52 protein-coding genes (1 of these 52 running past the window's edge) are annotated in these 55,511 nt (G+C 72.3%); 12 read left to right on the top strand and 40 right to left on the bottom strand.

Annotated features, from left to right (window positions below; all coding sequences use genetic code 11):
- Positions 1–986, top strand: the 3' portion of a protein-coding gene (locus tag ACZ470_RS24300; RefSeq protein ID WP_468430337.1) for an FG-GAP repeat domain-containing protein. Its footprint begins 304 nt before the window's first position; the window shows 986 of its 1,290 coding nt (coding positions 305–1,290); its start codon lies beyond the left edge, outside the window; the stop codon is at positions 984–986.
- Between the two features lie 60 nt (positions 987–1,046).
- On the opposite strand, the gene ACZ470_RS24295 is transcribed toward ACZ470_RS24300, so the two are convergent.
- The 8 genes from ACZ470_RS24295 to ACZ470_RS24260 all read right to left on the bottom strand — a co-directional run bounded on the left by ACZ470_RS24295 (position 1,047) and on the right by ACZ470_RS24260 (position 9,427).
- Positions 1,047–1,256: a DUF6052 family protein gene (locus ACZ470_RS24295; RefSeq protein WP_468430335.1), complete on the bottom strand. Its 210-nt coding sequence runs from the start codon at positions 1,254–1,256 to the stop codon at positions 1,047–1,049.
- Complete coding sequence (locus ACZ470_RS24290; RefSeq protein WP_468430333.1) at positions 1,225–2,550, bottom strand: phenylacetate--CoA ligase family protein; 1,326 nt, start codon at positions 2,548–2,550, stop codon at positions 1,225–1,227. The genes ACZ470_RS24295 and ACZ470_RS24290 overlap by 32 nt, the downstream gene beginning before the upstream one ends.
- A 103-nt stretch (positions 2,551–2,653) precedes the next feature.
- Positions 2,654–3,295, bottom strand: coding sequence for an anthranilate synthase component II (locus ACZ470_RS24285; protein WP_468430725.1), 642 nt, complete (start codon positions 3,293–3,295; stop codon positions 2,654–2,656).
- Positions 3,296–3,300: 5 nt separating this feature from the next.
- Positions 3,301–4,803, bottom strand: a complete 1,503-nt coding sequence (locus ACZ470_RS24280; protein WP_468430332.1) for an anthranilate synthase component I family protein — start codon at positions 4,801–4,803, stop codon at positions 3,301–3,303.
- Between the two features lie 16 nt (positions 4,804–4,819).
- Entirely contained in the window at positions 4,820–6,229 is a 1,410-nt protein-coding gene (locus tag ACZ470_RS24275; protein WP_468430330.1) for a phenylacetate--CoA ligase family protein, read from the bottom strand.
- Positions 6,226–6,933: a flavodoxin family protein gene (locus ACZ470_RS24270; RefSeq protein WP_468430328.1), complete on the bottom strand. Its 708-nt coding sequence runs from the start codon at positions 6,931–6,933 to the stop codon at positions 6,226–6,228. Before ACZ470_RS24270 ends, ACZ470_RS24275 begins: the two co-directional genes overlap by 4 nt.
- 222 nt (positions 6,934–7,155) lie before the next feature.
- On the bottom strand, positions 7,156–8,394 hold the full coding sequence (locus tag ACZ470_RS24265) for a cytochrome P450 (RefSeq protein WP_468430327.1): 1,239 nt from the start codon (positions 8,392–8,394) through the stop codon (positions 7,156–7,158).
- Between the two features lie 31 nt (positions 8,395–8,425).
- On the bottom strand, positions 8,426–9,427 hold the full coding sequence (locus tag ACZ470_RS24260; protein WP_468430724.1) for a methyltransferase: 1,002 nt from the start codon (positions 9,425–9,427) through the stop codon (positions 8,426–8,428).
- 232 nt (positions 9,428–9,659) lie between these two features.
- On the opposite strand from ACZ470_RS24260, the gene ACZ470_RS24255 reads away from it, so the two are divergent.
- Positions 9,660–10,220, top strand: a complete 561-nt coding sequence (locus ACZ470_RS24255; RefSeq protein ID WP_468430326.1) for a dihydrofolate reductase family protein — start codon at positions 9,660–9,662, stop codon at positions 10,218–10,220.
- A gap of 135 nt (positions 10,221–10,355) precedes the next feature.
- Here the strand turns inward: ACZ470_RS24255 and ACZ470_RS24250 are convergent, their stop codons facing one another.
- The 13 genes from ACZ470_RS24250 to ribB all read right to left on the bottom strand — a co-directional run bounded on the left by ACZ470_RS24250 (position 10,356) and on the right by ribB (position 21,317).
- Entirely contained in the window at positions 10,356–10,625 is a 270-nt protein-coding gene (locus ACZ470_RS24250; RefSeq protein WP_468430325.1) for a type II toxin-antitoxin system Phd/YefM family antitoxin, read from the bottom strand.
- A gap of 33 nt (positions 10,626–10,658) precedes the next feature.
- Entirely contained in the window at positions 10,659–11,207 is a 549-nt protein-coding gene (locus ACZ470_RS24245) for a DUF6197 family protein (RefSeq protein WP_468430323.1), read from the bottom strand.
- Between the two features lie 121 nt (positions 11,208–11,328).
- Positions 11,329–13,596 carry an MMPL family transporter gene (locus ACZ470_RS24240; RefSeq protein WP_468430322.1) on the bottom strand — a complete coding sequence of 756 codons (2,268 nt, stop codon included), beginning with the start codon at positions 13,594–13,596 and terminating at the stop codon, positions 11,329–11,331.
- Between the two features lie 227 nt (positions 13,597–13,823).
- Positions 13,824–14,291: a hypothetical protein gene (locus ACZ470_RS24235; RefSeq protein ID WP_468430320.1), complete on the bottom strand. Its 468-nt coding sequence runs from the start codon at positions 14,289–14,291 to the stop codon at positions 13,824–13,826.
- Between the two features lie 403 nt (positions 14,292–14,694).
- Entirely contained in the window at positions 14,695–15,957 is a 1,263-nt protein-coding gene (gene fabF, locus ACZ470_RS24230) for a beta-ketoacyl-ACP synthase II (protein ID WP_468430318.1), read from the bottom strand.
- A 46-nt stretch (positions 15,958–16,003) separates the two neighbouring features.
- Positions 16,004–16,150 (bottom strand): hypothetical protein, encoded by a 147-nt coding sequence (locus ACZ470_RS24225; RefSeq protein ID WP_468430316.1) that lies wholly within the window; start codon positions 16,148–16,150, stop codon positions 16,004–16,006.
- Between the two features lie 69 nt (positions 16,151–16,219).
- Complete coding sequence (locus ACZ470_RS24220; RefSeq protein ID WP_468430314.1) at positions 16,220–17,230, bottom strand: beta-ketoacyl-ACP synthase III; 1,011 nt, start codon at positions 17,228–17,230, stop codon at positions 16,220–16,222.
- Positions 17,231–17,339: 109 nt separating this feature from the next.
- Positions 17,340–17,513, bottom strand: coding sequence for a hypothetical protein (locus tag ACZ470_RS24215; protein WP_468430312.1), 174 nt, complete (start codon positions 17,511–17,513; stop codon positions 17,340–17,342).
- Positions 17,514–17,515: 2 nt separating this feature from the next.
- A complete protein-coding gene (locus ACZ470_RS24210; protein ID WP_468430310.1) occupies positions 17,516–17,935 on the bottom strand; it encodes an SRPBCC family protein in 420 nt (139 codons plus the stop codon).
- Positions 17,935–18,699 carry an SDR family oxidoreductase gene (locus ACZ470_RS24205; protein ID WP_468430309.1) on the bottom strand — a complete coding sequence of 255 codons (765 nt, stop codon included), beginning with the start codon at positions 18,697–18,699 and terminating at the stop codon, positions 17,935–17,937. The genes ACZ470_RS24210 and ACZ470_RS24205 overlap by 1 nt, the downstream gene beginning before the upstream one ends.
- Positions 18,696–19,376, bottom strand: a complete 681-nt coding sequence (locus tag ACZ470_RS24200; RefSeq protein ID WP_468430307.1) for a hypothetical protein — start codon at positions 19,374–19,376, stop codon at positions 18,696–18,698. The genes ACZ470_RS24205 and ACZ470_RS24200 overlap by 4 nt, the downstream gene beginning before the upstream one ends.
- Positions 19,377–19,383: 7 nt before the next feature.
- The gene (locus ACZ470_RS24195; RefSeq protein ID WP_468430305.1) at positions 19,384–20,628 is read right to left on the bottom strand and encodes a 1-acyl-sn-glycerol-3-phosphate acyltransferase; all 1,245 of its coding nucleotides are present in this window, start codon (positions 20,626–20,628) and stop codon (positions 19,384–19,386) included.
- Positions 20,629–20,645: 17 nt separating this feature from the next.
- Positions 20,646–21,317 carry a 3,4-dihydroxy-2-butanone-4-phosphate synthase gene (gene ribB / locus ACZ470_RS24190; RefSeq protein WP_468430303.1) on the bottom strand — a complete coding sequence of 224 codons (672 nt, stop codon included), beginning with the start codon at positions 21,315–21,317 and terminating at the stop codon, positions 20,646–20,648.
- Positions 21,318–21,630: 313 nt separating this feature from the next.
- Here ribB and ACZ470_RS24185 point away from each other — a divergent pair, with 313 nt between their 5' ends.
- Positions 21,631–22,143 (top strand): MarR family winged helix-turn-helix transcriptional regulator, encoded by a 513-nt coding sequence (locus ACZ470_RS24185; protein WP_468430301.1) that lies wholly within the window; start codon positions 21,631–21,633, stop codon positions 22,141–22,143.
- A gap of 379 nt (positions 22,144–22,522) precedes the next feature.
- Here the strand turns inward: ACZ470_RS24185 and ACZ470_RS24180 are convergent, their stop codons facing one another.
- The 13 genes from ACZ470_RS24180 to ACZ470_RS24120 form a co-directional block, all read right to left on the bottom strand.
- Positions 22,523–23,059 (bottom strand): hypothetical protein, encoded by a 537-nt coding sequence (locus tag ACZ470_RS24180; protein ID WP_468430722.1) that lies wholly within the window; start codon positions 23,057–23,059, stop codon positions 22,523–22,525.
- Positions 23,060–23,213: 154 nt separating this feature from the next.
- Positions 23,214–25,325 carry an MMPL family transporter gene (locus tag ACZ470_RS24175; RefSeq protein WP_468430300.1) on the bottom strand — a complete coding sequence of 704 codons (2,112 nt, stop codon included), beginning with the start codon at positions 25,323–25,325 and terminating at the stop codon, positions 23,214–23,216.
- 124 nt (positions 25,326–25,449) lie between these two features.
- A complete protein-coding gene (locus tag ACZ470_RS24170; RefSeq protein WP_468430298.1) occupies positions 25,450–26,238 on the bottom strand; it encodes an alpha/beta fold hydrolase in 789 nt (262 codons plus the stop codon).
- A gap of 178 nt (positions 26,239–26,416) precedes the next feature.
- Positions 26,417–27,718 (bottom strand): acyltransferase family protein, encoded by a 1,302-nt coding sequence (locus ACZ470_RS24165; protein ID WP_468430296.1) that lies wholly within the window; start codon positions 27,716–27,718, stop codon positions 26,417–26,419.
- Between the two features lie 106 nt (positions 27,719–27,824).
- On the bottom strand, positions 27,825–28,148 hold the full coding sequence (locus ACZ470_RS24160; protein ID WP_468430294.1) for a hypothetical protein: 324 nt from the start codon (positions 28,146–28,148) through the stop codon (positions 27,825–27,827).
- A 471-nt stretch (positions 28,149–28,619) separates the two neighbouring features.
- Positions 28,620–30,431, bottom strand: coding sequence for an NAD(P)H-dependent oxidoreductase (locus ACZ470_RS24155; RefSeq protein WP_468430292.1), 1,812 nt, complete (start codon positions 30,429–30,431; stop codon positions 28,620–28,622).
- Positions 30,428–31,873, bottom strand: coding sequence for a dihydroorotase (locus tag ACZ470_RS24150; protein WP_468430290.1), 1,446 nt, complete (start codon positions 31,871–31,873; stop codon positions 30,428–30,430). The genes ACZ470_RS24155 and ACZ470_RS24150 overlap by 4 nt, the downstream gene beginning before the upstream one ends.
- Complete coding sequence (locus tag ACZ470_RS24145; protein ID WP_468430288.1) at positions 31,837–32,940, bottom strand: acyl-CoA dehydrogenase family protein; 1,104 nt, start codon at positions 32,938–32,940, stop codon at positions 31,837–31,839. Before ACZ470_RS24145 ends, ACZ470_RS24150 begins: the two co-directional genes overlap by 37 nt.
- Positions 32,937–33,998 (bottom strand): PrpF domain-containing protein, encoded by a 1,062-nt coding sequence (locus tag ACZ470_RS24140; RefSeq protein ID WP_468430286.1) that lies wholly within the window; start codon positions 33,996–33,998, stop codon positions 32,937–32,939. Before ACZ470_RS24140 ends, ACZ470_RS24145 begins: the two co-directional genes overlap by 4 nt.
- Entirely contained in the window at positions 33,995–35,809 is a 1,815-nt protein-coding gene (gene asnB, locus ACZ470_RS24135; RefSeq protein WP_468430284.1) for an asparagine synthase (glutamine-hydrolyzing), read from the bottom strand. Before asnB ends, ACZ470_RS24140 begins: the two co-directional genes overlap by 4 nt.
- 32 nt (positions 35,810–35,841) lie before the next feature.
- Positions 35,842–36,795, bottom strand: a complete 954-nt coding sequence (locus ACZ470_RS24130; protein WP_468430283.1) for a PLP-dependent cysteine synthase family protein — start codon at positions 36,793–36,795, stop codon at positions 35,842–35,844.
- A 34-nt stretch (positions 36,796–36,829) separates the two neighbouring features.
- On the bottom strand, positions 36,830–37,624 hold the full coding sequence (locus ACZ470_RS24125; RefSeq protein ID WP_468430281.1) for an HpcH/HpaI aldolase family protein: 795 nt from the start codon (positions 37,622–37,624) through the stop codon (positions 36,830–36,832).
- Positions 37,621–38,481 carry a TauD/TfdA dioxygenase family protein gene (locus tag ACZ470_RS24120; RefSeq protein ID WP_468430279.1) on the bottom strand — a complete coding sequence of 287 codons (861 nt, stop codon included), beginning with the start codon at positions 38,479–38,481 and terminating at the stop codon, positions 37,621–37,623. Before ACZ470_RS24120 ends, ACZ470_RS24125 begins: the two co-directional genes overlap by 4 nt.
- Before the next feature lie 388 nt (positions 38,482–38,869).
- Here ACZ470_RS24120 and ACZ470_RS24115 point away from each other — a divergent pair, with 388 nt between their 5' ends.
- From ACZ470_RS24115 to ACZ470_RS24105, 3 genes are all read left to right on the top strand, one after another.
- Positions 38,870–40,141: an MFS transporter gene (locus ACZ470_RS24115; RefSeq protein WP_468430278.1), complete on the top strand. Its 1,272-nt coding sequence runs from the start codon at positions 38,870–38,872 to the stop codon at positions 40,139–40,141.
- A 248-nt stretch (positions 40,142–40,389) separates the two neighbouring features.
- Positions 40,390–41,397: a methyltransferase domain-containing protein gene (locus tag ACZ470_RS24110; protein ID WP_468430276.1), complete on the top strand. Its 1,008-nt coding sequence runs from the start codon at positions 40,390–40,392 to the stop codon at positions 41,395–41,397.
- Positions 41,398–41,408: 11 nt separating this feature from the next.
- Positions 41,409–43,064: a thiamine pyrophosphate-binding protein gene (locus ACZ470_RS24105; protein ID WP_468430274.1), complete on the top strand. Its 1,656-nt coding sequence runs from the start codon at positions 41,409–41,411 to the stop codon at positions 43,062–43,064.
- A gap of 73 nt (positions 43,065–43,137) precedes the next feature.
- Here ACZ470_RS24105 and ACZ470_RS24100 read toward each other — a convergent pair whose 3' ends face one another.
- Positions 43,138–44,715 carry a 4-hydroxyphenylacetate 3-hydroxylase family protein gene (locus ACZ470_RS24100; RefSeq protein WP_468430272.1) on the bottom strand — a complete coding sequence of 526 codons (1,578 nt, stop codon included), beginning with the start codon at positions 44,713–44,715 and terminating at the stop codon, positions 43,138–43,140.
- Positions 44,716–44,914: 199 nt separating this feature from the next.
- Between ACZ470_RS24100 and ACZ470_RS24095 the strand changes: the two genes are divergently transcribed.
- Genes ACZ470_RS24095 through ACZ470_RS24085 form a run of 3 tightly spaced genes read left to right on the top strand, consistent with a single transcriptional unit; the run spans position 44,915 to position 47,966 of the window.
- Positions 44,915–46,096, top strand: a complete 1,182-nt coding sequence (locus tag ACZ470_RS24095) for an acyl-CoA dehydrogenase family protein (RefSeq protein ID WP_468430270.1) — start codon at positions 44,915–44,917, stop codon at positions 46,094–46,096.
- Positions 46,097–46,144: 48 nt separating this feature from the next.
- Entirely contained in the window at positions 46,145–46,573 is a 429-nt protein-coding gene (locus tag ACZ470_RS24090) for an SgcJ/EcaC family oxidoreductase (protein WP_468430268.1), read from the top strand.
- 49 nt (positions 46,574–46,622) lie between these two features.
- The gene (locus ACZ470_RS24085; RefSeq protein WP_468430266.1) at positions 46,623–47,966 is read left to right on the top strand and encodes an FAD-dependent oxidoreductase; all 1,344 of its coding nucleotides are present in this window, start codon (positions 46,623–46,625) and stop codon (positions 47,964–47,966) included.
- 154 nt (positions 47,967–48,120) lie between these two features.
- Here the strand turns inward: ACZ470_RS24085 and ACZ470_RS24080 are convergent, their stop codons facing one another.
- From ACZ470_RS24080 to ACZ470_RS24065, 4 genes are all read right to left on the bottom strand, one after another.
- A complete protein-coding gene (locus ACZ470_RS24080) occupies positions 48,121–49,050 on the bottom strand; it encodes a hypothetical protein (protein ID WP_468430264.1) in 930 nt (309 codons plus the stop codon).
- Complete coding sequence (locus ACZ470_RS24075; RefSeq protein ID WP_468430262.1) at positions 49,047–49,796, bottom strand: hypothetical protein; 750 nt, start codon at positions 49,794–49,796, stop codon at positions 49,047–49,049. Before ACZ470_RS24075 ends, ACZ470_RS24080 begins: the two co-directional genes overlap by 4 nt.
- A gap of 309 nt (positions 49,797–50,105) precedes the next feature.
- Positions 50,106–50,591, bottom strand: coding sequence for a hypothetical protein (locus ACZ470_RS24070; protein ID WP_468430260.1), 486 nt, complete (start codon positions 50,589–50,591; stop codon positions 50,106–50,108).
- Positions 50,588–51,241, bottom strand: a complete 654-nt coding sequence (locus ACZ470_RS24065; RefSeq protein ID WP_468430258.1) for a helix-turn-helix domain-containing protein — start codon at positions 51,239–51,241, stop codon at positions 50,588–50,590. Before ACZ470_RS24065 ends, ACZ470_RS24070 begins: the two co-directional genes overlap by 4 nt.
- A 920-nt stretch (positions 51,242–52,161) precedes the next feature.
- Between ACZ470_RS24065 and ACZ470_RS24060 the strand changes: the two genes are divergently transcribed.
- Together ACZ470_RS24060 and ACZ470_RS24055 are read left to right on the top strand one after the other, a co-directional pair.
- Positions 52,162–52,698 (top strand): GNAT family N-acetyltransferase, encoded by a 537-nt coding sequence (locus ACZ470_RS24060; protein WP_468430256.1) that lies wholly within the window; start codon positions 52,162–52,164, stop codon positions 52,696–52,698.
- A gap of 159 nt (positions 52,699–52,857) precedes the next feature.
- Positions 52,858–53,241 carry a MarR family transcriptional regulator gene (locus ACZ470_RS24055; RefSeq protein WP_468430254.1) on the top strand — a complete coding sequence of 128 codons (384 nt, stop codon included), beginning with the start codon at positions 52,858–52,860 and terminating at the stop codon, positions 53,239–53,241.
- Positions 53,242–53,277: 36 nt separating this feature from the next.
- Here ACZ470_RS24055 and ACZ470_RS24050 read toward each other — a convergent pair whose 3' ends face one another.
- Positions 53,278–54,618: a tetratricopeptide repeat protein gene (locus ACZ470_RS24050; RefSeq protein ID WP_468430252.1), complete on the bottom strand. Its 1,341-nt coding sequence runs from the start codon at positions 54,616–54,618 to the stop codon at positions 53,278–53,280.
- A 150-nt stretch (positions 54,619–54,768) separates the two neighbouring features.
- On the opposite strand from ACZ470_RS24050, the gene ACZ470_RS24045 reads away from it, so the two are divergent.
- On the top strand, positions 54,769–54,996 hold the full coding sequence (locus ACZ470_RS24045) for a hypothetical protein (protein WP_468430251.1): 228 nt from the start codon (positions 54,769–54,771) through the stop codon (positions 54,994–54,996).
- Positions 54,997–55,511 lie beyond the last annotated feature (515 nt).

Raw genomic sequence — 55,511 nt, 5'->3', positions numbered from 1 at the left:
GCAAGATCTCCTGGTTGCAGAACCCCGGCCCGGGCAGGCCCGACGCGCCGTGGACCCGCAGGCACGTCGCCGACCTCGTGTCGACCCACCGTGTCCGCCTCGGCCACTTCACCACGGACCGGCGCGTCCAGCTCGCCGCCTTCCCGGTGGTCGGGCCGCAGGGAGGGGAGACGGGCGTCAACTCCCCCGTGCACGTGATGGTCTACGACCTTCCGGACGATGTGACGAGCGCGGAGGAGTGGCAGGGCCGCGCCGTGGACACCAGCCACTTCACCGTCGTCCACGGCGTGGTGGCGGACCGCTTCCCGGGCACCCCGCGACCGGACCGGGAGTCGTTCCTGCTCGCCTCCGGCGAGGGGATCAGCTGGCTGGGCCCCGGCCCGGGGCCGGCCGAAAGCCCCTGGCAGCACCACACGATCGGCACGGGCGTGCCACCCCAGAAGTCCGAGGAGCTGGGCCGCTGGTTCCGCGGCAGCGGAAACCTCGCGGTCGGGAGGATCGGCGGCCGCCCCTGTGCGGTGATCGTCACCCTGGAGCCCTTCCACGGGAACACCGTCGCCGCCTACGTACGGCCGAACGGCACGGCCTCACCCTTCGCCAAGCCGTGGCGCCGCACCAGGCTGAAGGTGTTCCCGCGGCCCAGCGCCCAGTACGACGCCGTCGGACACCACGTGGTCGTGGCGGACTTCGACAACGACGGGGACGACGAGTTCCTGATCGGCATGCGGGGCCCCGCCCCGGCACAGGGCGTCTTCTACTACAAGCTGGACGCCCAGGGGAACGTGCTCGTCGAGCAGCAGGTCAGTACCGAGTCCACGGCCCGTATCGCCGTGGCCGACTTCAACGGGGACGGCCGGCTGGACTTCGCCACCACCTCGTACGACACGGTCGGCTACTACACGATCAAGGACCCGAAGGTGCGGCTCTACACCAACACCTTCGCCTGGCCGGGCCCGGTCACGCCCCCACCCGGCGGCGACGGCTGACCCACCCACCGACCCGTGCTCCCGCGCCACGCCCACGCTGTGCGGGAGCACGGCTCCACGTCAGGCCGCCAGGGCGCGGGTGGGTTGGCGGTAGTAGTCGAGGTCGAGGGCCTGGCCGTCGAGGGTCAGGCGGAGTTCGGCCAGGCAGACGCGGATCGAGGCGAGGACCGCGGGCACCTGGACGGTGTCCGCGAGGTGGGTCAGGGTGCGGTAGCTCTCGAGGAGGTGGAGCTCCTGCTCAGCGGTGAGAGGTGAGGACTCGTTCGTCATGGAGTCGTGCCGCCTTCCATTGCGATCGGGGCAGGCTGCCGGCGGGGGCGAGCTCCACCACGGGACGGATGCCGATCTCGCGCTTGAACTCCTCCGCGATACGGCCGCACAGCGCGTCGGCGGCCGGGCCGGCGAGCTCGCCCGCGTCGACCCTGACGTGGACGGTGTCGAGCCCGCGTACGGTGCGGATGGACGACTGGAACTCGTTGACCTCGTCGAAGGAGCGGACGACGTCCTCGATCATCACCGGGGTGACGGACACCCCGCGGATCTTGCGCATGTCGTCGACGCGCCGCAGGATGCCGCCGTCGTAGAAGTCCCAGGTGCGGCCGCAGCCGCACTCGGTGTACGGACGCCGGACGACGATGTCCTCGGTCCAGTGGCGGAAGAGCTGGATGCCCTCGCGGGAGAGTCCCGTGGTGACGCGGACGCCCTCCTCGCCGTAGCCGACGGGCTGCTTGGTCTCGGGGTGGAGCACCTCGTCGAAGCAGGACTGCTCGTTGATGTGGCAGGCGTTGCGCCGCGAGGGGCACTCGAACATGAAGACGCCGCCGAACTCGGTGGTGCCGGCCGCGTTGAAGACGCGGGCGCCGAAGGCCTCCTCGATGGTGCGGGTGGTGAAGTCGGAGCGCGGCTCCGCCCCGGCGAGGATGATCCGCACGTTCGCCTCGCGGGCGAGGTCGACACCCATCTCGCGGGCCGTCTCGATCAGCCGCATGGCGTAGCTGGGGGTCAGGCCGAGGACCTCGATGCCGTGGTCCACCAGCAGGCGGACGCGGGTGCGGGAGTCGAGGCCGCCGGAGGGGAAGACGGTGCAGCCCATGCGCTCCAGCGCGTAGTGCATGCCCCAGAAGCCGGCGAGCAGACCGTAGCCGAAGCACACCATGCCCTTGTGGTGCGGGCGCACCCCGTTGGCGTACAGCGCGGTGCAGAAGGTGTCCACGCACCACACCCAGTCCCGCTCGGTGTCGAAGGTGCGCACCGGCGGGTTGCCGCTGGTGCCGCTCGTCTGGTGGTGGCGCACGCCCAGCGACGGGTCGAGCGAGGGCCAGGTGCCGTACGGCGGCGCCTGCTCCTCGGCGGCGAGCAGGTCCGCCTTGTACAGCAGCGGCATCCGGGCGGTGTAGTCGGCGAGCGAGGTGATGTTCTCGGGGATGCGGGCGTTCCAGAACGGTGAGGAGTGCCGGGCGTGTTCGAGGGCGCGGCTGAGGCGCTGCCACCGCCAGGACTCCAGCCGTTCGCGCGGCATGGTCTCCGCTGTGCTGTTCCAGTAGTCCACGTGTGTCTCCCCCATGTACCCATGTACGCATGTACGCCCGGCAGCTGGTGACACCGGAATCCTGGCGCGCGTCGGCCCGGTGGCGCATCTTTGCGCGTGCGGTCCGTGGCCGGCGGTCTCAGGCGGCCGTGACGGTGGCCCTCCGGGCGGCGAAGTCCCGTACGGTGCGCAGGTAGTTGGTGACGACGTCCATGCCGTGGTCGGTGCGGAAGCTCTCGGGGTGGAACTGGACCGACTCCACGGGCAGGGTGCGGTGGCGCAGCCCCATCACATAGCCGTCGTCCGCCGAGCGGGCGGTGACCTCCAGACAGTCCGGGACGGTCTCCTCGGGCACGACGAGGGAGTGGTAGCGGGTCGCCTCGAACCGGTCGGGCAGCCCGGCGAACAGACCGCGTCCGTCGTGCCGGATCCGGCTGGTCTTGCCGTGCATGAGGTGTTCGGCGGGCACCACGCTCGCGCCGTAGGCGCGGCCGATGGCCTGGTGGCCCAGACACACCCCGAGCAGCGGCAGGTGCCCGGCGAAGGCCCGTACGAGCTCCACGTGTCCCGAGTCGTCCGGGTGGCCGGGACCGGGGCCGAGGAGGATGCCGTCCAGGTTCATGGCGGGCACGTCGTCGGGGGTGAGCGCGTTGGAGCGGACCATGAGGGGGACGGCGCCCGCCGACATCAGGTACTGGCGCAGGATGTCGACGAAGCTGTCGAACGCGTCGACCACCAGGATCCGCGGGGGCGGACCGGAGGCGGGCCGGACGGTGAACATCCGGGTCACAGCAGTTCCTTTCCGGTGACCGCCCAGTGGGCGGCGCTCATCTTGGCCAGCGTCTCGCGCCATTCGGCGCGGGGGTCGGAGTCCGCGACGATGCCCGCGGAGGCGCGGGTGCGGTACTCGCCGTCGCGGTGGAACAGGGTGCGGATGCACAGGGCGAGGTTGGTGTAGCCGCCGACGTCGAGGACGCCGAGGGCGCCCGCGTACAGGCCGCGGCGGCTGCGTTCGACGGACTCGATGATCTCCATGGCGCGGATCCGGGGGGTGCCGGTCATGGTGCCGGCGGGGAACAGGGCGGCGATCGTGTCGAAGGCGTCCTTGTCCCGCTCGGCCTGCCCCCGCACGGTGGACACCAGGTGCAGCACGTGCGAGTAGCGCTCGACGGTGAGCCGGTCGGGCACCTCCAGGGTGTCGGCGCGGCAGATCCGGCCGATGTCGTTGCGGCACAGGTCGACGAGCATGGTGTGCTCGGCGATCTCCTTGGGGTCGGAGGACAGCCGCCGGGCGCCGGCCTCGTCGTCCCCGGTGCGCGGCAGCGTGCCGGCGATGGGCCGCATGGTGACGGTGCCGTCCTCGATCCGTACGAACAGTTCGGGGCTCGCGCCGATGACGCACTGGCCCGCCAGGCTCGCCAGGTACATGTACGGGGAGGCGTTGCGCCGGCGCAGCCGCTGGTAGACGTCGGCCGGGCGGGCCGGGGACCGGATGGTCAGCTCGTGCCCGATCTGCACCTGGTAGATGTCGCCGACCGCGATGTGCTTCAGGCAGCGTTCGACGTCGGCGGCGAACCGGTCGGGGTCGCTGTCGTCGGTGACGACGGCCTCGGGGAAGGTGTCGGCGGCCGGTTCGGGATGGGTGTCCTCGGCCCGGTCGAGCAGGCGCAGGACGCCGTCCTGGTCGAGGGGCTCCCAGTGCGCTGACTCGTGCAGCAGCAGCTCGGCGTCGCCGCCCTCGAGGTCGGCGACGACACAGCCCTGGTGCAGGACGAGGTGGACGTCGGGCAGGTCGGGGCGGTCCTCGATGAGGTGGGGGAGGTCCTCGACGTAGCGGACCGTGTCGTAGCCGAAGTAGGCGAGGAAGCCGAAGCGGAAGCGGGTGGCCGAGCCCTCGGCGTCGAACATCCGCTGGGCGGTGCGCAGCAGGGTCCACAGGTCCTTGAAGGAGCGCAGCCGCACGGTGGCGTGCCCCGCGCCGCCGTCCTCCTCGGCCGCGTCCTGCGCGAACAGCGGCCGGGCGCGTTCCAGGAGCAGCCGGACCAGGCCGGGGCGGCCCCCGACGCGTACCGTCCCGTCGGTGACGGACAGCGACAGCAGCGTGCCGAAGCCGGCGAACTGGTAGCGGCGGTCGCGCAGCGGGCCGGCGGCGGACTCCAGGAGGTACACCTGGTCGGGCCCGAAGCGCTCGGCGAGGGCGCGGTAGGCGGGGAGCATCGCCGGCTGGGGCAGGCCGCGGGCGCGTGTCGTCACGCGGACCGGGGCGGGCGCCGAGAGCGGATGGGTCATGGCAGGTCCTTGGGGTCTACGTGGTGATCGCGTAGCGGTGCGCGACCTGTCGGGCGGTGCGCGCCGGGCCGTCGGGCCCGGACCGGCGGTCGAGGACCCGGGCCGCCTTCCAGCTGACGAACGAACCGGTGTGGGTCACGGGGTCGATGTCGGTGTCGACCACGACGGTGCTGTGCGCGCCGGTGCGTTCCCGCAGCCGGGCGGTGACGGCCGCGGCGACCCGGTCGGGCCGTGCGGTGCCGGGCAGGAGGTCCATGCGGACGGTGACCCGGTCGCCGCCGTCCGGTGCGCTGTCGACGACGACCTGGTAGCCCAGGCAGCCGCGGACGTCGGTCAGCACGGCCGCCTCCAGTTCGGCCGGCCACAGCAGGCCGTCGCCGAGCGGGATGCGGTCACCGGCGCGTCCGACGACCTCGACGACGGGGCCGGGCAGGGCGGAGCCGGGCGGGGCGGGGGTGAGCCGGACCAGGTCCCCGGTGCGGTAGCGGATCAGCGGCTTGATGCCGTCGATCAGCATGGTCAGCACCAGTTCGCCGGTGCCGTACGGGCCGAGGGGGGCGCCGGTGTCCGGATCGACCAGTTCGGCCAGGTAGTTGGGGGAGGACAGGTGCAGGGCGCCGCTGTCGGCGCCGGAGGCGATGCACAGGGCCTCCTGCGAGCCGTACAGGGCGGGCCGTACGACGGCGTGCGGCCAGACGGTGGAGACGTTCGCCGCGAACTGCGGGGTGCAGATCTCGCCGAGGACGAGGAACAGTTTCACCGGCAGCGCGGCCAGGTCGTAGCCGTGGTGCAGGGCGGCCTTGGCGAGGCTCAGGCACAGCGCGGGCGCGCAGACGATGATCTCGACGCCCAGCTCCTCGATGAGGCGCAGCGCCTTCTTGAAGCCGACGCGCGGGGACTCGGGCCAGATCTTGACGTGGCAGAGGTCGAGGGTGGCGGCCACATCGGTGAACACGTCGCCGAACGCGTAGAGCTCGGACGGTCCCATGAGGCCGACGACCGGTTTGCGGTCGCCGAAGCGGGTGCGCAGCAGATGCCGCCAGGACTGCTCCACGGCGGTGTTGGAGGCGGCGATGTCGCGGGCGCCGCGCGGGCAGGGGGTGGCGGCGCCGGTGGTGCCGTTGGTCTCGTAGTAGATCCGCGCGTCGGAGAGCGGGCCGGACAGGACGTCGTACATCTCGCGGCGCAGATCGTCCTTGGTGGTGAAGGGCAGCGTGCCGAGCGTGTCGGGGGTGACGGCCTCGATGTCCACGCCGGCCAGGTGGCGGCGGTAGAACGGGGAGCGTGCGGTGACGTGCCGCAGTACGGCGGTCAGCCGCTCGGCGTGCCAGTCGGCGAGCGCCCGCTCGGAGAGGGTGCCGTCGTGGAAGGCGTCACTGATCCGGCGGTGGGCGGCGAGGAAGGCGTCGGTGCCGGCGGCGGTCACGGCCGGCCCTGGAGCGAGAGGGCGGGTTCGGGGGTGTCCTCGAACTCGGCGGCGTTCAGGGCGAGTCCGACGCGCTCGTTGGCCTCGCCGGTGTGAATCGGGCCGTCCTGCCCGGTGAGCCTCTTGTGCTCGGCGAGCAGCTCCATCATGTCCGTCATCCGGTCCACGAGCCGGGAGACGTTGGTCAGTCCCTCGTCGTCGTTCAGGGCGTCGCCGCGGTGCAGGGCGTGCACGGTGGCGGGGAAGCCGCTGCCCACCACGATCATCCGGTTGAGGAGGGCGTTGACGGTCAGCTGCGCCCACACCTCGCCGCCGCTGTAGCGCCGGGCGACGGAGATGACTCCGGCGACCTTGTTGGTCAGCGGGCGGTCGAAGCGCAGGTGGCCGACCCCGGCCCGCTCGATGAAGGTCTGCATGAGGCTGGCGGTGCCGAAGCCGTGGACGGGCGCGGCGAAGACGATGCCGTCCGCCGCGATCATCCTGGCCACCACGCCGGCGACGTCGTCCTCCACCGCGCAGGGGATCGTACGGGTGTTGCAGTCGCCGCACGGGCCGCAGCGGTCCATGCGGACGGAGCGCAGATCGACCGTCTCGAACTCGACCCCGCGCCGCTCCGCGACCCCGGCGGCGTACCGCAGGACGTCGGCGGTGTTGCCGTCACGCTCCGATCCGTTGATCGCCAGGATCCTGAGTGGTGCGTTCACGAGATGACTCCTTCGCATGCGAGGATTCGGCGGTTCCGGCGCAGTCGGCGGGGGGCGCCGGAGAGCAGGGCACGGACGGCGGGGTGCTCGACTTCGCCAAGTCGTCGTGGGGGCCTGCCGACTTACCTGAATCGTCACGTCTGCGGGCGTGAGGACGCATCTCTCTAAATGCTGTGCGAAAATCCCGGTCCCCCGGGCGCGCGGGAGTGGCGGCGACGCAGGTCAGGCGCCGAGCGCGAGGGGGTAGGTGTCGAGTCCGCGGACGACCCACCGGTCGCGGTAGACGGGAGTGGCGGCGGCCGTCAGGCGCGGGAAGCGGCGCAGCAGCCGGGGCAGGGCGATACGGGCCTCGAGGCGCGCGAGGGGGGCGCCGAGGCAGTAGTGGGGGCCCGCGCCGAAGCTCAGGGGCCCCGGGGCGCCGCCGCGTGCGGGGTCGAAGCGGTCCGGCGCGGTGAAGCGGCGCGGGTCGCGGTTGGCGGCGGCCAGGATCAGGGTGAGCCGGGTGCCGCGCGGCACGGCGGTGCCGAGCAGTTCGGTGTCCTCGGCGGCCCAGCGGCTGGTGACGTGGACGGGCGGCTCGTAGCGCAGGATCTCCTCGACGTAGGCGTCGGCGAAGTCCGGGTCGTCGCGCAGCCGCCGCGCGTACGGGGCGTGGTCCAGGGCGATCATCAGGCCGTGGCCGATGAGGAAGCTGGTGGTCTCGAAGCCGGCGGTGAGCAGCACCATGAGGTTGCCCATCAGCTCCTCGTGGCCGAGGCGTTCCGGTTCGTTGTCGTGGGTCGTGGTGAGGAGGGTGAGGAGGTCGTCGGCGGGCCTGCGGCGGCGCTGTTCGACGAGCCCGGCGAAGTAGCCGGCGAGGTCGTCCATCGCGGCGTCGGCCCGGCTCAGGGCCGTGGGGTCGGAGGTGCCGTCGGTGGACACGGCGATGGTGGAGGCCATCTCCCGGAACCAGACCTGGTCCTCCTCGGGGAAGCCGAGCACGGCGCCGATGACGGCGATGGGCAGCCGGGAGGCGAACTCGGCGATGACGTCGACGGGGCTGCCGCCGGCGCCGAGGCGGGCCATGCGGTCCAGGAGACGGTCGGCCATGTCCTCGACGACCGAGGCGAGTTCGCGCACCCGGGGCGGGGTGAAGGCGAACGCGGCCAGGGACCTCAGCCGGGTGTGGTCGGGCCCGTTGCTGTAGAGCATCGAGCTGGTGAAGGCGCGCAGGGAGGAGTGGGAGCGCCAGGCCGGGTAGGCGGTGTCGTAGGCCGTGCGGTCCTGGACGTGCAGGCGGGTGTCGCGCAGGGCGCGGGCGCACTCGTCGTAGCCGGTGACGACCAGCCGTCCGGGGCCGCGCCGGGCGAGGCCGCCGTGGGCGCGGATCGCCTCGTACAGCGGGTAGGGGTCCTGGCGGCCCTGCACGGTGCCCAGGGCGGCGAACGCCTCCGTCAGGGACAGGGCGGCGGGCTCGGCCATCCGGGGTCTCCTCCTGCGGCGGGTGGGCCGGTCACGCGGCGGTCAGTTCGATGATCGCCGAGGGTCCGGCGGCGTGGACGGCGGCGACCTTCAGGCCGGCGTCGGCGGCGAGTGCGGCGAACTCGGGCACGCCGCGCTCCTGGGCGCCGTAGACGCACAGCATCCGCAGGTCCATGCCGGTGTGCGGGGCGTCGCCGTGGGGGCCGACCGACTCGATGACGAAGACGGAGCCGGTGCGGCCGGCGGCCTCGGCGCAGCGGCGCAGGATCGCGGTCGCCGCGGTGTCGTCCCAGTCGTGCAGGATCAGCGAGAGCACGTAGCCGTCGGCTCCGGCGGGCAGGGGGTCGAAGAAGCTGCCGGTGACGGCGTCGGCGCGGTCGGCCAGGCCGGAGGCGGCGAAGGACCGTTCGGCGCTGAGCGCGGCCTCCTTCAGGTCGACGACCGTGCCGCGCAGGCCGGGGTGGGCCTCGAGCAGGGCGGTCAGCAGGGAGCCGTCGCCGCCGCCCACGTCGACGACATGGCCGAGGCCGCCCCAGTCGTAGCCGGTGACGATGTCCGGGGCGCGGACGGCCACGTCGGCGCCCAGCAGGGAGTTGAAGGCGGCGGCCCGCTCGGGTTCGGCGGTCAGGTCGTCCCAGTAGGAACGCCCGTAGCGCACCGGGAAGGCGGCCTCGCCCGTCGTGACGCTGTGCAGCAGCTCCACGAAGGAGAGTTCGCCGCGCCCGCCGGTGTCGATGTCGAACCAGGTGCGCAGTCCGGCCGGATGGTCCTCGCGCAGCGGCTGCCCCAGCGCGGTCAGGTCGTACCGGCCGTCCTCGTCACGCTCGAGCACCCCCCGCACGGCCAGGTAGCGCAACAGCCGCTCCAGGGCGCCGGGGTGGGCGCCGACCGCCTCGGCCAGCGCCGGTGCCGTCCGGGTGCCGGCGGCGATGTGGTCGGCGATCCGCAGGGTCGCGGCCACGCGCACGGCCATCGGTGTGCCCAGATTCGCCATCCGCCACAGCGCGGCGGCACTGCCGTCCTCGTCACCCAACACAGCGAAGCCCTCCTTCACCGCGGGCACAGCGGGGCCCGCGAAGCCATCCTCGCGGAGTGGTGGGCAGCGGCCATCTCTTGAATTGCGCTCCTGTCGGGGCGGGTTGATGGCGAGTCAGCACACGCAGGGGCCCCATGATGCAATTGACAATCCACACTTGCAAAATACAAGCTGACTTCCGAGCCGGAAGTCGCGAGCTCCCACGGGAGCTCTCCCAAGGAGTGATCGCATGACCGCAGAGCGCAAGATCGTGGCCGGACTGTTCATCTCGCTGGACGGTGTCGTGGAGAGCCCGGAGAAGTGGAGCATGCCCTACAACACCGGTGAGACGACCGAGGCGCTGATGCGGCTGTTCGAGGACGCCGACACCGCTCTGCTGGGCCGCAGCACCTATCAGATGTGGAGCACGTTCTTCCCGCACGCCACCAACGAGCAGGTGCCCACCGCCGGCTGGATGAACGCCGCGCCGAAGTACGTCGTCTCCTCCACCCTCACCGAGGTCGGGGAGTGGCAGGGCAGCCACCTGATCACCGGCGACGACATCGCCGGCCGGATCCGGGCCCTCAAGCAGCAGCCCGGCGGCAACATCAACGTCGGCGGCAGCATCACCCTCGTCCAGTGGCTCATGGGCAACGGCCTGCTGGACAACCTCTACCTCCAGATCGCCCCCGTCATCGCCGGCACCGGCCGCACCCTCGCCGACGGCGAGCAGATCCCCATGCACCTGGCGTCCACCCGCGCCTTCGACAACGGGGTCATCGAGGCCCAGTACGTCCTTCAGCCGCGCTGACCCCGCCCGTCGGCGGACGGTCCCTGGTCGACCACCTGGCCGTGGCCGGCGGCCAATTCCCGAGGTCATCGGCCGGTCTTTGTGCTGATCGCCTACAGGCTGCGGTGGACGTCGGCGTCCTCGCGGTACGGGTCGTCACCGAGCGCGGTCAGCGCGGCTGAACAGGTCCGTCAGCAGTTCCGCCATGGTGACGGTGGTGCCGCCCTCGGCCAGGACCGCTTCGGCCTCGCGCGCCAACATCACGTCGGCCGCTTCCTCCAAAGCTTCGAAGTCCGAGAACGGCACCACGGCGGCCACCGGGACGCCCTTGCGCGTGATGACGGTCGGGATGCCATCCTCGGCCCGGTTGATGTGGTCTGCGAGGTGCGCGCGGGCTTCCCGTACGGTCACGGTGTTCTCACCCATGAGGCCAGCGTACGCATCCGCGTGTGCACAGGCTTACGCGCCAACGGTTGCCCGGCGTTCCAGTACCTCCTTGGCCGCGGCGAGTTCGGAGAGTATGCGGTCGGCCTCCGTCTGGAGGCGGTCCACTCGCATGCGGGCGACCGCCTCCCGCTCCTCCAGCAGGCCCATCAGCCTGTCGCCCCTTCGTGGCAGGGGCAGGGTCGGGTAGCGGCAGGACTGGAGCAGGGCGATGGTCTGTTCGCGGGTGCGGGCCGGTGTGTCGTTCCAGGCGCAGACCAGCTCCCAGTCACTGAAGAAGGCGCTGTTGTGGGGGTCCAGGCGGGCCCGTACCGCGGCCAGGGCGGCTCTCACCTCGGGGCCGCAGGACTCCGCGTCTCCGGTCGCCGCCCACGCGAGGGCGCCGACCAGGCTCGCCGCCTGCGGGTCGTGGGGGGAGCCGATGTACAGGAGTCCCTGTCCCTGGCACCAGCCTCGTCGGGTGATCAGCAGGGCGCTTCGCTGGAAGATCGCGTCGTCGCCGGCGGGCGACAGCGGCGGCGGGGTGAGGTCCGTGAGGGCGGGGTCGTACAGCGTCGTGCTCACCGGGTCGGGCTCCCTGTCCTGGCGGGTTGTCACGTCGGGTTCGGGTGGGGCGGCGGAACGGACCGCTGCGCCGTCGCTCGGGAAGTGAGGCGATCGGCGCAGCGTGTCCAGGCGGGTCAGGTCACCGTGTGGTGTGGTCGGCCAGCTCCGGGTGCCGGCTCGTGGTGTCCGCCGTCGCGGCCGTCGCGGGGACCGGCTCGGGGGCGGTGATCTGCTCGGGGGCGGAGGCCGGGGACTGCTGCTCGGTGCGGCGGTGGCGGCCCCAGGTGCGGTCGCCGATCAGCAGGAGCGTGGCGGGCATGACCAGGCGGCGGATGACGACGGCGTCCAGGATGACGGCGGCGGCGAGGCTGATGCCGAGTTCGCGGACGATGCTGATCTGCGCGCTGGTGAAGGAGGCGAAGACCGCCACCATGATGGCCGCGGCGCCGTTGACGAGGCCGGCGGTGCGGGCGAGGCCACCGAGGACGGCCTCGCGGTGGGAGGCGCCGCCCAGGTAGGTCTCCCGCATACGGGAGATCATGATCACCATGTAGTCCATGCTGAGGCCGAACATCACGGCGAAGAGCATGAGCGGGGTGACGCTGTTGATGGAGTTGTCGGCGTTGCCGGTGAGCAGGGCGAGGAAGCCGAGGCTGGCGCCCACGACGGCGATGTTGAAGGCCAGGGCGAGCAGCGGCAGCAGGACGGACCGGAAGGCGTAGAGCAGGATCAGGAAGCTGAGCAGGGCGACGGAGAGGACGACCAGGGGGGCCGAGCGCAGGACGAGGTCGTCGAAGTCGGAGCCGGTGGGGGTGGCGCCGGCGAGCTGGACGGTGACCTCGGGCTGGGTGCGGTCGTCGAGGTGGTCGCGCAGGTCGTCGACGAGGTGGTGGGCCGAGGAGCTGTCGGGGTCGGCGCTGGGGGTGATGATGACGCGGGTGACCAGGTTGTCGCCGTCCTGCGTCCACAGCTGGTCGAGTGCGGTGCGGGCGGCGGCGTCCAGGGCGGCGGGGTCGTCCAGGGACCGGGCGAAGGGCTCGACGGACTGGACCTTGTCGGCGCCGGGTGCGGACTGGGCGTAGGCGGCGATGTCGGTGGCGCTCTTGACGAGGGCGTCGGACTGGTCACGGTCGGCGCTGAGCACGACCTGGATGGGGAACATCTCGCGGACGCCGATGTCCTGCTTGATGCGCTCCATTCCGATGCGGGCGCTGTCGTCGGCGGGCAGGATGTCCGCGCTGGCGACGGGGACGCGCAGGGTCAGCTGGGCGGCGGGGGCGGCGAGTGCGGCGAAGGCGACCGCGAGGGCGGCCAGGACCAGGCCGGGGCGGCGGGTGAAGCGGTTGCCGGGGCGGTCTTCCTTGCCGGCCTTGCGGGGAGCGGTGGTCTCGGTGGTGTTCTTGCGGCGGCGCAGGGTGCCCCAGTTGATGCGGTGGCCCAGCAGGCTCAGCACGGCGGGCAGCAGCGTCACGGCGATGGCCACGGCGACCAGGGAGACGGCCACGCCGCCCAGCGCGATGCTGGTGAAGGACATGGCGCGGGGGATGAAGAGGGCCGAGAGGGCGACCACGACGGCCAGGCCGCTGAAGACCACGGAGTGGCCGACGGTGCGCATGGTGCGGTCCAGGGCGTCGGGCACGGCGTGCCCGTCGGCCAGCTCCTCGCGGAAGCGCTTGATGATGAAGAGCGAGTAGTCGACGGCGACGGCCAGGCCGACCATGCTCACGATGTTGGTGAAGAGGCTGTTGACGTCGGTGAACTGCGTCATCCCGTAGCCGATGGCCTGGGTCGCCATCAGGGTGACGCCCGCCATGAGCAGGGGGACGACCATCGCGGCCACGGAGCGGAAGACCAGCAGCAGCACGATGAAGAGCACCGGGAAGGCGATCATCTCGGCGCGGGTGACGTCCTCCTTGGAGTGCACGTTCAGCGCGTAGTCCAGGGCGGGGGCGCCGGTGACGTCGACCTCGACCTTGTCGCCGACGGCCTCGCGCACGTCGTCCTGGAGGTCCGGCACGAGGTTCTGGACCGTGGTGTTGTCACTGGTGAAGCCCACCTGGAGGAAGGTGGTGCGGCCGTCCTCGGACAGCCACTCGGGGTGGGTGGTGCGGTCGGTGACGGCGGAGACTCCCTCGCGCTGCACCGCCTCCCGGGCCTCTCCGATGGCGTCCTGGACGGCGCCGTCCTTGTCGTGCAGGACGACCAGCAGGGAGTTGGGGGCCTCGTCGAAGGCGCGCTCCAGGGTGCGCTGGGCCTTGACGGACTCGCCGCGGGGGTCGGAGAAGCCGCCCGTCTTCAGGGCTCCTTCGAGCTGGAGGGCGAAGGGGACGGCCAGGGCGAGCAGCAGCAGCCAGCCGGCAATCACGGCTTTGGGCCGCGCAACGGCGAGGTGGGCGATTTTCTTCACTTCTACTCCTGGGTTCCGGGGGGTCCGTCCACCGCTTGCGGGAGCGGGCCGTACGACAGCAGCCAGACACGCGCATTTCGATGTTGAAACAACGATGATGCGTTATCGATGACTCATCATGAGTGATACGACATCGATGACGCAACATCTTTGAAGACGAATTTCTGGCGCCGGACCCGCCAGGGGCCTGAACAGTGGCTATGACCTGCGAGGGAAACGGCGGTGCGTCAGAGAGCGATCCTGGGGAGGCCGGGTGCCGCCGCACGCCCGCCGGCGCTCGGGCGCTTGGCGCGGAGCCTCACGACTTCGCCGTGGTCGGCACGGAGGATGAGGCGGTACGGGGGACGGCTCTCCTGGCGCGCCACGGTGACCCAGCCCCGCCGGGCCCAGGCGTACAGGGTGATGTGCGGCATGGAGAGTTCCGCGGCCAGGTCCCTCAGCCACCACTCGTCGGCCGTCAGGCTCTCCTCGGGAGCCGGGGCGGGCCGGCGACGGGCCGGGGGGACGTTCTCGCGCAGCAGCCGGCGCACCGTGGTCAGGCTGATGGAATCGCTGCGGCCGGGGGCCATGGTGTAGCCCTCGTTCCGCAGCACCCGGGTGATGTCGGGGGCGGTGCAGCCCTGTTCGGCCAGGTCGGTGATGCGCGCGACGACCCGGACGTAGTGATGCTCCGGCGGGACGGCGGGCGGCGTCATGAGCGCCGGGACAGGCCCAGGGTGCCGGCCTGTCCGCAGCCTGGCGTACATGGCCTGGTGCGCGGCGAGGAGTGGGCCTCGACGAGGCGGGAAACGGCGGGATTCAAGGTGGCGTCCTTCATCGTCCCTCTGTCACTCACTGCGTCGGTTGCCGGTACGGCGGAGGATCAACGCCTGTCGTTCGCCACAGCGCGTTCGCCACGCTAGAGCGTGCCCTGGCGCGCCGGGTGGCCGGTTCCGTGACGCGGCTTGAATCTGCCGCCGGCCGCCGCGGGGCCCTCTTCCGTCACTCTGCGCATGGCCTGGGCTTTCGCCTCCGGGCCGGCATCGGGGGTTTACAGAATCGAGTCCTGCGTTGGCCTGAAACGGTGCGGCCGGGCAGGGGTCCGGTCGCCCGTTCGGCTCAGTGCTGACGGGTGGCGTCGTCGGCGTCGCGGAAGGCCAGGCAGACGTTGTGGCCGCCGAAGCCGAAGGAGTTGTTGAGGACGACGGCGGGGCCGGGGGCCAGCTCGCGCGGCTTGTCGCGTACGACGTCCAGGTCGACCCGCCCGTCGAGGGCGCCGACGTTGATGGTGGGCGGCGCGAGACGGTGGTGCAGGGCCAGGACCGCGGCCACGGACTCCACCGCCCCGGTCGCGCCCAGGAGGTGCCCGGTCATCGACTTGGTGGCGGAGATCGGTACCCGTTCGGCGTGGGAGCCCATCACCTGGCGCAGGGCGGCGAGTTCGGCGAGATCGCCCAGCGGTGTGGAGGTGGCGTGGGCGTTGACGTGCGTGACCTCCTGCGGGGAGCTGCCCGCGTCGGCGAGCGCCGCGCGCACGGCGCGGGCCACGTCACGGCCCTCGGGTTCGGGCTGGGCGATGTGGTGGGCGTCGGACGTCAGGCCGACACCGGCCGCCTCGCCGTAGACGCGGGCGCCGCGGGAGCGGGCGTGCTCCTCGGATTCCAGGACGAGGATGCCGGCGCCCTCGCCCATCACGAACCCGTCCCGGTCGCGGTCGTAGGGGCGGGAGGCGGCCTCGGGGTCGTCGTTGCGCCGCGACATGGCCTTCATGTTGGCGAAGGCCGTCATGATCAGGGGATGGATGGGGGCCTCGGTCCCTCCGGCGACCACGACGTCCGCCCGGCCGGAGCGGATCATCGTCAGGGCCTGTCCCACCGCCTCGGCCCCCGAGGCGCAGGCGGAAGCCGTGGTGTGGACGCCGGCCCGCGCGCCCAGTTCGAGGCCGACCTGCGCGGCCGGCCCGTTCGGCATGAACATCGGCACGGTGTGCGGGGAGACGCGGCGCGACCCCTGCTCCCGCAGCACGTCGTGGGAGGTCAGCAGCGAGGTCAGGCCGCCCAGTCCCGAGGCGATGACGACACCGAGCCGGGTGGGGTCCACGGCCGGCCGGCCCGCGTCCTGCCAGGCCTCGCGGGCCGCGACGAGCGCGAACTGTGTCGAGCGGTCCGTCCGCCGGGCCAGGGCGTGGCCGATGTGCGGGGCGGGTTCGCTCGCCGCCGGGCACGCGATGCGTACGGTGAGGTCGCTCGCCCACGCCTCGGTCAGGGTCCGGGCGCCGGAGCGCCCGGCCAGGAGGGACTGCCAGGTGGAGGCGGCGTCGCCGCCCAGCGGTGTGGTGGCTCCGAGCCCGGTGACAAGCACCTTGCGGCCGGCGTGCGTCATCGTGGGTCTCCTGGAGGTGGGGATCGCGAGGGCGTGGAAGAAGTGGTCAGACGGCCCGGAAGATGCGGGCCATGATGTCCAGGACGGTGGTGAGCTCCTGGGGCGCCGTGCCCGGCCGGTCGGCGTCGGTGGCGAGGGCCTCCTCGCCGCGCGCGAGGAGGTCGGTGTCCGGCTGCGCGGTGGTCACGTTCATGGCAACTCCTGTGCTGGGTCGGACGGGCGGGGAGGCGGTTCGGGGCGTGCGTGGGGACGGGGGCGGGCGTCAGGGCAGCGTGATCACCTGGGCGGCGTAGGAGAGTCCCGCGCCGAAGCCGATGGTGAGGGCGAGCGCGCCGCTGCGGGCGGCTCCGGTCGCCAGCATCTGCTCGATCGCCAAGGGGATGGAGGCCGCCGAGGTGTTGCCGGTGTGCACGATGTCGCGGGCGACGGCCACGTGTGCGGGCAGGCGCAGTGTGGTGGCCAGGGCCTCCACGATGCGCAGGTTCGCCTGGTGCGGGATGAACGCCTCGAGGTCGGCGGCGTCCACGCCCGCCTCGTCCAGGGCGCGACGGGCGGCGCGGGCCATCTCGTAGACGGCCCAGCGGAACACCGTCTGGCCCTGCATGGTCAGCGCGGGGAAGCGCGACGGCCGGCCGTGGCGCAGTTCGAGCCAGGAGGCGCTCTGGTCGATGGCGCCGCCCTGTGCCCCGTCGGAGCCCCAGACCACGGGGCCCATGGCCGGGGTGTCGCTGGGGCCGACGACGACGGCTCCGGCCCCGTCGCCGAAGAGGAAGGCGGTGGCGCGGTCGTCGTGGTCGATCAGGTCGGACATCCGCTCGGTCGCCACCACCAGGACGTGGCCGGCGCTGCCGCCGCGGACCAGGTCGTGGGCGACGGCCAGGGCGTGGGTGAAGCCCGCGCAGGCCGCGGACAGGTCGAAGGCGGCGGCCTGCGCGGTTCCGATCCGGTGGGCGATGTCGGCGGCCAGCGCGGGCAGTTGGCGGAAGTGGGTGGAGGTGGCCACCAGTACGCAGCCGATCCGGTCCGCGGTGACTCCGGCGTGCGCGAGGGCCTTCTCGGCGGCCGCGGCGCCCATGAGGGCGACGCTCTCCTGCTCGGCCGCCCAGCGCCGTTCGGCGATGCCGGAGCGTTCGCGGATCCACTCGTCGCTGGAGTCGATGCGGGGGGCGATCTCCTGGTTCGACACCACACGGGAGGGCCGGTAGCCGCCCACGCCGGTGATGCGGGCGTACGCCGGGCCCGTGGCGGGCCGGAGCACGGAGGGTGCGGACACGATGGGTCTCCCTGGGACGGGCGGTCGAGGACGGCCGGAGGGAAGGGCGGATGGTGGCGGGCCCGAACGGGGGATGTCTCCGGGCCCGCCACGAAGGGGGGCGGTCTCTTCAGTCGAGGCCGCGCAGGATGTGCTCCTCGGCCGCCTCGCCGTCCAGGCGGGCCAGGTGCAGCGGCACCGGCAGCGCCCAGCAGTCGGTACGGGCGGCGGCGGGCAGGAGCACGGCGTCCGGGTGCGTGTGGTCACCGGGTGTCGTGGTGGCGGACGGGGCGGCGGGCGGCATGGTCAGGCCACCCCGGCCAGGGCGCGCTGCCGGGCCCGCTGGGACAGGCGGCCCAGGCGCAGGTCGGCGACGCCGGCGAACGCCGGGCGCAGCAGGGCGGCGAGGGTCCCCCGGTTGGTGAAGGAGTGCGTGACGTGGGTGCCGTCGCCGTGGGGCAGCAGGCGCCAGCTGTTGGTCTCGGCCAGGCCGGGAACCTCCCACCAGCCCTCGATGTCGTTCTCACCGATGCTGCGGTACTCCCAGTGCCCGGTGAGACCACCGCGGGCGGTGAGGGGGTAGCGCCGGCCGACGATCGCGGCCTCGGGGCCCCGGACCGACAGGAACGCGGGGTTCCATTCGGCCAGTTCGGTGGGCTCCAGGAGGATCTGCCGCACCGTCCGCAGGGGGGCGGGGATCAGGATGTGTGAGTCGGCGGTGTTCATCAGTACCTCATTCCTCCGTCGGCGCGGATGACCGTGGCATTGATGTAGTCGGCGGCCGGAGAGGCCAGGAAGGCGATCGTCTCGGCCGTCTGGGCGGCTTCGCCCAGTCCGAGCAGGGAGCGGTCGGTCATGCGCCGCCGCTGCGGGCCGGCCACGGCGGCGCCCAGGCCGGTGTCGAGGATCCCGGGGGCCAGGGTGGCGGTGCGGATGTTGTACGAGGCGTACTCCTGCGAGACGGTCATGGCCAGGCCGTGCAGGCCGGCCTTGGAGGAGGCGTAGGCGGCCTGTCCGGCGTTGCCGGTCAGGGCGGTGATCGACGAGATGTAGATGATGCGGCCGTAGCGCGCCCGCATCATGCTCTTCACCGCGTACTTGGTGGTGAGGAAGGCACCGCGCAGGTTGACCCGCTGCACCTCGTCCCAGTCCTCGACCGACATCCGCACCAGGGGCTGGTCGCGGGTGATCGCGGCGTTGTGGATGAGGACGTCGAGCCGGCCGAACCTGCGGGCCTCCGAGGTCAGCAGGGCGGCCGTGTCGTCGGTGGCCGCGTCACCGGGGACGAGCCGGAGCCGGTCGCGGTGCTTGTCCACGAGACGTTCCAGTTCCTCCGAGGGGGAGCGGTGGTTGGCGACCACCGTGGCTCCCTGGTTCAGGAGCGTCTGCGCGGTCAGCAGGCCGAGACCCCGTCCCGCCCCGGTGAGGAGCACCACCCTTCCCGTCAGCGGGCTTGCTGGGGGCGGGGCCGGCGAAGTCGGAAGGGTCATGGCGTGGTCTCCCAGGTACGGACCGCGGCCACCGTCCTGTCGGACGGGCACAGCATGGCGGCGGGGTCGACGGTGGCGGTGATGTCGTTGGCGATGTCGGCAGTGATGTCGTTGGCGATGCCTGTGGTGATGTCTGCGGTGATGTCTGCGGTGATGTCGCTGGTGAACAGGTGGTCGGTGACCGGCGCGAGACGGTCGTCGGCGAAGGGGCGGGGCGGGCGCAGGCGGGCGAACCTGAGGTTCCCCAGGTGGTGGGGAGGGTCCTCGACGATCAGATGCGGCAGCAGGAGGTCGGGCTCCTCGCGCAGCAGCCGCGTGCTGTTCTCCAGGAAGCGCAGGCCGCGTTCGCGCAGCGCGGCCGGCATCCAGTCCAGGACCGGCAGGTGCAGCTCGCTCACCACACCGTCACTGGTCAGCGTGGCCCGGGCGGCCACGTCGGGCGGAAGACGCTCGGCCTCCTCGGCGTACATCGGTACCGAGATGCGCTCCTGCTCGATCAGGACGAGGAGACAACCGCCGCTGTACAGATGGTCCATGACCTCCGCCGCCTGCGCGGGGCTCGGCCACAGAGCCGTGGGGATGTAGTCGCCGGGTGCGGAAGCGTGCCAGGACAGGCGACGGGGCCCGTCGAAGACCACGAGTGTCTTGCCGCACCGCAGGAACGCTGATGTGCTCATGGTTCTCTCACGACCTCGGATTCACAGGGCCGCCGACGCCGGCGAGCTGCTGGTAGTGGGCTTCGGCCCGGCGCCGTCGGTCCGCTGTTCTGGCGTCGGGGGCCGGCGCGGCGAGGATGCCGCGCAGGTGCGGCGCCGCCTCGTCGTCACGGCCGACGGCGATCAGCGCCTCGGCGTACGCCATGGGATAGCGGGTGTCGTGGGCGCCCAGGCGGGCCGCGTGCCGCAGGTGCTCCAGCGCCTGGGGGCGGCGGCCGCCCAGGGCTCGGGGCATCAGCAGGTGCCAGCGGCCCAGCAGGTAACGGGCCATCAGGTGGTCGGGGTGGGTGCGCAGTACCTCCTCGGCGGTGTGCCGCACCCCGCGCAGGACGGCGGGCCGCAGCGGTGCGGGGGCGTTCAGGGCGCGCAGTCCGGTGATCCTGGCCTCCAGGACGCGGGCGTCGGCACCGACGGAGGTGCCGGGTCCGGTGAAGCCGCCGGAATCGGTGACGCGGGCCAGGTCGAGCAGCAGGCGCGCCTGCCGCATCCGCCGCCGGGCGGGCAGCTGGTCGGTGTGGCTGAGCATCGTCTCCACGACCGTCTCGGCCCGCTGGACGAGTTCGGCGGCCGCCTGCCGGGCCCGCCGGGGGTCGGGGGCCGTGCGCGCGGTGTCCACCAGCCCCTCCAGCGCCTGACGCGCCGCCTCGACCAGTGCCGCGACCCGCTGGGGCCTGGGCCGTGCGGTGTCGTCGGGCAGTGCGGGGCCGAAGACGACCCGCACCTGGGCCCGGCGGGGCCGCCAGGCCCCCTTGGGCAGGACGTCCTGCGCCCCCCACATCGCCACGGGGATGACGGGCACGCCCGCCCGGACCGCGAAGCGGAAGGCGCCGTCCTTGAAGGGGAGCAGCGGCCAGCCGGACCCGCGGGTGCCCTCGGGGTAGACCACCAGGGCGCCGCGGTCGGCGAAGACGCCGTCCACCGCGGCCAGCAGTTCCTTGTCGGGCCGGTCGCGGTTCACCGGGATGCCCCCCATGCCCTCGGTCCACCGGCGGCGCACGGGGTGAACGAAGGCCTCCGCCTTGGTGAGGTAGGACGTGGGGGTGTCCCGCAGGCCGTCCAGGACGGCGTCCAGGACGAGGTGGTCCGCGAAGCTGCTGTGGTTGGCGACCAGGACGAACGGTGTGTCGGCCGGCAGGTGCCGGACCCCTTCTACGCCGGCGAGGTACCGGTGCGTGACCGCGGGGCGTGTCAGCGCGGTCGACGCACCGGCCATCCACCGGGGGATGCGGCTCACAGAACCCGCTCGCTGCGGGCGGCGGCGTACTCGCGCAGCTTCTCGATGCTGGTGAGCACCAGGCCCTCGCGCCGGGCGAACTCGACCAGCTGGGGCAGGCGCGCCATCGTCCCGTCCTCGCGGATGATCTCCACGATGACGCCGGCGGGCGCCAGCCCCGCGAAGCGGGCGAGGTCGACCGCGGCCTCGGTGTGGCCGGGCCGCTCCAGGACGCCGCCCGGGCGTGCCACGAGCGGGAAGATGTGGCCCGGCCGGCGCAGGTCGCCGCTGGTGCCCTTCAGCATCAGCTCGATCGTCTTGGCGCGGTCCGGGGCGGATATCCCGGTGGTCACCCCGTGCTCCGGGCCGCCGTCGACGCTGACGGTGAACGCGGTGCCGTGGTGGTCCTCGTTGCGCTCGACCATCGGGGGCAGCTCCAGCTGTGCGGCGCGCTCCTCGGTCACCGAGACGCAGACCAGGCCGCGACCGTGGGTGATCATGTAGTTGATGGCCGCGGCGTCGGCGTACTCCGCCGCCACGATGAGGTCTCCTTCGTTCTCCCTGTCCTCGTCGTCCACCACGACGACGAGCTCACCCCGTGCGATGGCCGCCACGGCCGCCGCGGCGTCGTCGAGAACGATCGGGGCGTCGAGGGCGACGGGAGTGCCTTCAAGGATCTGCGCGGTCATCTTGCTTCCTTTGCTTGACGTGGGCTTGCGCTGAGGTCGTGCACCGGGGTCAAGAAGCGATGCGACGACACCGACATCGATGTTCCGACATCGATGGCGTAACACCGATGCTTCATCATGCATGTCGCAGCATCGTTGTTGCAACAACATTCGAGGGGTCGTTCAAAGTGACAAGCGGGACTCCGGAAAAGACCTGAAGCGGCTCATATCGATGACGTAGCATTGAATGACACGCCATGGATGCTGCATCATCGAGAAACGATGCACCCCCGTTCGGCTGCCGCAGCCGACTCAACCCCCCAGGAGAGCCGCCATGTCCCACTCCCCGGCCACCATGGAAACGCCGCCAGGCGCGACGTCCGAGCCGCCCCGGAACGACTCGGAACTGCGCTACCTGCTGCTGGCGGCCCAGCGCGAGGGGGCCCGGCAGATGACCGGGCACCTCAGGCCCCTCAACCTGACCCCGGCCCAGGCCGAGATCCTCCTCGTGCTCGCCGAGCGCGCCCCCCTCACGCTGGCCGAGGTGGGCCGGCTGATCGTGTGCGAGAGCGGCAGCCCCAGCCGCATCGTCGACACCCTCACCAAGCGCGGCCTGGTCGACCGCGAGCCGGGCCAGGTGGACCGCCGGGTCGTCTACCTGCGGCTGTCCCCGCGCGGGGAGGAGCTGCTCCCCGCACTGCGCGACGTCGACGCCCGCACCGACGCCATGGTCATGGACTGCCTCAGCCCGGAGGAACAGCTGGTCATGACCCACGGCCTGCGCCGCATGCTGAACGGCACCCCCAGCGGAACCGCGCTGGCAGCCCGCTTCGGCCGCGGGAAGTAGCCGGCCACGCCGGCTGCCCCTTGCCCGGACCTCGCGCGTCGAAGCGGCCGTGCCGCCGACGGAGTCGTAGACTCCACTTCGATACCAGACACACGTGGGCCCCCGCAGCAGCGGGGGCCCACGTGGTTTCCCTGCGGCTACCGCCCGCGCCGGCGCCGGTGCACGGCCAGGTCCGTCGGAAGCGACGCCGAGGTCGTGGCTGCCCAGCCGGCTCGGGGAGTTCAGGTCACGCCGCCCGGCGGTGGAAGTGGCTACCGCAGGCCCTGTCGAGGGCCTTGCCGGTCCCTCGCCACGCTTACACAGGCACCCGACGCGTGTGGGATATCACGCCGTGATAATCCGGCGAGCACACGAGGGCCAGGACATCCCCTAAGGGGATCTACCCGCTCAGCACAGCGCTCTGCTCCCCGGGGGAAGCCGCCCGGTGACGGTTTGCGTATGACCAGGTCAGCGCGGTCATCAGGGCCGGGATGGCGAACAGCGGGGCGAAAGCCAGGCCCCAGACCGTCTGTGCCGTGCCGCTCGACAGGTACGTCTGGCTCTCGGCGGTGAAAGCGACCACGAGTTGCCACAGGGCCACCAGAATCAGGACGCCCGAGGCGGTCCAGGCCAGCGGGGCGAGGACCCTGGGGCGCAGCGGCCTCCACCGGTCGCTGATGAGCAGCAGCGGAAACAGAGCGGCCAGCTCGGTGAGGACGGAGAGGCCGACGACGTATGCGATGCCCCAGCCCGGGATGTCGAAGACATCGCGCAGCACTTGGTCGCTGTAGCCCACAGGGACACCGGATGCCATGGCGATGCGCCACAGGCCGGACGGGACGGCGCACAGCGCGATGGCGTGGGCGGCGCGGCGAGCCCACACGGGCGCGGGTGCGGATGCGGGGAGAGGGGCGGTCGCTGTCGTCATGACGCACATGCTGGCCTCGGACACGACGGCCACGCTTCGTCCGCTGCGGCGGACCGTATCCGCCCCGCGGATGAGGGCGCACCCGCTGAGGGAGGACCTGATGAGGGAGCACGGCACCGCCCGCCCCGGAAGGTTCCGGGGCGGGCGGGGGCCCGAAGCGGAGTCACAGGGTTGCCGGTTCGCGGGTGGTCGGGGTGGAGTCGGAGGTGGTGTCGGGGGTGGAGGGGGCCTCGGAGCGGGGCGGGCCGGCCGGGTACCAGAAGCGGCGGGGGCCCAGGTCCAGCGCGAGGGCCGGGACCAGGACCGTGCGGACCAGGAACGTGTCGATCAGGACGCCGACGCCGACGATCACGCCCATCTGGGCCATGGCGACCAGCGGCAGCACGGCGAACACCGCGAAGGTCGCCGCCAGGACGAGGCCGGCGGAGGTGATCACGCCGCCGGTGCCGCTGAGGCCGGTGACGATCCCCTGCCGGTGTCCGAGCAGCCGGGACTCCTCCTTGACCCGGTGCATGAGGAAGATGTTGTAGTCGACGCCGAGCGCCACCAGGAAGACGAAGCCGAGCAGCGGCACCGACCAGTCGGTGCCGGAGTAGCCGAGGACGTACTCGAAGAGCAGGCCCGAGGCGCCCAGCGCGGAGAAGTACGACACGACGACGGTGGCCAGCAGCACCAGCGGGGCCACCAGCGACCGCAGCAGCCAGACGAGCACGAGCAGGATGACCAGCAGGACGGCCGGGACGACGGTCCTCAGGTCACGCGCGGTGGCGGTCTCCTTGTCGAGGCTCTGCGCCGCCGTGCCGCCGACGAGGGCGTCGGTGTTCGCGCGCAGCTCCTTCACCGCGTCCTTGGCGCTGTCGCTGTCGGGCGTTCCCTCCAGTACCGCGGCGAGCCGGGTCAGCTCCCCGTCGGCGCTGGTGGCGACGGTGGTGACCTCGAGGACGCCGGGGGTGTTCTCGGCCGTCTCCAGGACGTCCCGCGCCTCGGAGGTCCGGGCGATGACGACGGCGGGGTCGCCCGCGCCGGACGGGAAGTGGGCCGAGAGCCGCTCCTGGGCGACGACGGACTCCGGCTCGTTCTGGAACCAGTCGGACTGGCTCAGACCCATGTTCAGCCCCAGCGCGCTCAGTGCGAGGCCACCCGTGACCAGCAGGGAGACCAGCCAGGCGCGGCGCGGCCGACGGGCCACGGCCTCGCCGACGCGCCGCCAGCCGTCACCGGTGCGCGGGGCGGTCCCGTGGCGCGGCACGAGCGGCCAGAACACCCAGCGTCCGGCGATGACCAGCAGGGCGGGCAGGGCGGTCGCCATGGCGAGGAAGCCGAAGAGGACGCCGATGGCGCCGACCAGGCCCATCGAGCGGGAGGAGTTGATGTCGGCGAGGCCGAGGCAGAGCAGGCCGACGGCGACGGTGGCGGCGGAGGCCAGCACGGCGGGGAAGGTGCGGCGCAGGGCGACCCGCATGGCCGTGTGCCGGTCCTCGTGGCGGTGCAGCTCCTCGCGGTAGCGGGCGATGAGCAGCAGCGCGTAGTCGGTGCCGACGCCGAACACCAGCACCATCAGCACACCGGAACTCTGCGGGTCGACCTGGAGTCCGGCGTACTTGGCGAACAGGTAGGTGAAGGCCTGGGTCAGTACGGCGGCGAAGGCGACGGCGAGGACCGGGAACACCCACAGCACGGGGCTGCGGTAGGTGAGCAGCAGCAGGACGATGACGATCAGGCAGGTGATCCCCATCAGGGTCGCGTCGAGGGTGTCGAAGACGTTGAAGGCGTCGGCGGTGGCGCCGCCCGGGCCGCCGACCGCGGTGTCGAGTCCGGGCGGGGCGTGGGCGGCCGCGACGGTGCGCAGTTCCTCGACCTTGTCGGCGAGCTCGGCCTGGTCCTCGCCGGAGAGCGGGACGACGAGCATCAGCGCCCGGCCGTCCTCGGCGGCCACGGGGGGCGCCACCTGCTGGCCCGGCTCGGCGATCTTCGCGAACGCCGTGCGGTCGGCCTCGGCCTTGGCGCGGACCTGGTCGGTGACGGGCGCGTCGCTGGTGTAGACGACGACGGCCGGCATCAGGTCGTGGCTGCGGAACTTCTCCAGTTCGGTGTTGACCTGCGCGGACTCGGCACCACGCGGCAGGAAGGCGTTGGCGCTGGTGTCCTGCACCTCGCCCAGCTTGCCGGCCAGTGCTCCGAGAGCCATCGCGGCGAGCAGCCAGACGGCGAGGGTGAGCCACTTGCCGCGCCGGCCACCGGGCACGGCGGTGCTTCGCTCGAGCCATGTGGGCATGGGGGGTTCTCCTTCTGGGTGGGGACGTACGGCGGTTCGCGCGGGGCCGCGCCGTCACCGCGGCGGGCCCACGCGTCGGCGCCCGTGGGGCCGAGGCTCCACGGGCGCCGGAGGGCGGTGGGGCTCAGCCCTGGAAGAACTCCTTCAGTACGGGGGCGAGGACCGGCGGCTCGACGGCGATGCCCTGGCCCGCCAGCGCCTGGTGACGGGAGTCGGGCAGGACGTCGGCGACGGCGCGGGCGCTCGCGTGCAGCCACGCGTCGGCGTCGCCGCCGTGGGCGACGAGGACGGGCACCTTGACGGAGGCCAGTTCGTCGGCCGGCAGGGCGAAGTCGTCGCCGGTGATCGTGGTGTCGTACGGGAGGGTGTGGGCCAGCGCCTCCAGGCCCGGCCAGAACGGGGCGAACCGCATCCCCGCGACGGCCTCGGCCGGGGCGCCCATGCCCTGGGTCATGAAGAACTCCACGGCCTCGCCCCGGCGGTCGGTCGCGGCGAGCTCGGCGAGCTTCTCGGTGAAGCCGGCCGGCGGCTTCGGGCCGGTCTCGTCGACCACGAACGGCGGGTCGTAGACGGCGACGCGGGTGATGTTCACCCCGGCCGCGGCGGCCTTGAGCGCCAGGACGCCGCCCGCGGACAGGCCGAACACCTTCGCGGAGCCGCCGGCCTCGGCGATCAGGGCGGCGAGGTCCTCGATCTCCCGCTCCACGGCGTACTCCGGGGCGTCGGCGCTGTCCCCGCGCCCGCGCCGGTCGTAGTTGTACACGGTGAAGTGGGGGGCCAGCTCCTCGGCCAGCTGCGTCATGGTGGGGTGCGCGCGCTCACTGAACGAACCACCGACCAGGACGAGTGGCTCGCCCTCACCGGTGCGGTCATAGGCGATGGCAGTACCGTCGGCGGACTGGACAGTGTTCATTGCTCTCCCGGTGCAGATGCCTTGAGGGGGGACACGGGGGTCGTGCCGCACTCAGCGTCCCGGGCGGCGGGTGGTGGCCGCATCTTCGAGGTTGCTGCGCTCAAGTCACGGGCAGGGCAAGCCGGATGGTGCCGCGCGCTTCGCGGCACCATCCGGCTGACGCGGGTGGCGAGGGCCGTCACCGGGTGAGGACGTGCTCCTCCCTGGTGGGGGTCGCGGGCGCCGGCGCGGTGGCGGGGGCGCCCTCCTTGCGGCGGGCCCAGCGGCCGACGGCGGCGATGACCGGACGCTCCACCAGGTAGTGGCTCAGCGACGCGGCGAGGATGCTGCCGACGAGCACCGCGGACATCAACTCGGGGAAGGAGATGGTGCCGCGCAGCTGCTGCATGAGGGCGGGCTCGGTGCCGAAGACGCTGCCCGTCTCGAACCAGAAGTACATGATCGCGAAGTGCCACAGGTAGATGCCGTACGAGATGCGGCCCAGATAGCGGGCCACGGGGTTGGCCACGACCGCGTCGATGACCCGCGACTTCGCCTCGGGGACCGACAGCGGCATCACGACCAGGAAGGAGAAGGCCAGCAGCAGGAAGTACTGGGTGACGGCCAGGCCGACGCCCTCGTAGTCGCCGTAGCCGGGACGGCCGAAGGGCTGCGTGCAGTTGACGGCGTAGAGGGCCACGGCGGCACCGCACAGCAGCAGCGGCCGACGGGCGGCGACGCGGTACAGGGCGGGCCGGTCGTGCGGCTTCATCTCCGCCAGGACGTGGATGACGGCCATCGCCATGCCGAGGGCGAAGGCACCGCCCACGGCGAACGGCCACCAGTACTCCTCCGGGTAGACACCCATCTCGGGGCGGTGGATCCACCACGTCCACACCGCGGACGCCACGGTGATGACGGCCGGCGGGATCATCATCCGGCGGACCTTCTTCGCCGGGTCCGTGGTCCGGCCCGCCAGCCAGTGCATGAGCACGGCCAGCAGCGGCAGGGCGAGGTAGTACTGCATTTCGGCCGGGACGGTCCAGGCCGGGTCCATGCCGGCGATCCACGTGTAGTCGTAGACCTGGAGCATCAGGATCGGCCGCAGTACGTACCAGGGTCCGTCCACGGCCTCGTAGTTGAGCAGGAAGACGCAGACCAGTGCGAGCAGGATGTACGCCGGCCACAGCCGGGCCAGCCGCTTGGCGAAGAACGGGCCGAGCTTGGGGCGGCTGCTGCCGGTGAGGGTCCACTGGGCGAAGGGGCGGTAGAGCAGCATCCCGGACAGGACGAAGAAGGGGCCGAGGGCCAGGGGCCGCAGACCGGCCAGCAGGGTGGCCAGTACCTCGTTGCCCGGCTTGGCGGTGTAGGCGCCCATGACGCCGGCGGCGAAGGAGGTGTGGACGGCGGCCACGCCGAGGGCGCACAGTGCCCGGACCCCGTCGAGCCGTCCGACTCGCTTTGGTTGCTGGGCCTGTGCGACGGCCCCGTCGACATTCACTTCGTCAGCACTCCTTTGTTGGTGGCTCGTTCAGCATGGATGTGGCTCAATTCCGGTGCCATCTTCTGAAGTGCGGTGTTCGCGGCACCGGTGGCTCCGCTTGCCCTCAGGTCGCGGGAGTGTGCGGCCGCACCAGCGGGGCGGCGTCGCCGAGCAGCGGCTTCAGGCGGTACGGGTCGAAGTTCACGGCACTGCACCAGCGGCCCTCGGCGAACTTGAACCAGACGGAGCTGACGATCTCGCCGACCGGGTTCTCCCCCTCGACGACCTCGTCGCCGAGGGCCCAGCCCTCGGCGGTGTGCGCGGTGTTGCCGTCGGGCAGCAGCAGTTCGACGACCGGGCTGTCCAGCGAGGGACCGCTGCGGACGTTGGCGTCGCGCCAGACGGGGCCGGGGGTGCTGGGGGCCGGGCGGTAGGAGGTGGCGGTCATGGACGTGCCTTTCGGTGGGGCGGACGGGTGGGTGGGGTGGGCGGTAGCGGGCCGTGGGGCTCCGAGGAGCGGAGGCGGGCCGTCCTGAGGCCGTAGGGCCCCGGTGAGTGGAAGGGCAGGACGGTGGCAGGCGGCGGCCGGAACCGTTCCGGTGCCGCCGACGGCCGACGGCCCCGGCAAGCGAAAGCGGGCCGGTGTCAGGCCGCCGCCGGGACACTCCCCGTGCCGCCGGCGGCCGCCGCGCGGACGCCGACGAGTGGAACGGGCCGGGGCCCGGCGACGGCCCGGAACCGTGCCGCCGACCGCCGCCGGCCCCGGCAGGCCGCGGGGCCCCGGCGAGTGCGGGCGGGGCGACGGCGGGCCGCAGGGCCCCGGCGGGCGGAGACGGGGCGCCCTCGGACCGCACGGGCCCTGGTGAGTGCGGACGGGGCCGCACGCTGCGGGGCCCCGGCGCGGGTGCGGGGCGCGCCCTCAGGCCGCCGCGTCGACGGTGCCGGTGTCCTCGGCCGCCGCCGCGCGGACGCCGGCCAGCCACAGCACCTGGCGGACCATCTCGTCCAGGCGCGCCTCGTCCGGCGCCTGCTGCCGGTCCACCGCCGCCGGTGCGGGCGCCCGGGTGACGGCCACGCCCAGCGGGGCGGGCCAGCCGCGCAGCGCGTGGGCGATGGTGCGCAGGGTGGTGAGGGTGGTGGCGGCGCCCTGGGGGCCCGCGCCGACGGCGACCGTGCCGATGGCGCGCCCGTCGAGGTAGGGCCGTGGCCCGTCGATGTCGTTGACCGCGTCGAGGGCGTTCTTCAGCAGTCCGGAGACGCTGGCGTGGTAGGTCGGGGAGACCAGCACCACGCCGTCGGCGCGGCGCAGTTCGGCGAGGAACTCGGCCACGCCCGCGTGGCAGGCGGCGAGTCCGGGCCGGTAGGCGGGGAAGTCCAGCTCCGCGCCGGTGAAGACCCGGGCGGTGGCGCCGGCGGCCGTGGCCCGCTGGGCGCACCACTGGGCCACCCGGTCCGAGGTGGAGCCGACCCGCAGGGAGCCGCTGAGCAGGACGATGTGGGGTGTGTGCACGATGTCGTCACCCTTCCGTGGGGCGGGGGTGTGCGCCGGGTCGGCGGCCACGGGTGCCGGCCGCCACGCGGCGATGGCGAGCGCGTCCTGGTCCTTGCGGCCGGCCTCCCGCATACGGGCGTTGCGCCGCTGCTCGCCGTCCCGGTCGGCGCCCTGGTCGAGGGCGCCCTGACGGCGTGAGGACAGGACGACGGCGGCGGTGCGGTCCATGCGTTCGCGGGCGTAGGCGGCGAGCGCGGTGGGCACGTGGGCGCAGGCGCTGAGCCGGTCGGCGAGCACGGCGGCGTCCTCGAGCGCCATGTTGGCGCCCTGGCCGAGGGCCGGGACCATGGGGTGCGCGGCGTCGCCGAGCAGCGCGACCCGGTGGTCGGTCCAGCGCGGTGCGGGGTCGCGGTCGTGGATGTCGGTGACGACGACGTCGCCGGGGTCGGCGGCGCGCACCAGGTCGACCACGGGCGGGTACCAGCCCTCCAGCGCGGCGAGCAGGGCACGCCGGGCCTCCTCGGGACCCTTGGCCGGCCACTCTCCCTCGGGAGCGGTGATCTTGGCGGTCCAGTAGAGGGTGTCGTCGCCGACGGGGGCGATGAACAGCTGGATGCCGCGGCCGTTGACGACGTGGCCGCGCTGTCCCAGCGCGGAGCCGCGGGTGCGTCCGCGCACCGAGGTGTAGCCGCGGTAGACGGGCGGTCCGTCGCCGAGCATGCGGCGCCGCACCGCGGAGTTGATGCCGTCGGCGGCGATCAGGACCTGGCAGGCCGCGGCACCGCCGTCGGAGAACCGGACGGTGACGTGGTCGTCGTGTCCGGTGTAGTCCTCGACGGCGGTGGCCATCCGCAGGGCGGCGCCCGCGGTGACGGCCTCGTCGAGCAGGGCCCGGTGCAGCGCCGACCGCAGCACGGGGATCTGCGGGGCGCCCGTGGGCCGGCCGGCGGCCCCGACGGGCTCCTCGGCGAGCACCGTTCCCCGGGAGTCCATCAGGACGCGTACCTCGTCGGGGGCGGTGACGTGCCCGATGGCCCGCAGGCGGGCACCGACGCTCACACCGAGCGCGTCGGCGGCGCGCACGCCGTTGGGCTGGAGCATCAGCCCGGAGCCGCCCTCCCGGATGCTGGCGGCCCGCTCGATCACCGTGACGTCGAAGCCGCGCGCGGCGAGGCCGGCGGCGGCGGCCAGTCCTCCGATGCCGCCGCCGGCAATGAATACGGTCTGGCGTTGCCTCATGGCGTCGGGGCCTCCGATCCGGCGGTGCGGGGCGAGGGGGCGGGGGCGGCGGGCGCCGCACCCAGGAGGCGGCCGTCGTAGGCGCCGAAGGAGCCGGTGGCCGCGTCCCACACGGTGCGGCCGGCGCGCAGGGTCCGCTCGACGCGGCCGGTGAAGGTCCATCCCTCGTACGCCGACCAGCCGCACTTGCTCTCCACGTCGGACGCGGAGAGCATCCAGGGCACGTCGGGCGCGAAGAACACCAGGTCGGCGTCGGCGCCCGCGGCCAGCCGGCCCTTGCCGGGCAGCCGGAACAACTCCGCCGGGCGGGTGGACAGATGGCGGACCAGGCGGGCGGCGGCCACGTCGGGGTCCTCGTCGGGCCAGCGCCGGCGCATGCCCGTCCACACGGCGACCGCGAGTTCCTGGACGCCGGGCAGTCCGGGCGGCGACTGGGCGACGCCCCGGGTCTTCTCGGCGACGGTGTGCGGGGCGTGGTCGCTGCCCAGGGTCTCCGCCTGGCCGTCGCGCAGCGCCCGCCACAGCCGGTCCTGGTCGTGGGTGCCGCGGATGGACGGCGACAGCCGGGTGCGGGCGCCGAGGCGGCGGGTGTCCTTGTCGGTGAACGACAGGTGGTGCCCGGTGACCTCGAAGGTGACGGGCATGCCCGCCGCCCGCGCCGCGCACACCAGGTCGGCCTCCTCGGCGCTGGACAGGTGCAGGATGTGGGCGCGGGTGCCGTGCCTGCGCACCAGTTCGAGGACCTTGGCGACGGCGACGATGCCGCCGCTGCGCGGGCGGCGCGCCTCGTACTCCAGGTAGCTGCCGGGCTCGCCCCACCAGGCGTCCAGCAACGAGAACAGCCCGTCGTCCTCGGCGTGCAGGACGAGTTGGACGCCGCCGTGGGCGGCCGCGGCGAACGCCTTCTCGAGCTGGTCCGCGTCGCGCACCACGGTGGGTGCCGTGTGGTGCCCGGTCATGAAGATCTTCACGCTGGTGGCGACCTGTGGCTCCAGGTCGGCCGGCACTTCGGGGCGGTCCGGGTCCAGCCCGAGGTGGAACCGGTAGTCGACCAGGGTGTGGCCGTCGACGAGGGCCGCCTTGGCGGACACCGCCTCGGGGGCGAGGGTGGGCGGCACCGTGTTCGGCATGTCCATCACGGTGGTGACACCGCCGCGGACGGCGGCCCTGCTGCCGTGTTCCCAGTCCTCCTTGTGGGTCAGGCCGGGGGTGCGGAAGTGGACGTGGGAGTCGATGAGTCCGGGCAGCACGTAGTGCTCGCCGGCGTCGAGGCGGGCGGCGGCGGGCCCGGGATCGGTGTCCGTGACGGCGGTGATGCGTCCGCCGGTGACGCAGACATGGCCGGGGCGCACGCCCTGCGGGGTGACCAGCCGGCGTCCGCTGACGACGAGTTCGGGGGCGCGGGTCAGCCGGTCCACGACACCGCCACCAGTTCCCGGCACAGGTCGTTGGTCGGGCCCATGAGGGAGACGCCGCGCGCGTCCGCGAGCAGCCGGCCGATCCGCGCGCCCTCCCGGTACCCGGCCGAGCCGAGCATGCGGGCGACGTCGAGGCAGATCTCCTCGGCGGCCTCGGTGGCGTGCAGCTTGCTGTGCAGGGTGGTCAGGCCCGGGTCGACGGAGGTGCGTGCCCCGGCCCGTTCCACCACGGCGCGGGCCGCCTCCAGCCGGGTGGCCAGGCCCACCAGCCGGTGCCGTACGGCGGGCAGGTCCAGCAGTCCGCGGTCGCGGGCGTGCGCGACGGCCAGGTCGAAGGCGGCCTGCGCGGTGCCGACGGCCACCGCTCCGAGGCTGGCCCCGCTCTCGCGGACCGAGGCGATGACGGTGGCGGCCTGCCCCTCCGGGCCGAGCCGGTCGGTGTCCGCCACGACGGCCCCGTCGAGGGAGATCAGCCCGGTGGCCGAGCCGCGCATCCCGGCCAGGTCCAGGCCGAGGTCGGGAACCAGCCCGGGGTTGTCGGCGCCGACGAGGAAGAAGGTCTGCCCCGGCGCCCCGTAGCCGTCCGCCGGTGCGGCGTCGGGCCGGGCGGTGCGGACCAGGACCAGGTAGAGGTCGGCGACGCCCGCTCCGGTGGTGAAGGCCTTGGAGCCGTTCAGCACCCAGGTGCCGTCCGTACGGCGTTCGGCGGTGGTGGACAGGTTCTGCTTGGCGGCGCCCGCGCCGCTCTCGCTCCACGCGGAGGCGGCGAGCCAGGACCCGTCGGCCAGTCGCGGCAGCCAGCGGGCCTGCTGCCCGGGGGTGCCCCAGTCGGCGATCCGGGCGCTGACGGCGAAGTGCTGGAACGCGATGATCGCCACCGACGGGTTGACGGCGGCGATCTCCTCGACCAGCGCGTTCACGGCGGCGGCGTCCTCGCCGGCACCGCCGTGCGCGGCGGGGACCGCGGTGGCGAGCAGGCCGCTGGTACGCAGCGCCGTCAGCGCCTCGCGGTCCACCTCGCCGGCCGCGTCGGCCTGTGCGGCGCCCTCGCGCAGCAGTGCGCGCAACGCGGGCGTGAGCCGTGGTCTCATACGGCTCCCGACAACGCCAGGCATTGGGCGACCTCCTCGAATTGAAGGTGACTCAGGGGTGCCAGGGCGAACGAGCCCTGGAAGGTGACGTGTTTGCCGGCGACGGAGGACCACAGCAGGGCTTCGTCGCCGTCGGCGCCGCCGGGCAGGGAGACGACCGCGCTGACGGCCATCCGGCCGCCGGGGGTGGTGATGTCCAGGAGCCCGTCGCCGGCGCCCGCCTCGCGGGTGACCTGCCAGGGCACGGTGCCGGGGACGCGCGCGGCCGTGCCCAGGCACACGGCCCCGGTGAGGGCGAGGGCCGGATGCCAGCCGGGCACGGTCAGGGCGCGTGCCGCGATGCCACCGTTCGCGCCGGGCAGCACGGCGGCGATCTTGGGGAAGGCCCCGCCGGGCGGCCAGCCGAGCAGTTCGGCCGCGGCGGCCCGCAGCGACTCCAGGCGATGGAGCAGGTCGCCGCCGGCGGCGAAGAGGGCGCGCTCGTCGGCCACCTGAAGGGAGCGCGCGTCGACGAAGACGTAGGTGTTGGCGCTCGCCACCATCGACACCTCCACGCGCAGCCCGTCGGCCTCGAGCACCGTCCGGGTGCTCCCGGTGGGCAGCAGCTCGGCGAAGGGCACCGGGCGCGGCTGGACGAAGGTGACGGTGAAGCCGACCGCGTCGCGTTCGACCCGGTCGACCTCGCACACCACGCTGTCGCCGTTGTTGCGCACCCGCACCCGCACCCGGGTGCCGGGCACGAGCCGCGGCAGCATGCCGGAGCGGGCGGCGGCGACCACCGACGCGAGCGCCGAGTGGCCGCAGGAGCCGCGCAGGTCGAACCGGTCGGGCGCGCCGGGCAGGGCCTGCACGAACCGGTAGTCGAGGTCGAACATGGGGTGCGCGGACGGTTCGACGAGGGCGATCTTCAGTACGTGGGCGCCGCCCGCGGAGGTCAGATAGCGGCGGGCCTCGGTGAGATGGCCCAGCAGCGCCGTCTCCTCGCGCGGCAGCCGGGCGGCGTCCAGCACGAACGTCGGGCAGGGGGCGCCGGTGGCGTGGGCGAGATGGCCGATCATGCCGCCACCGCCATGGTGGCGGGCGGCGCGGGACGGGCCTCGGCGCCCTGGAACCGCTCGCGCCACACCTCGTGGACGAGCAGCGCCCAGAGCGTCGACGCCACGGTGTCGCCCGGACGGTGCGCCTGCGTGTCGAACAGGGCGTCGACGGCGGCGCCGTCGAGCCGTCCGTCGGCGGCCAGCCGGGCGGGCGTGAGGAGGTCCCGCGCGCACTCCCACAGGGCCGTGCCGGGGGTGAGCATCGCGGTGACCGGCAGGGTGAAGGGCTGCTTGGGCCGGTCGAGCACGCTGTCGGGCAGCAGCCCCCGGGCGGCCGCGTACAGGGTGCGCTTGACCTGGTCGCCGTCGATGCGCAGCGCGTCGGGCAGCGCCCGGCCCAGGGCCACCACGGACCGCTGGCAGAACGGCAGCCGCACCTCGACGGAGCCGGCCATGCTCAGGTGGTCGACGCGGCGCAGGTGGTAGGCGGGCAGGCGGTGGCCGAGCTCGAAGCGGGTGATGCGCTCCAGGACGCTGCCGGGCCCGTGCAGCAGGTCCTGGTGGGCCGCCTCGGGCAGCGGGGGCACCTCCCGCAGGTGGTCGCGGTAGGCGTCGGTGTACAGCCCGGCGCGGGTCGCGGCCGGGGCGGCGGAGAGTGCGTCGAGGTAGGCGGTGCTCCAGTCGCCCCCGGCGGCGGCCGTCTCGGCGGCGGCGCGCATCCGCGCGTAGCCGCCGAACACCTCGTCGGCCGCGTCCCCGGTGAGCGCGACGGTGAACCCGGCCTGCCGTACCGCCCGGAAGAGGGCGTACGTGCTCAGCGCGATCGGGTCGGCGTTGGGCTGGCCGAGGTGGCGGACGGTCTCCTCCAGCAGGGCGGGGAAGCCGGCCGGGTCGATCTCGACCTGGTGGTGCTCCGTGCCGGCGTGCTCGGCGACGGCGCGGGCGAAGTGCCGCTCGTCGAACGGCCAGTCGCCCCGGTAGGCGATGTTGAAGGAGTGCACGGGGCCGTACTCGGCGGCCAGGGCGGTGACCAGGCTGGAGTCCAGGCCCCCGGAGGTGATCAGGGCGACGGGCACGTCGGCGACGAGCAGCCGTCCGACCTCCTCCCGCAGCCGGTCGCGTACCCGCTCGGGGGCCCGGCCGGGATCGGGCAGTTCGGCGGCGGCCGCCACGCGCCGCCTGCGGCGGGGGGTGCCGCCCAGGTCGCACACGAGCGTGGTGCCCGGGGGCAGCACCTCGATGTCCTCGAACATGGTCTGCTCGCCGAAGGGCGTGCGGGTGGCCAGGTAGGCGTCCAGGGCGGTGTCCCGCATCCCGGCGGCGACCGGGCCGAAGCCCAGCAGGGCGGGGATCTCGGAGGCGAAGTACAGGGAACGGGCGGCCTCGTCCCACCGGTGGTAGAGCGGCTTCATCCCGATCTCGTCGGTGGCCAGCAACAGCCGGGGCACCTCGCCGCGCCGGTCGACCAGGGCGATGGCGTACATGCCGTCGAGGTGGTCGGTGAAGTCCTCGCCGTACTCCAGGTACAGGGCGGGGATGACGTTGCCGTCGCAGCGGTCGGCGAAGGCGTGGCCGCGGGCGCGCAGCCGGCGGCGCAGCTCGTCGTGGTTGTAGATCTCCCCGTTGAACACGGCCTGGACGGGGCCCCCGAGCCCGTACGGCTGCTGTCCGCCGTGCAGGTCGACGACGGCGAGCCGGTCGTAGCCCAGGCCCCAGCCGGGGGCCCGGGTCATGCCGGTCGCGTCCGGGCCGCCGTGCCGCTGGAGGGCCGCGACGGTGCACATCTCGTGCGGTGTGGCCACCGCGTTGAAGTAGCCGTGGATCCGGCACATGTCTGCCTGTCTTTCCGTGCGGAGACGACGGGTCAGCGGGGCGTCGTCGACAGATAGCGCTCCCCGCTGTCGGGGAAGACGGTGACGACCGTGGCGCCCGCCCAGCGGGGGTGCGCGGCGACGGTCCGGGAGGCCCACGCGGCGGCCCCGGAGGACACCCCGACGGGCAGGCCGGTGGCGCGCACCACGTCGCGTACGGTGGCGGCGGCCGCCTCGTCGGGCACGGCGACGACCTCGTCGACGAGGGTGAGGTCGGTGATGTCGGAGACGTAGCCGGCGCCGATGCCGGGGATGCCGTGCGGGCCCGGTTCGCCGCCCGACAGCACCGCGGAGCGGGCCGGTTCGACGGCGACGACGTGCACGCCGGTGCGTTCCTTGAGGTAGCGGGCGGTTCCGGTGAGGGTCCCGCCGGTGCCCACCCCGCACACCAGGACGTCGACGCGGCCGCCGGTGGCCTCCCAGATCTCCGGTCCCGTGGTCTCGTAGTGGGCGCGGACGTTGGCCGGGTTGGTGTCCTGGTGCGGCAGCCACGAGCCGGGCATGGAGCGCTGGAGCTCCTCGGCGTGCGCCCAGGCCGCCATCAGCCCGTCCCCGTGCGGGACCAGGACCACCTCGGCGCCCAGTTCGCGCAGGATCAGGCGGCGCTCCTCGGTGGCGTTGTCGGGCATGACGATGACGCAGCGGTGCCCGCGCCGGGCGCACAGGGCGGCCAGCGAGATGCCGGTGCTGCCCGAGGAGCACTCGATGACGGTGCCGCCGGTGGCGGGCAGCTGCCCGGACTCCTCGGCGGCGCGCATCATGGCGAGCGCGGCACGGTCCTTGACGCTGGAGATCGGGTTGAGCATCTCCAGTTTGGCGAGCAGGGTCACGCCGTCGGTGAGGCCCGGCAGGTCGACCCGCAGCAGCGGGGTGCCGCCGACCAGCTCCTCCAGCGACCGGGCGATGGAGGCGGTCCGTGCGGGCCGCAGGTCCGTGTCTGTCGTCACTGTTCCCCCCAAGTCGGGTGATGCGGCGGCCGGTTCAGGCGGCGAGGTGCCCGCCGGCGGCCGTCAGGTGACGGGCCGCGGCCTGTTGAAGATGGGTGATGTCGCTGGAGACGGTGGCGAAGGTGAACCCCTCGGCGAGCCGTTTGGCGGCGCTCTCGCCGTCCAGGACGTGGATGCCGCAGGCGATGCCGGCCCGGTCGGCGGCCTCGGTGACGCGGACCAGCGCGGCCTCGAGCGCGTCGGCGGCGGCGGGATCGCCGAACCAGCGGGCGCCCAGGGCCGCGGAGAGGTCCGCGGGCCCGACGTAGACGGCGTCGAGTCCCTCGGTGGCGCAGATCGCGTCCAGGTTCTCCAGCGCGGCCGCGGTCTCGATCATGACGATGCAGGCGACCTGGTCGTCGATGGTGGCGGGCACGTCGCCGAGGCGCAGCTCCGCGCGCACGGGCCCGGCCAGACTGCGGGTCCCCGCCGGGTGGTGGCGGCAGGCGCGTACGACGGTGAGGGCCTGTTCGGGTGTCTCGACCATCGGCACGACCACGCCGCGGGCGCCGGTGTCGAGGGCGACGCCGATGGCCACCGGGTCCGGCGAGGGGACCCGGATGATCCCGGCGGAGCGGCCACGGGCGTCGACGGCGAGCATCGCGGCCTGCCAGCCGGGCTGGTGCATGACGCCGTGCTGGCCGTCGACGCCGACGTAGTCGTAGCCCAGGCCGGCGATGCGCTCGGTGGCGGCCGGGTCGTTCAGGGCGATCCAGTAGCCGACGAGCCGCTCGCGGTCGCGCAGGCGCTGGGCGAAGGAGGCCGTCTCCTGGGCCCCGGGGCCGCTCATTCGCCCTCCTCGATGGCGTAGCTCCGCTTCCCGTCCAGCCCGGTCGGCACGTCGCCGTTGATGGAGACCCGGTGCAGCACGCGCCGGTGGCGGTCGTAGTCGTTGACGGCGTAGTGCTGGGTGGCGCGGTTGTCGAAGATGAGGACGTCACCGGGGCGCCAGGTCCAGCGCGCGGTGTTCTCCGGGCGCCGTACGTAGGACTGGAGCACGTCGAGGATCGGGCGCGACTCACGCGGCGTCAGGCCGACCAGCCACTGGGCGAAGCCGCCGAGGAAGAGGACGGGCTCGCCGGACTCGGGATGGACCCGGACCACGGGGTGGGCGGTCTCGAACCGGCGGGCCAGGAAGGCCTTGCGGACCTCCTCGCCGCGCTCGGTGCCCAGGCGCGGCTGCTCGGCGTGGTTGGTGTGCACGGCCCACAGCCGGTCGGCGATCTCCCGCAGCTCGGCGGGCAGGTCCTTGTATCCCGCCGCCGCGTTGGCCACGAGGGTGTCGCCCCCGTACGGCGGGAGCACCACGCTGCGCAGCGTGGTGCCCAGGGACGGGGTGGTGGTGAAGCTGATGTCGGTGTGCCAGTGGTCGGCGCGCTGGTCCTCGCCGTCGACCGGGATCACCTGCGCGGCGGCGTCGACCGTCCGCATCATGGGGTGCTTCTGCGTCAGCGGCCCGAACCGGCCGGCGAAGGCCAGCTGCTGCGCGTCGGTGATGTCCTGGTCGCGGAAGAAGAGCACCTTGTGCTCCAGGAATGCCTCGTGGATCTGGCCGAAGACCGAATCCGACAATTCCGTGGAGAGATCGACGCCCGTCACCTCCGCGCCGATACGGCCGCCGATTCTTCGTACATCAAAAAGGGACACCAGTTTTCCTTCCGAACTCGTCAGAAGTCCGCGCCTCCCGGAAGGGATCTCACGGTCCGCCGCCACCGGGAAAGAGGGGGCGCGGACCGGTCACGGGAGCGATACCGGCAGCACAGAGCAGGGGCGGCCGGACTGGACGGCACCGAGCAAACCACGGAGCGCACGCATCCGGCCATGGGTTCGCGCGTGGGTGCGACGACTTGGCCAACTCCCCCGCCGAGCCCGCGCGGACGGTCCCCGGGCCCGACCTGTTCAAGTCGTCGGCACCCCCGCTTTCCCTCTTGCCGCCGCCGCGGCGGGTGTGGTGGGCTCGGGGCACCCCCAATCACCTTGCGCCTTTGCCGAATTCCCCGGAAGCAGGCGGAATCACCCGCGCGAAAGGGCCCCCATGAGACTCGGCGAGCTGCACCCCAATATCCGGCTGCGCATCGGCGTCGGATTCGTCCAGCGCCTGCTGGGCGTCATGCTGATGCCGCTGCTGGTTATCCGTCTCGCGGAGCTGTACGGGCCGGCCGCGGCCGGTGCGCTGACCCTGGGAGTCGCCGGGGCGGGAATCGCCGCGAACTTCCTCGGCGGCCACCTCGCCGACGTGTACGGGCGGCGCCCGGTGCTGATCGCCGGCGAACTCGGCGCGACCCTGAGCTTCGCCCTGCTGGCGCTGGCCAACTCGCCCTGGTGGTCCTCCGGCTGGGCGACGTTCGCGCTGTTCCTGCTGAACACCTGCTGCGCGCAGATGGCCACGCCCGCCGCCGAGGCGATGATGGTCGACGTCTCCACGCCCGAGAGCCGGCCGCTCGTCTACACGATCAACTACTGGTCGATCAACCTCGCCTTCACCGTCGGCGCGCTCATCGGCGGCTTCTTCTACGAGGGCCACTTCGCCCGGCTGCTGACGGGCGCGGCCGTGCTGAGCGCGCTGACCACGACCGTGATCGCACGCTGGCTCAGCGAGACCGCGCCGCGCACCGGCAAGGACGCCGCCCGCGGCATCGACGCCATGCTGCGCGGCTATCTGGCCGTCGCCCGCGACCGGGTCTTCCTGCGGGTGCTGATCGCGGCGGCGCTGATCTCGGCCGTCGAGATGCAGATCGGCTACTACATCGCCGTCCGGCTCGCCGACGAGTTCCCCACCCAGGTCATCGCCCGGATCGGCTCCTGGGCGCCCGACGTGGACGGCACGGCGATGCTCGGCATCCTGCGGGCGGTCAACGCCGCCCTGGTGGTGGTGCTGGTGCTGTTCGCCAAGAGCCTGCTGACGCGGCTGAGCGACCGGGCACGGCTGTACGCGGGCATCGCCGTCTTCTCGGTCGGGTACATGGTCTGGGCGGTCAGCAACACCGGCTGGGTGCTCATCGCCGCGGCCGTCGTGCTCACCGTGGGCGAGATCGCCGCGGTCCCGGTGCGCCAGGCGTTGCTGGCCGACCTCGTCGACCCCGAGGCCCGCACCAAGTACATGGCCGCGTACGCCCTCAACGCCCGCGTCGGCCTCCTCCTGGCCTCCCTCTGCGTCACCCTCGGCGCCTTCGTCCCCTCCCTGGCCATGAGCCTCCTCTACGGCACGGCCGGCCTGGCAGCGGTCCTCCTCTACCGCTCCCTCCTCCGAATACGCGAGGACCGCCAGCACACCGAGCGGGAAAAGGCCCCCGCCCAGACCACCTGACGCACTCCCGCTCTCCGCGGGCAGTCGTGCCGCTGGGGCGGCACGGGTGGGCGCGACGGCACCCCGCAAGCGCCGGGCCGCGCGAACACCCCCCGGCCCACACCCACCCGGAGCCCCCACAAGACGCCGTACAACCGCCGCCGGAAACCTGCTCAGCAGCCTCGGAGATGCCCCCACCCCACCCGCCACCAGAGCATGGTCGCCGCGGGCAAGGCGCCCGAACCTTCTCCCGGATGAGGTGCTGAGCAGTGACGGTGGACATCGCACAGAGCAACACGCGCGGCATTGCCTCGCTCTTCAACTCGGCCGTAGCCGCCTGGGCCATAGCCGCGGCCTGGGAGATCGGCGCCCTCGACGAACTGCACCGCGCCCGCACCCTGGACACCGCGGACTTCGCCGACCGCGCCGACCTCGACCCCACGTCGACCACGGGCCTGTTCCGTGCCCTGGCCTCCGTGGGCCTGGTCCGGCGCGAGGGCACGGTCGTCACCGCGCTGGACGCCTTCGACGAGATGTACCGCAACAAGTCCTTCTTCCACTGGCTGGCCCGCGGCAGCGCGGAACTGTTCCAGCAGATCCCGGCCGTCCTGCGCAACGAGAACCGCACCGGCTCCTTCTACCGGCGCGACTCCGCCGCCATCGCCTTCGCCTGCCGCGAGATCGACCAGGTCACCTACGCCCCCGCCTTCTGGGCGGCGATGGGCCGGGTGGACTTCCCCTTCGCCCGGGCCGCCGACCTCGGCTGCGGCAGCGGCGCCCGGCTGATGCAGATCCTCGACCGGCACCCCGGCACCACCGGGACGGGCATCGACATCGCCCGGCCCGCGCTCGAGGTGGCACGCGCGGAGGCCGCCGCGGCGGGCCTCGCCGACCGCACCGCGTTCCTGCACGGCGACGTGCTGAACCTGGAGCCGCGGCCCGAGTACGCCGACGTGGAGCTGCTGACGTGCTTCATGATGGGGCACGACTTCTGGCGGGACGGCCGGCGCGAGAACGCGATCGGCACCCTGCGGCGACTGCGCGAGGCCTTCCCGTCCGCCCGCCGGCTGCTGATCGGCGACGCCACCCGCACCGACCTGCCCGACACCGAGCTGCCCGTCTTCACCCTCGGTTTCGAGCTCGGCCACGACCTGATGGGCACGTTCCTGCCGACCGTCGCCGACTGGGAGTCCGTCTTCGCCGAGGGCGGCTGGGAACTGCTGCGCACCAACCGCATCGAGATGACCGTCGGAGAGGTCATCTTCGAACTGGCCTGAGAGGCCCGGCGATGACGACATTCGCGACCGCGGTCGCCCGTGCCCTGGCCGGCTGCGGCATCGACCACGCCTTCGGTCTGGTCGGCGGCGGCAACATCCTGGCCACCGCCGCGCTGACCCGGGCCGGTGTGCACTACACGGCGGCCCGGCACGAGGGCGGCGCGATGGCCATGGCCGACGCCTACTTCCGGGCCACCGGGCGGGTGGCCGTGTGCACGACCACGCACGGGCCGGGGCTGGCCAACACGGCGACCGCGCTGGCCGAGGCCGCCAAGAACCGCAGCGCCGTCGTCCTGCTGTGCGGCGACGCCCCGGTGACGGGCCCGCGCGCCCACGACATCGACCAGAGCGCCCTGGCCGCCTCGCTGGGGGTGCCCGTGGTGCGTCCGACGGACCCGGACACGGCGGTGGAGGACACCGTACGGGCCGTGCGCACCGCGACCACCGCCCAGTGCCCCGTGGCGCTCTTCCTGCCCGGCGACCTGACGAACCGTGAACTCTCCGCCCCGCCCGCACCCGCACCCGTGCCACCGGCCGCCACACCCCAACCCGCCCGTGCCCGCGCCGAGGAGGCCGACGAGATCCTGGCCCTGCTGGCCGGCGCCCACCGCCCGCTGCTCCTGGGCGGGCTGGGCGCCTGGCGTTCGGGCGCGGCGAAGATCCTCGCCGACCTCGGCGACCGGCTCGGCGCGCTGCTGGCCACCACGGTCATGGCGAACGGGATGTTCGCCGCGCACCCCGCCGCGCTCGGCCTGTGCGGGGGGTTCGCCTCCCCGCCGGCGGCCGAGCTGATGGGCGAGGCGGACCTGGTGCTGGCGTTCGGCACGAGCCTGGGCGACTTCACGCTGCACGGCGGCCGGATCCTCGACCCGGCCGCCCGCGTCGTCCAGATCACCCTGGAAGGGGCCCGCGCACCCCGCGCGGACCTCGCCGTGCGCGGTGACGCGGCGGCGGTGGCGGCCCAGTTGCTGGACGCGGCCGACGCGCGCGGCATCGCCCGTTCCCCGTGGCGCGAGCAGGCCACAGCCTCCGGCGCGCTACGGGCCGCCGCCGACGGCTGGGCCGCCCAGCCCCACCCCGACGCCTCCGGCGAGGGGCGGATCGACCCGCGCACCCTGACCCGGGCACTGGCCCCGCTGCTGCCCGCCGAGCGCACGGTCGTCCTGGACGGGGGCCACTTCATCGGCTGGCCGGCCATGTACTGGCCGGTGCCGGACCCGGCGGGGATGGTGTTCACCGGCGCCGCCTTCCAGAGCATCGGGCTGGGCCTGGCGGGCGCGGTCGGCGCGGCCGTGGGCCGGCCCGACCGCACCACCGTGGCCGCCGTCGGTGACGGCGGGGCGCTGATGGGCCTGCCCGAGCTGGAGACCCTGGTGCGCTCGGGCCGGTCCGCGCTGGTCGTGGTCTACGACGACGCGTCCTACGGCTTCGAGGAGCACATGTACGTCCCCCAGGGGGCGGACGCGGCCACACTGCGCTTCGACGACACCGACTTCGCCGCCGTGGCGCAGGCGCTCGGGGCACGGGCCGTCACCGTACGCGGCCCCGACGACCTGCGCGCCGTACCGGAGTGGACCGCGCAGGGGGCCGAGGGCACGCTGCTGCTCGACTGCAAGGTGTCCCGGGGCGTGCTGGCGCCGTACCTGTCCGACCTGCTCGGCCGCTGACAGCAACCAGGACGACGAAGCGGCCGGGGCCCCTTTCCGGGCCCCGGCCGCCCACTCGGCGCCGCGGGGGATGTCAGCCGCCGAGCAGTCCAGGGAGGGACCCGCGCAGGTGGTCGAAGGAGACGAGGTCGGGCGCGGTCCAGCCGTCCAGGTCGTACTCGGACAGGCACTGGTCGACGAACGCCTTGTAGTCGTCCAGCTGCCCGGAGGCGGTCTGCGCGAACAGCAGCTCGGCCCGGGTCGCCTCGTGGTTGCCGGCGTAGTTGCGCTCGTACAGCTCGTGCCGGCCGCCGAACTCGGTGCCCACCGCGTCCCACAGCAGCTTGAGGACCTTGACCCGCTCCTCGGCCTCGATGCCCCCGGAGCCGCGCAGATAGGTGTCGAGGTAGGGGCGGATCTCCGGGTTCTTGAAGTCCTCGGCGCTGGAGTTGAGGTAGATCAGCCCGCTGGCCACGTCCTGCTGGACGATCTCCTTGATGCGCGGGTAGCCGATCTGCATGAACCAGCGGTAGGCCATGCCGTACTGCGGATTGGGCAGCACCGCGCCATTGCGCCACTTCACCGGGTTGCGGGCGGCCGCGTCCGACAGTCCCCAGAACAGGTTGCGCCAGGCGAGCACCTCCCCCAGACGGGTCTGCACGCCGCGGAAGTCCTGGGTGCCGGTGATCTCCAGGGCCTTGGCGAGCAGCCCGGCGATGAACTCCAGCTTCACCGCGAGGCGGACGCAGCCGTGGAAGGTGAAGCGCTCCATGAAGCCGGACTGGCCGGAGAACATCTGCACCTTGGCCGTGTCGCCGTAGACGAACACGTTCTCCCAGGGCACGAGGACCTTGTCCAGGACGAGGATGGTGTCGTTCTCGTCGAGCCGGGAGGACAGCGGGTAGTCGAAGGGGCTGCCCATCACCGCGGACATCGCGGTGTAGGAGGGCCGGCAGATCAGCTTCACGCCCTTGGCGCCGGTGGGCACGGTGGCGATGAGGGCGAACTTCTTCTCCTTCACCGGCAGTCCGTGGTGGGCGATGAAGTTCGCGTGGGTCAGCGCCGAACCGGTGGCGACCACCTTGGCACCGCTGACCACCAGGCCCGCGTCGGTCTCCCGCTCCACGTGCACGAACACGTCGGAGACCTTGTCGGGCGGCAGGTTGCGGTCCACGGGCGGGTGCACGATCGCGTGGTTCCAGTACAGGACCTTCTCCTGCGACTCGCGGTACCAGCGGCGCGCGTTGTCGTCGAAGGGGGCGTAGAACTCGGCGTTGGCGCCCAGCGTGCCGAGGAACGCCGCCTTGTAGTCCGGGCTGCGGCCCATCCAGCCGTAGCTCATCCGGGACCAGGCCGCGATGGCCTGCTGGTCGGCGACCAGGTCCTCGGCGGAGCGCGGGGTGGTGAAGAAGCGGTGGGTATGGCCACCGCCGCCGTCCGTGCGCGTGGTCAGCACGTCCCGGTGGGCCGGGTCGTGCAGGGCGTCGTAGAGGCGGGCCGTCATCCGCGCCGGGTTGGCGAACGCCGGGTGCGTGGTGACGTCCTTGACCCGGTCGCCGTAGAGGAAGACCTCGCGGTCGTCGCGCAGGCTCTCGAGGTACTCCTCGCCCGTCAGCGGCCGCGTCCGGGGTCCGTCCGCCGGGTGAGCGGCGGCATCCTGCTGATCGGTCATGCGTCTCATCGTGGCAGCCGCGCCGCACCGGGGCTTCTTCCCCCGTGCGGGGCTGCGGCCCGGGCGCGGGCGAGATGCCGAAGTCGTCGTCAGGGCGCGGTTGCGCAATCCGGAAGGTGCCGGGACGGGCCGCCGCGGTGTGAGGTCGGGTCAGCACGGCCTGGTTGCCCGACCTGTCACGTCCCGGGAGGACTTCACGATGCTCACCGCCGACATCCCCACGCGTGCGCAGCTGGTTCAGCGCGCGGCCGAAGTGGCACCGCTGCTGCGCGAGAACGCCTCGAAGGCCGAGGACGACGGACGGCTCCAGGACGAGACGATCGAGGCGCTGGCCGAGGCCGGCGTCTTCAAGCTGCGGGTGCCCAAGCGGTACGGCGGCTACGAGGCCGACACCCGCACGCTGGTCGACGTGGCCACCGAGCTGGCCCGCGGCGACGGGGCCGCCGCCTGGACGGCGTCGGTGTACTGGATCCCCACGTTCATGACGTGCCTGTTCCCGGACAGCGTCCAGGACGAGGTCTTCGCCACCCCCGACGTGCGCGTCTGCGGCACGCTCAGCCCGTCCGCGCAGGCCACCCCCGTGGACGGCGGCATCGTCGTCAACGGCAAGTGGAGCTTCGTCAGCGGCGCCCGGCACGCCCAGTGGCAGGAGATCATCGCCGCCCAGGAGATGCCGCACGGGCAGCACCTGCCGCTGATGGCGCTCGTGCCCATGGACCAGCTCGAGATCATCGACGACTGGGACACCTCCGGTCTGCGCGGCACCGGCAGCGTCTCCACCGTCGCCAAGGACGTGTTCATCCCCCAGGAGCGTGTGCTGCCGCTGCCGGCCGTCCTGATGGGCCAGTACGCCTCGGAGCTCAACGCGGACTCCCCCGTCTACCGGTCCCCGCTGCTGCCGGTCGCCGCCGCCTCCTCGGTCGGCACCGCCGTGGGTCTGGCCCGGGCCGCGCAGGACGCCTTCTTCGAGCGCCTTCCGGGGCGCACCCTGACCTACACCTGGTACGCCAGCCAGGCCGAGGCCCCCCTGACGCACCTTCAGGTGTCCGAGGCGGTGCTCAAGGCCGACCAGGCGGAGTTCCACGCGCACCGGCTGGCCGACCTCGTCGACTCCAAGGGCGTCTCGGGCGAGGAGTGGACGGTGCTGGAGCGCGCCCGCGCCCGCGCCGACATGGGTGCGGCGGTCCGCCTCGCCAAGGAGGCCGTCGACATCTTCGCCTCCGCGTCCGGCGGCTCGTCCATCTACCGGGACGTGCCGATCCAGCGGATCACCCGCGACATCCAGGCGATGAGCCTGCACGCCCTGATGAACCCGAACACCAACGCCGAGCTGTACGGCCGCGTCCTGTGCGGCCAGCAGCCCAACACCCTCTACATCTGAGCTCCTCCCGCCCCGACGCCAGCCCGCGAAAGAGAGCAGGGACCACCGATGACCACGCAGACCACCGCCCCCGCCGTCGAGATCTCCGACGAGGACAAGGCCGCCGTCGCCTCCATCCCCCAGCGCATCGTCGAGGCGTGGGCCTCCTACGACGCCGACGCCTTCGCCGAGGTGTTCACCCCGGACGGGACGCTCATCCTGCCCGGCGTGTACGAGAAGGGCCGCGACGCCATCCGCGCCTTCGCCGCCGCCGCCTTCGCGGGCCCCTACAAGGGCACCCGCGTCACCGGCACCCCGATCGACATCCGTTTCGCCAACGAGGGCGCCGGCGTGCTGATCACACGCGGCGGCATCCTCGCCCCGGGCGAGACCGAGCCGGCGCCCGAGCGTGCCGTCCACGCGTCCTGGGTCGTCGTCAAGCGGGACGGCCAGTGGTTCCTCGGCGCCTACCAGAACAGCCCGCGGCACGCCGCGTGAGCACGTCGGACCACTTCACGGCAGAGAACGGAAGAGAGAGGTGACAGCGATGGCCGGCGCACGGGGTGACCGCGCGGTGGTGCTCGGCGGCAGCATGGCGGGGCTCCTGGCCGCACGGGTGCTCGCCGATTCCTACGGCGAGGTCCTGGTCGTCGAGCGCGACGACATCGGCGGGTCCACCACGGCACGCAAGGGCGTGCCGCAGGGCCGGCACGTCCACGGGCTGCTCGCCCGCGGGCAGCAGATCCTCGACGAGCTCTTCCCGCGCTTCACCGAGGAGGCCGTCGCGGCGGGCATCCCGACCGGCGACCTCGGCGAACTGCGCTGGTTCTTCGGCGGCCGCCGGCTCAGCCCCCGCGCGACAGGGCTGGTCTGCGTCTCGGCCACCCGTCCGCTGCTGGAGAGCCGGGTGCGCTCGCGCGTGGCCGGGCTCGGCAACGTCGCGTTCCTGGAGCGCCACGACATCGTCGGTCTCGTCACCGACGAGGACGGCGCGAACGTGACCGGCGTACGCGTGCAGGGCCACGACGCGGGATCGGAGGAGCGCACGCTCACCGCGGACCTGGTCGTCGACGCCACCGGCCGCGCCTCCCGGACCCCGGTGTGGCTGGAGGAGCTGGGCTACGAGCGTCCCGAGGAGGAGCGGATCCGGATCGACCTGAGCTACACGACCCGCCTGTTCCGGCTGCGCGACGACTCGGTCCTGGACGGCGACCTGTCGATCAACCCGGTCACCTCGCCGAGCCACCGGCGCGGGGCGTTCCTGTCCCGCATCGAGGACGGTCTGGTCGTGGTCTCGCTGACCGGCGTACTGGGCGACAGCGCGCCCGCCGACCTCGACGGCTTCCTCCAGTGGACCCGGACCCTGCCGGTGACGGACATCCACGACGCGATCCACGACGCCGAACCGGTCGGCGACGGCACGGTCTTCCGCTATCCGGCCAGTGTGCGGCGCCGTTTCGAGCGGCTGTCCCGCTTCCCGGGCCGCTACCTGGTGCTCGGCGACGCCGCGTGCAGCTTCAACCCGGTCTACGGCCAGGGCATGACGGTCTCCGCGCTGGAGTCCCTGGTCCTGCGCGACCACCTGGCCCGGGGCCCGGTGGACCCGCTCGCCTTCCTCCGCGACATCGCCGGCGTCATCGAGGTGCCGTGGCAGTTCTCCGCGGGCGCCGACCTCGGCTACCCGGAGGTGGAGGGCGTACGGACCCCCGAGTGGGAGCAGTCCGGGATGTACATGGCCCGGCTGCACGCCGCCGCCGCGGTGGACGGCGAGGTGACGGCCACCTTCATGCGCGTGGCCGGCCTGGTCGACCCACCCACCGCCCTGATGACCCCCGACATGCAGGAACGGGTGGCCCGAGGCTCCGAACAGGCCCAGCCACTCCCCGCCTGAACCACTCCCATCCCGTTCTGATCAACCGACGCAAAGAGGAGGCACCCCCAGAGAAAGGGGCGGTAGACCGTTTTGCGTCCACCGCCCCGCCACCCGACGCGCCATGGGCAGGTCCTCGGCTCACCGCACTGCGAAAGGGCCCGTCAGGTCCTCATCACGTCGCTGCCGGCTCTGCACCCCCTTCTGACACGGACGCCTGTCGATGTCGGGGAACGTGACAGGAATATCGGTTGCAGACCGAACCATCCCTTTTGATGGCCCGGCAGTACGCGGCGTGCTCCTTGCACCGGTCGCCCGCTTCGAGGGGGACAGTCCGGCAGATGCGGGTGTGCCCCTGGTCCGTGTAGGTGCAGCGCCCAAGGTCCGCAGCGCGCTCGGGGACGTGCAGCTCGCACGGCAGGCCCTCAGCCTTGACGGGGCGGCAGCACCAGGTCTTCGGGTAGGTGTCATGCGACAGCATGGCGTCCAGAGGCTCCATGCACAGCGGTTTCGAAAGCTGCTCGAGCCAATTGGCCAACTTCTGCTCGTGGCGGGTTCGTGACAGCTGTGCCAGGGCGCGCAGAAGATCCGGTGTGGCCTCGATGTACCACTCGTCATAGTGGTGACCGTTGACATAGCCAGGGCACGGGCGTAGCTGAGTGGCTGCTTCGAAGACCGCCGCGATACTGCCCGCATCTTTGTCCTGCGCACCCGTCGTGGCTTCCTCCGTGCGGGCGACCGGCTCACCGTCGTAGGCGACGTCCGCGCGGTGCGCCTGGACGTGGGCGACGTCCCGGACGATGTCGAAGCGGCGCAGTTCGGGTGTCTCGCAGTCGATGACGTCCGAGGTGTCGTGGAGTGTGCAGTGCTGGGCGAGCCAGCGGTCGGCATCAACCGTGTCGCCGGCGCCGGGATGGCCGTACGCCTGGACGTAGCCGGCGGAGCCGAGCTGGAACTCATGAAGACCGAGCTGTTGCCCGTGCTCGACCGGGTTCTGACAGCGGCTGCCCTTCCTGGTGCGAGCAACGCACTGCAATGCGTGGGCATCGCCGCTGGGGCTGACCCACAGGCGACCGCGCAGTACGACGAGCTGTCGTGGCTTCATGACGCCGCTCCGTCCGCTTCCACTCGCGTGCAAAGGTGCGCGGACGGGCAGGTGGAACAGCCCTTCACCGTGGCAAGGTCCGCGACGGCCGAGAAGAGCTGGCGGGCCCGTTCGACGGAGCCGATGCCCTCGTGCCCGGCGAAGTCTTCAGGGCTCGCCTCGACGCCCTGTGCCATGCGGCTTCTGATGAAGGCAAGCGCCGCGAACTCGTCAGCGGCGAGGTCACCGGGCTGCACGGGGACACAGGTCTTCGGTACGAGCGCGTCCTCCGGGCTGCCGTGAAAGATCCACGGGTCGCCTGGGCGCTCAGGCCGCTGGCTGACGATCCGGACCAGCGGGACGTCGTCGGTGTCGTCCACGAGCAAGGCTCCGACGGAATGGAGCCGGTGGAAGCTGCTCCGCATGTCGCCGACGGTGTCAGCGCCCAAGGCGCCGGCGACTTCGTGGAGGGGAACGAGGCTGACCTTCCCGTCTCCGAAGCCGACAGGGAGCGAGCCCGTGTCACGGATCATGTCCAGCTGTACGGCCTGTTTCGGCACCGAACCGGTGTACTGCGGTCTCAGGCGCGCGAGGCGCCGCATGAGGTCGATCGCCCCCTTGGAGAGGCGCGGATCGTCGACGGCTGCCTCCGAGGTGAAGTCCGAGTCGATCGACAGCCATTCGTCATAGCCTGGAGGCTGTAGCTGCCGAAGGGTGTACTCCCTGCTTCTGCGGCGTTCCGGCTTCCCGGGCTTCTTCCTGCCCATGGGATCTCCCTCCTCGGCACGCAGCGCGGACACCGCGCGCCTTGCTTCGCGGTGACCTGAAGAACGCACCGAAGCGCTGCGTGAATCGGTACGGAACGCCGGTTCCCGCGATCGGCTTATTCCCCCTGCTGCTTTGACCGCCTGTTCACGGGCGACGCGGCATCTGCATGAATCAGGCGACAGAGGTGGTGCACCGAGACTCCGTCCTGCCCCACGGTGGTCCGGAAGACCGGATGGGCGGTTATTGCAGGCACGAGGACGGCGTCACGCCCGATGGGTGTGACGCCATGTCGGTGAAGCTGGCGGGGGTCAGTGGACGCGCTTGAGGCGAACCGGCTTGGTGATGGAGGTGACGTTTCTCTTGGCCCTGGTCTCGGCCTTGCGGGCCTTCTCGTCCAGGTGGAGCTGGAAGCGGTACTCGTACTCCTCTTCGAAGTCGCCGACGTCCAGCCGCATCTCCCGGGGCAGGGCTTTGACGGCTCGCTGTTGCTCCCGGGGATCGTTGAAGGCCGCGATCATCGGGTGAAGCTGGAAGCGGCCGCGGCGGACCACGGTGACAAGCCGGGCGGCAACCAGGTGGGGCATGGCACGGCTGATCATGCCGCGCTCCATGGCGAGGCCGTGAGCGAGTTCGTCATGTGTGGCGACGACCAGGCCGCCGGGCTCCTGCTCGGTCATCATGTGCAGCAACAGGGTGTAGGCGGTGGGAGGCAGCCGGGGTACGTACGCGAGACCGTTGAAGCTGCCCCAAAGCACGTTGCGGCGCGGCGTCCATTCCTCGGTCGCGGACGTCATGACGTCGTCTTCCCTTCCCCATCCGAATCCGGCTCCTTGCACACTTCCAGTTTCGCGCCAGGAGCGGCCAGCGCCCGGAATGCTTCGGGTGCGCCCGGATCTTCCATGATCTCGCGCAGCAGGTCCAACTGCTCCACCCTGTCACCCGCACCCATCTTGGAGCGCTTCCCCCTGCCCTTCCGCGGCTCCCTGAACCCGCCCCTGAGGGAGGCGGCCGGGTTGAGCTGGTAAAGGCCCCTCTGGAGCCTGCGCAGCGCGCCATCGGCCTCCAGGACGTTGAAGACACGGCTGATGTGAGGCCGGCTGTACCCGAGGACCTCGGCAACGTCCTCGTGCCTGGCCTCGATCAGACCGCCGGGCTTCTGCGAGCCCATCAGGTGGAACAGCACCACGAGCACGAACCGGTCGCCGTCGTAGCGGCCGGCAGCCCAGCGCATGAACTCCAGGCTGTCCATGGAGAACGCCTCGCCGATGAATCCCGTGCTGGAACCGAGCGGGAAGACTTGGGCGGCATGACCCGCGGGCAGCTCGATCGTGGAGCCGGAGGACCGGTTGTACGCGGTGGGCGGCGGCTTCGGGCGCCGCCGACGACGGGACGGAGCACCGGGCAGCTTCGGTAGTGCGCTGCCGTCCAGAGGCCCTGAGCTCATGGGGTCGCTGCTCCTTGATCGTCGTAGCGTCAGAACCATAGCGCAGAACCGTGGCAGTAGTGCCACCAAAAAGAGGCAATTCTGACACGAAAGTCACCCGAACGTCAGTCCTAGTCCGACCTCCGCCTCCAGATCGGTTCGAACCGCCCACTGACCTACCGCGCGTCGTTTCGTGGCACTACTGCCACGAAACAGCGCCGCTCGGTCAGGACCGGCTGACAACCCGACCGAGATATGTCAGCCCAGGGCTGACATATCTTCCTGGACTCGACTCCCTGACCTGCAAAAACGCACGGCTCTTACCTCTAGAGCGTGCGCGCGCGTGATACCGGTTCTCCCCACCGTGCTCAAGCACCGCCACGCCGTAGGACCAGCCTGCAAGCAGCAGCGTCAGAGCCTGCTCACCGGACCCCGTCGTGGCGCGCGCGGCTTCGCGTGCGGCTCCGCGGACCCGTACCGGTCGTGGAGGGCACCAACGGCTCTGAGTCTCGGGTGGTACCGGCCGTGACGCTCAAAAGAACACGGAAGCGTGGCCGGGGCCGGTGGACGGTTCCGCCGCCTGGCCCCAGGGGGCCATTCGGCTCCGGTACCTCCGCACGTCGAATTTCGGCGCTCCCATATCGAGCTTCCGTTCTGTGGCTGAACATCCCAGGGCCGCGCAATGTTGAAGTTCACCGGTAATCGTTACTGGCCTTCAGAGCGTGGTGCCGGAGGGCTGACAGTCCATGACCCCTGCGGTATCCCGAGTACATGAGGTACGCCCACGCCGGTGGCTTGGCCGAGCTTGCTTGGGCCTTCTCCTGGGTGGCTGGTGGGGCCATCCCCTGCGGCGAACTCGTCACGCCCACAGGCGGAGGGCCAGGCTGAGCCGGCGCGATATTCGCTGGTCGTTGCTTGCGGATGGTGTTCATACTGCCGCGATGAATCCGGTGACGCTTGAGACCGACCGTCTGCTGCTGCGAGCCTTCACCTCTGCCGACGTGGACGCGGTGTACGAAGCCTGCCAGGACGAGGACATCCAGTTCTATACGCCGATACCAGTGCCGTACCGGCGTACGGACGCGGAGCAGCTCATCGGCGAGAAGCTGCCCTCCCAGTGGGCCGAGGACAAGGACTACACGCTCGGCGCCTTCCGCAAGGACACCGGCGCCCTGGTCGGCTCGTACTGCCTGACCCTCATCAGCCGCGGCGTCTGGGAGCTCGGCTACTGGGCGGTCAAGGAGCAGCGCGGCAAGGGCTTCTCGGTAGAGGCGGCACGGGCGCTGTGCGACTGGGGCTGGACCACGCTCGACGTGCACCGCATCGAGTGGTGGGCCATGGCCGGGAACACCGGCTCGCGCGCCGTCGCCGAAAAACTCGGCTTCACCGTCGAAGGCACCCTGCACAACCGCGGCATCGCCAACGACGGCAAGCCACACGACTGGTGGGTGGGCGGCCTACTGAGACCCGGTCCCTGACGACCGCGGCATGCGCTCGTCTCACCGTCTCGGACCGCTGCCGCCCGCCGGGCAACCCCCTGCCCGAGACGAGGAACCGATGACTGGCGCACCTCTCGTTCACAACCCTGGATCTGGGAGCACCTCCCGAACGCCAGGATCAGAAGCACGGCACGCGATGTGTTCGACATCCTCACCGCCCGTCAGTACCCCGGCGGCGAAGTGCGGATCACCCAAGCGGAACTGTCCGAGCGCCTGGGGATCAGCCAGGCCGCCGTATCCCGCGCCGTCGGCGAGCTGAAGGACACCGGCATCCTGGAGGGCCGCACAAAGCGGGGGGCGCTGCGCATTCACCCGCTGCTGGCCGGGTACGAGTCGCAGGCCCACATGATCAACAGCATCTCCGATCCGGATACGTACCTGTGGCCCCTGCGGTACAAGTCGGGTGTGCGGCCGCCGCGCCGGTCAGACCCAAGGACGGGCACGATGTTCGACCCCGATCCCGACGGTGGCGAGGACGCGCCCCTGCCCGAAGCACTGCCGACGCTTCGGCTCGCGGGCTGACGTCTCTATGTCCGAGCTCAGTGCGAACCCATGGGATCAGGTGACCAGCGCCGGGGACGCGAGCGTCCGTGCGCGGTCGTACAGGTCGCGGGCCGCCGCGTTTCTCAAATGAGGGCGCAAGAGACCGAACATCGCGCTCACTCGGTCGTCGGCACGGCCGGACTGCACCTTGGGGTAGTCGTCGAGGGCTTGGTGCCAGGTGGCGCAGGCCGCTTCCAGGTGGCCAAGTTCCAGCTGCCGCTCGGCCAGCAGGCCACGACGGTGTACGCGTGTGCGCCGATAGGCGCTGGGGCGGAGCCGGTCCGCTTGCTGCATGGCTTCGACGGCTCCGGTCCTGTCACCGAGTTCGTAACGAACCTGGCTGACGTGGTAGTTGAGCGAAGAGGGGTCGTACGACCCGAACGCCTTTCCGCGTGACTCGGCGCGGTCCATAGCCGCCTCGGCCTCCCGGATGTGGCGCAGCGCGCCCGTACGGTCGCCGGTCTGTGCGGCGGCATGCGCCTGTTGGCCGGCTAGGAAGGCCCGCATCCGGGGCCCGGCTTTCGGCGAGGCGGCGGACGCGGCGTCGGCCAGTTCCATGGCCTTGGAACCATGGCGGAGGTCGACCGCCTGGACGCTCATCCCCCGCAGGGTGGTGCAGTACGTCAGGTGATCCTCGGCAGCGCCCGCCAGTTCCAGGGCCTTGACGTAGTAGCGCTGCGCAAGACCGTGCAGCCCTTCGTCCACAGCCATGTAGCCGGTCAGGTAGAGCAGGTCGGAGGCGGCGGACAGCATAGCCTTGCGTACGTCCTCCGGTGCCTCGGCGCGCAGGTAGGAGGCCACGGTGTTGACCATGAACGAGGCCGCCATGGGGCGGGCGTGACGGCCGCCGAACTCGTCGTCCAGCTCCGAGACGCGCTCGGTCATGGCGACGACCATGTCCACTTCGTTCATGCCGATGCGAGTCGCGCGACCGGACCGTACGGCCTCGGCCCGCCCGATCACATCGGGCCAGCCGGGAATGGCGAGGGCGACGGAGAACAGGCCGACCCCCAGGACACTGCGGCGGGACGGGTCCATATCCAGCCTCCCCAGGTCGATCACCTCCTCCACGGTATCCGCAGCCCTGGAAGAGCGATCAAGAGGAAGAGGCAAGCCGGCTTCGGCGTGGGTAACGGGGCGGCCAAGGCGGCGGGAGAGGGCTTCAAGGATGCACGCGCGCACCGCACCGCGGGGAATGGTGCCTCCGAGCCAGTGGCTCACTGCCGACTCGTCATAGCGCAAAGCCGTTCCGGTCTCGGTGCCGATGCGATTGACCGCCCGCGCGAACTGACGGTGAGTCCAGCGGCTTTCAATGAGCAGGCGCCCGAGCGCCACGTTCGGTTCACGCTTGGCCATGCCCTCAACTCCCCCTCGCCCTCACGAACTTTCAAGGCTTTCAAGTCCTGGCGCTGCGGCAACGGTACCGCTGTGCGTGGTCACCCGGTTACGTAGAGGCAGCAGGGATCGGCGAGCCCTCGCCGTAGCCGTCATCTGAGGGACTGAGGGATGAGAAGCGAAGCGCGGGCCCGCCTGGCCCGGATGACCGAGGAGCGGGGCATGGACGGGATGCTGAGGATCGACACCTACGAGGGCGCGGACCTGGCACCGGGTTCGAATCGGTTCTCGCCATGTCGTTGCCCGCAGCACTGCCCTTCGACGCCCGAGGACGAGGCGGCGAGGCTGAGCGCCGCGGTACGCGAAGTCAACGAGCGCAGTCGCGGAGAGCGACTGTGAGTCGGTTAGCCGCTGTCGTCGGCTGCGACTCCAGGCCTCTCCTGATCCATCCCCATCTCGGGTCCACACCCACCTGACTCCTCCTCCGTCACACATCCAGACTCCCCACCCGTGACGAGGGAGGGCCCGCCGTCGGAGGCGGCGGGAACCCCGTCCGGCTGCCTTCTTCGCAAGGGTCCGGCAGCCGGACGGGTCCAACTCCGCAGCATCAGCCGCGGGGTCCACTGAAAACCGTAAGGGAGAAGGCAATGGACGTGGACGAGCTGTTCACCGGCGACCTGATCACCGGCGTCCCGGCTGTCGAGGCCGCGCTGCTCGACAAGATGCCGGGCGGTGGCGACAACAACGGCGACCACTGCAAGTAATCCAGGGCTGACGCCAGGCGGGGGGGGGGGGGAAGGGGGGCCTCCCCCCCCCCCCCCCCCGGGACGGGACCCCAAGTTGGTCAGCTGTTCGCATCCGGGGAGAAATTCGGGGGGAGGGGGGAGGGTGGGGGGGGGGAGGTGGGGTAGTGG

Source organism: Streptomyces sp. NPDC031111, assembly GCF_055570675.1.
Note: the sequence above shows the minus strand (reverse complement) of the source record. Positions and strands in the feature narration are given on the sequence as shown.

What these genes read in the sequence shown, in the direction of transcription:
- ACZ470_RS24295 (WP_468430335.1), bottom strand. Translation starts at nt 1,256, where the DNA reads ATGACGAACGAGTCCTCACCTCTCACCGCTGAGCAGGAGCTCCACCTC.
- ACZ470_RS24290 (WP_468430333.1), bottom strand. Translation starts at nt 2,550, where the DNA reads ATGGGGGAGACACACGTGGACTACTGGAACAGCACAGCGGAGACCATG.
- ACZ470_RS24285 (WP_468430725.1), bottom strand. Translation starts at nt 3,295, where the DNA reads ATGTTCACCGTCCGGCCCGCCTCCGGTCCGCCCCCGCGGATCCTGGTG.
- ACZ470_RS24280 (WP_468430332.1), bottom strand. Translation starts at nt 4,803, where the DNA reads ATGACCCATCCGCTCTCGGCGCCCGCCCCGGTCCGCGTGACGACACGC.
- ACZ470_RS24265 (WP_468430327.1), bottom strand. Translation starts at nt 8,394, where the DNA reads ATGGCCGAGCCCGCCGCCCTGTCCCTGACGGAGGCGTTCGCCGCCCTG.
- ACZ470_RS24255 (WP_468430326.1), top strand. Translation starts at nt 9,660, where the DNA reads ATGACCGCAGAGCGCAAGATCGTGGCCGGACTGTTCATCTCGCTGGAC.
- ACZ470_RS24250 (WP_468430325.1), bottom strand. Translation starts at nt 10,625, where the DNA reads ATGGGTGAGAACACCGTGACCGTACGGGAAGCCCGCGCGCACCTCGCA.
- ACZ470_RS24235 (WP_468430320.1), bottom strand. Translation starts at nt 14,291, where the DNA reads ATGACGCCGCCCGCCGTCCCGCCGGAGCATCACTACGTCCGGGTCGTC.
- fabF (WP_468430318.1), bottom strand. Translation starts at nt 15,957, where the DNA reads ATGACGCACGCCGGCCGCAAGGTGCTTGTCACCGGGCTCGGAGCCACC.
- ACZ470_RS24225 (WP_468430316.1), bottom strand. Translation starts at nt 16,150, where the DNA reads ATGAACGTGACCACCGCGCAGCCGGACACCGACCTCCTCGCGCGCGGC.
- ACZ470_RS24215 (WP_468430312.1), bottom strand. Translation starts at nt 17,513, where the DNA reads ATGCCGCCCGCCGCCCCGTCCGCCACCACGACACCCGGTGACCACACG.
- ACZ470_RS24210 (WP_468430310.1), bottom strand. Translation starts at nt 17,935, where the DNA reads ATGAACACCGCCGACTCACACATCCTGATCCCCGCCCCCCTGCGGACG.
- ACZ470_RS24205 (WP_468430309.1), bottom strand. Translation starts at nt 18,699, where the DNA reads ATGACCCTTCCGACTTCGCCGGCCCCGCCCCCAGCAAGCCCGCTGACG.
- ACZ470_RS24200 (WP_468430307.1), bottom strand. Translation starts at nt 19,376, where the DNA reads ATGAGCACATCAGCGTTCCTGCGGTGCGGCAAGACACTCGTGGTCTTC.
- ACZ470_RS24195 (WP_468430305.1), bottom strand. Translation starts at nt 20,628, where the DNA reads ATGGCCGGTGCGTCGACCGCGCTGACACGCCCCGCGGTCACGCACCGG.
- ribB (WP_468430303.1), bottom strand. Translation starts at nt 21,317, where the DNA reads ATGACCGCGCAGATCCTTGAAGGCACTCCCGTCGCCCTCGACGCCCCG.
- ACZ470_RS24185 (WP_468430301.1), top strand. Translation starts at nt 21,631, where the DNA reads ATGTCCCACTCCCCGGCCACCATGGAAACGCCGCCAGGCGCGACGTCC.
- ACZ470_RS24180 (WP_468430722.1), bottom strand. Translation starts at nt 23,059, where the DNA reads ATGTGCGTCATGACGACAGCGACCGCCCCTCTCCCCGCATCCGCACCC.
- ACZ470_RS24175 (WP_468430300.1), bottom strand. Translation starts at nt 25,325, where the DNA reads ATGCCCACATGGCTCGAGCGAAGCACCGCCGTGCCCGGTGGCCGGCGC.
- ACZ470_RS24170 (WP_468430298.1), bottom strand. Translation starts at nt 26,238, where the DNA reads ATGAACACTGTCCAGTCCGCCGACGGTACTGCCATCGCCTATGACCGC.
- ACZ470_RS24160 (WP_468430294.1), bottom strand. Translation starts at nt 28,148, where the DNA reads ATGACCGCCACCTCCTACCGCCCGGCCCCCAGCACCCCCGGCCCCGTC.
- ACZ470_RS24155 (WP_468430292.1), bottom strand. Translation starts at nt 30,431, where the DNA reads ATGAGGCAACGCCAGACCGTATTCATTGCCGGCGGCGGCATCGGAGGA.
- ACZ470_RS24145 (WP_468430288.1), bottom strand. Translation starts at nt 32,940, where the DNA reads ATGAGACCACGGCTCACGCCCGCGTTGCGCGCACTGCTGCGCGAGGGC.
- ACZ470_RS24140 (WP_468430286.1), bottom strand. Translation starts at nt 33,998, where the DNA reads ATGATCGGCCATCTCGCCCACGCCACCGGCGCCCCCTGCCCGACGTTC.
- asnB (WP_468430284.1), bottom strand. Translation starts at nt 35,809, where the DNA reads ATGTGCCGGATCCACGGCTACTTCAACGCGGTGGCCACACCGCACGAG.
- ACZ470_RS24125 (WP_468430281.1), bottom strand. Translation starts at nt 37,624, where the DNA reads ATGAGCGGCCCCGGGGCCCAGGAGACGGCCTCCTTCGCCCAGCGCCTG.
- ACZ470_RS24115 (WP_468430278.1), top strand. Translation starts at nt 38,870, where the DNA reads ATGAGACTCGGCGAGCTGCACCCCAATATCCGGCTGCGCATCGGCGTC.
- ACZ470_RS24105 (WP_468430274.1), top strand. Translation starts at nt 41,409, where the DNA reads ATGACGACATTCGCGACCGCGGTCGCCCGTGCCCTGGCCGGCTGCGGC.
- ACZ470_RS24100 (WP_468430272.1), bottom strand. Translation starts at nt 44,715, where the DNA reads ATGACCGATCAGCAGGATGCCGCCGCTCACCCGGCGGACGGACCCCGG.
- ACZ470_RS24095 (WP_468430270.1), top strand. Translation starts at nt 44,915, where the DNA reads ATGCTCACCGCCGACATCCCCACGCGTGCGCAGCTGGTTCAGCGCGCG.
- ACZ470_RS24090 (WP_468430268.1), top strand. Translation starts at nt 46,145, where the DNA reads ATGACCACGCAGACCACCGCCCCCGCCGTCGAGATCTCCGACGAGGAC.
- ACZ470_RS24085 (WP_468430266.1), top strand. Translation starts at nt 46,623, where the DNA reads ATGGCCGGCGCACGGGGTGACCGCGCGGTGGTGCTCGGCGGCAGCATG.
- ACZ470_RS24080 (WP_468430264.1), bottom strand. Translation starts at nt 49,050, where the DNA reads ATGAAGCCACGACAGCTCGTCGTACTGCGCGGTCGCCTGTGGGTCAGC.
- ACZ470_RS24075 (WP_468430262.1), bottom strand. Translation starts at nt 49,796, where the DNA reads ATGGGCAGGAAGAAGCCCGGGAAGCCGGAACGCCGCAGAAGCAGGGAG.
- ACZ470_RS24070 (WP_468430260.1), bottom strand. Translation starts at nt 50,591, where the DNA reads ATGACGTCCGCGACCGAGGAATGGACGCCGCGCCGCAACGTGCTTTGG.
- ACZ470_RS24065 (WP_468430258.1), bottom strand. Translation starts at nt 51,241, where the DNA reads ATGAGCTCAGGGCCTCTGGACGGCAGCGCACTACCGAAGCTGCCCGGT.
- ACZ470_RS24060 (WP_468430256.1), top strand. Translation starts at nt 52,162, where the DNA reads ATGAATCCGGTGACGCTTGAGACCGACCGTCTGCTGCTGCGAGCCTTC.
- ACZ470_RS24050 (WP_468430252.1), bottom strand. Translation starts at nt 54,618, where the DNA reads ATGGCCAAGCGTGAACCGAACGTGGCGCTCGGGCGCCTGCTCATTGAA.
- ACZ470_RS24045 (WP_468430251.1), top strand. Translation starts at nt 54,769, where the DNA reads ATGAGAAGCGAAGCGCGGGCCCGCCTGGCCCGGATGACCGAGGAGCGG.